51 protein-coding genes and 2 pseudogenes (2 of these 53 only partly in view) are annotated in these 57,671 nt (G+C 44.8%); 32 read left to right on the plus strand and 21 right to left on the minus strand.

Translation table 11 applies throughout. The annotated features are described in order from the left end of the window. The 3 genes from OCU60_RS08930 to OCU60_RS08940 all read left to right on the plus strand — a co-directional run. On the plus strand, positions 1 to 267 hold the end of the coding sequence (locus OCU60_RS08930; protein ID WP_074372544.1) for a DUF2799 domain-containing protein. It extends 354 nt beyond the left edge of the window; 267 of the gene's 621 nt are visible here — the last part of the coding sequence; the start codon falls outside the window, past its left edge; it ends in the stop codon at positions 265 to 267. Positions 268 to 517: 250 nt separating this feature from the next. Further along, positions 518 to 715, plus strand: a complete 198-nt coding sequence (locus OCU60_RS08935; protein ID WP_074372545.1) for a hypothetical protein — start codon at positions 518 to 520, stop codon at positions 713 to 715. A 375-nt stretch (positions 716 to 1,090) separates the two neighbouring features. Beyond that, complete coding sequence (locus OCU60_RS08940) at positions 1,091 to 1,975, plus strand: putative adhesin (protein ID WP_074372546.1); 885 nt, start codon at positions 1,091 to 1,093, stop codon at positions 1,973 to 1,975. 166 nt (positions 1,976 to 2,141) lie between these two features. On the opposite strand, the gene OCU60_RS08945 is transcribed toward OCU60_RS08940, so the two are convergent. After that, positions 2,142 to 2,300: a hypothetical protein gene (locus tag OCU60_RS08945; protein ID WP_159439453.1), complete on the minus strand. Its 159-nt coding sequence runs from the start codon at positions 2,298 to 2,300 to the stop codon at positions 2,142 to 2,144. Positions 2,301 to 2,702: 402 nt separating this feature from the next. Between OCU60_RS08945 and OCU60_RS08950 the strand changes: the two genes are divergently transcribed. From OCU60_RS08950 to OCU60_RS08970, 5 genes and pseudogenes are all read left to right on the plus strand, one after another. Beyond that, positions 2,703 to 2,900 carry a hypothetical protein gene (locus tag OCU60_RS08950; RefSeq protein ID WP_074372547.1) on the plus strand — a complete coding sequence of 66 codons (198 nt, stop codon included), beginning with the start codon at positions 2,703 to 2,705 and terminating at the stop codon, positions 2,898 to 2,900. Between the two features lie 145 nt (positions 2,901 to 3,045). Then, a pseudogene (locus tag OCU60_RS08955) lies at positions 3,046 to 3,821 on the plus strand (IS3 family transposase); the annotation flags it as partial. 44 nt (positions 3,822 to 3,865) lie between these two features. Then, positions 3,866 to 4,606: a DUF3944 domain-containing protein gene (locus tag OCU60_RS08960; RefSeq protein ID WP_074372549.1), complete on the plus strand. Its 741-nt coding sequence runs from the start codon at positions 3,866 to 3,868 to the stop codon at positions 4,604 to 4,606. Next, complete coding sequence (locus OCU60_RS08965; protein ID WP_074372550.1) at positions 4,606 to 5,493, plus strand: hypothetical protein; 888 nt, start codon at positions 4,606 to 4,608, stop codon at positions 5,491 to 5,493. The genes OCU60_RS08960 and OCU60_RS08965 overlap by 1 nt, the downstream gene beginning before the upstream one ends. Positions 5,494 to 5,714: 221 nt before the next feature. Then, positions 5,715 to 5,942, plus strand: a pseudogene (locus OCU60_RS08970) (carboxypeptidase M32); the annotation flags it as partial. Positions 5,943 to 6,139: 197 nt separating this feature from the next. Here OCU60_RS08970 and OCU60_RS08975 read toward each other — a convergent pair. Both OCU60_RS08975 and OCU60_RS08980 read right to left on the minus strand, forming a co-directional pair. Next, positions 6,140 to 7,069 carry a porin gene (locus tag OCU60_RS08975; protein WP_074372551.1) on the minus strand — a complete coding sequence of 310 codons (930 nt, stop codon included), beginning with the start codon at positions 7,067 to 7,069 and terminating at the stop codon, positions 6,140 to 6,142. Between the two features lie 227 nt (positions 7,070 to 7,296). Beyond that, the gene (locus OCU60_RS08980; protein WP_074372552.1) at positions 7,297 to 8,838 is read right to left on the minus strand and encodes a histidine phosphatase family protein; all 1,542 of its coding nucleotides are present in this window, start codon (positions 8,836 to 8,838) and stop codon (positions 7,297 to 7,299) included. 171 nt (positions 8,839 to 9,009) lie between these two features. Between OCU60_RS08980 and OCU60_RS08985 the strand changes: the two genes are divergently transcribed. From OCU60_RS08985 to arsC, 13 genes are all read left to right on the plus strand, one after another. Continuing rightward, positions 9,010 to 10,839 (plus strand): ABC transporter permease, encoded by a 1,830-nt coding sequence (locus OCU60_RS08985; protein WP_205410478.1) that lies wholly within the window; start codon positions 9,010 to 9,012, stop codon positions 10,837 to 10,839. Between the two features lies 1 nt (position 10,840). Further along, complete coding sequence (locus tag OCU60_RS08990) at positions 10,841 to 11,998, plus strand: ABC transporter ATP-binding protein (protein ID WP_074372554.1); 1,158 nt, start codon at positions 10,841 to 10,843, stop codon at positions 11,996 to 11,998. Positions 11,999 to 12,036: 38 nt separating this feature from the next. Beyond that, positions 12,037 to 13,146 carry an ABC transporter substrate-binding protein gene (locus tag OCU60_RS08995; RefSeq protein WP_205410479.1) on the plus strand — a complete coding sequence of 370 codons (1,110 nt, stop codon included), beginning with the start codon at positions 12,037 to 12,039 and terminating at the stop codon, positions 13,144 to 13,146. A 69-nt stretch (positions 13,147 to 13,215) separates the two neighbouring features. Then, a complete protein-coding gene (locus OCU60_RS09000; protein ID WP_205410480.1) occupies positions 13,216 to 14,049 on the plus strand; it encodes an inositol monophosphatase family protein in 834 nt (277 codons plus the stop codon). Beyond that, entirely contained in the window at positions 14,039 to 14,674 is a 636-nt protein-coding gene (locus tag OCU60_RS09005; RefSeq protein ID WP_074372556.1) for a dual specificity protein phosphatase family protein, read from the plus strand. The genes OCU60_RS09000 and OCU60_RS09005 overlap by 11 nt, the downstream gene beginning before the upstream one ends. Further along, positions 14,671 to 15,720: a LacI family DNA-binding transcriptional regulator gene (locus OCU60_RS09010; protein ID WP_074372557.1), complete on the plus strand. Its 1,050-nt coding sequence runs from the start codon at positions 14,671 to 14,673 to the stop codon at positions 15,718 to 15,720. The genes OCU60_RS09005 and OCU60_RS09010 overlap by 4 nt, the downstream gene beginning before the upstream one ends. 952 nt (positions 15,721 to 16,672) lie before the next feature. Continuing rightward, a complete protein-coding gene (locus tag OCU60_RS09015) occupies positions 16,673 to 17,146 on the plus strand; it encodes a sporulation protein (RefSeq protein ID WP_074372558.1) in 474 nt (157 codons plus the stop codon). A gap of 400 nt (positions 17,147 to 17,546) precedes the next feature. Then, a complete protein-coding gene (locus tag OCU60_RS09020; RefSeq protein ID WP_074372559.1) occupies positions 17,547 to 17,879 on the plus strand; it encodes a metalloregulator ArsR/SmtB family transcription factor in 333 nt (110 codons plus the stop codon). Between the two features lie 21 nt (positions 17,880 to 17,900). Next, a complete protein-coding gene (gene arsH / locus OCU60_RS09025) occupies positions 17,901 to 18,617 on the plus strand; it encodes an arsenical resistance protein ArsH (protein ID WP_074372560.1) in 717 nt (238 codons plus the stop codon). Between the two features lie 15 nt (positions 18,618 to 18,632). Next, a complete protein-coding gene (gene arsB, locus OCU60_RS09030) occupies positions 18,633 to 19,652 on the plus strand; it encodes an ACR3 family arsenite efflux transporter (RefSeq protein ID WP_074372561.1) in 1,020 nt (339 codons plus the stop codon). A gap of 2 nt (positions 19,653 to 19,654) precedes the next feature. Then, positions 19,655 to 20,647 carry a permease gene (locus OCU60_RS09035; protein ID WP_074372562.1) on the plus strand — a complete coding sequence of 331 codons (993 nt, stop codon included), beginning with the start codon at positions 19,655 to 19,657 and terminating at the stop codon, positions 20,645 to 20,647. An 8-nt stretch (positions 20,648 to 20,655) separates the two neighbouring features. Then, positions 20,656 to 20,892 carry a thioredoxin family protein gene (locus OCU60_RS09040; protein ID WP_072957720.1) on the plus strand — a complete coding sequence of 79 codons (237 nt, stop codon included), beginning with the start codon at positions 20,656 to 20,658 and terminating at the stop codon, positions 20,890 to 20,892. Positions 20,893 to 21,008: 116 nt separating this feature from the next. Then, positions 21,009 to 21,434, plus strand: a complete 426-nt coding sequence (gene arsC, locus OCU60_RS09045; protein WP_074372563.1) for an arsenate reductase (glutaredoxin) — start codon at positions 21,009 to 21,011, stop codon at positions 21,432 to 21,434. Positions 21,435 to 21,605: 171 nt separating this feature from the next. On the opposite strand, the gene galK is transcribed toward arsC, so the two are convergent. From galK to OCU60_RS09095, 10 genes are all read right to left on the minus strand, one after another. After that, a complete protein-coding gene (galK, locus tag OCU60_RS09050) occupies positions 21,606 to 22,769 on the minus strand; it encodes a galactokinase (RefSeq protein WP_074372564.1) in 1,164 nt (387 codons plus the stop codon). A gap of 109 nt (positions 22,770 to 22,878) precedes the next feature. Continuing rightward, positions 22,879 to 23,943, minus strand: a complete 1,065-nt coding sequence (locus tag OCU60_RS09055; protein WP_074372565.1) for a UDP-glucose--hexose-1-phosphate uridylyltransferase — start codon at positions 23,941 to 23,943, stop codon at positions 22,879 to 22,881. A 104-nt stretch (positions 23,944 to 24,047) separates the two neighbouring features. Beyond that, positions 24,048 to 25,067, minus strand: a complete 1,020-nt coding sequence (gene galE, locus OCU60_RS09060) for a UDP-glucose 4-epimerase GalE (protein WP_074372566.1) — start codon at positions 25,065 to 25,067, stop codon at positions 24,048 to 24,050. A gap of 43 nt (positions 25,068 to 25,110) precedes the next feature. Further along, positions 25,111 to 26,844: a methyl-accepting chemotaxis protein gene (locus OCU60_RS09065; protein ID WP_074372567.1), complete on the minus strand. Its 1,734-nt coding sequence runs from the start codon at positions 26,842 to 26,844 to the stop codon at positions 25,111 to 25,113. 141 nt (positions 26,845 to 26,985) lie between these two features. Further along, positions 26,986 to 28,245: a maltoporin gene (locus tag OCU60_RS09070; protein ID WP_074372568.1), complete on the minus strand. Its 1,260-nt coding sequence runs from the start codon at positions 28,243 to 28,245 to the stop codon at positions 26,986 to 26,988. Positions 28,246 to 28,392: 147 nt separating this feature from the next. Continuing rightward, complete coding sequence (locus tag OCU60_RS09075; protein ID WP_074372569.1) at positions 28,393 to 30,459, minus strand: beta-galactosidase; 2,067 nt, start codon at positions 30,457 to 30,459, stop codon at positions 28,393 to 28,395. After that, a complete protein-coding gene (locus OCU60_RS09080; RefSeq protein ID WP_074372570.1) occupies positions 30,459 to 31,691 on the minus strand; it encodes a glycoside hydrolase family 53 protein in 1,233 nt (410 codons plus the stop codon). Before OCU60_RS09080 ends, OCU60_RS09075 begins: the two co-directional genes overlap by 1 nt. 16 nt (positions 31,692 to 31,707) lie before the next feature. Further along, positions 31,708 to 32,571, minus strand: a complete 864-nt coding sequence (locus OCU60_RS09085; protein WP_074372571.1) for a sugar ABC transporter permease — start codon at positions 32,569 to 32,571, stop codon at positions 31,708 to 31,710. 4 nt (positions 32,572 to 32,575) lie between these two features. Beyond that, the gene (locus OCU60_RS09090) at positions 32,576 to 33,871 is read right to left on the minus strand and encodes a carbohydrate ABC transporter permease (protein ID WP_074372572.1); all 1,296 of its coding nucleotides are present in this window, start codon (positions 33,869 to 33,871) and stop codon (positions 32,576 to 32,578) included. A 228-nt stretch (positions 33,872 to 34,099) separates the two neighbouring features. Further along, positions 34,100 to 35,335, minus strand: coding sequence for an extracellular solute-binding protein (locus tag OCU60_RS09095; protein ID WP_074372573.1), 1,236 nt, complete (start codon positions 35,333 to 35,335; stop codon positions 34,100 to 34,102). Positions 35,336 to 35,551: 216 nt separating this feature from the next. Here OCU60_RS09095 and OCU60_RS09100 point away from each other — a divergent pair, with 216 nt between their 5' ends. The 3 genes from OCU60_RS09100 to OCU60_RS09110 all read left to right on the plus strand — a co-directional run bounded on the left by OCU60_RS09100 (position 35,552) and on the right by OCU60_RS09110 (position 39,128). Then, a complete protein-coding gene (locus OCU60_RS09100) occupies positions 35,552 to 36,655 on the plus strand; it encodes an ABC transporter ATP-binding protein (RefSeq protein WP_074372574.1) in 1,104 nt (367 codons plus the stop codon). A gap of 77 nt (positions 36,656 to 36,732) precedes the next feature. Then, a complete protein-coding gene (locus OCU60_RS09105; RefSeq protein ID WP_074372575.1) occupies positions 36,733 to 37,737 on the plus strand; it encodes a LacI family DNA-binding transcriptional regulator in 1,005 nt (334 codons plus the stop codon). Between the two features lie 392 nt (positions 37,738 to 38,129). Then, complete coding sequence (locus OCU60_RS09110) at positions 38,130 to 39,128, plus strand: glycoside hydrolase family 53 protein (protein WP_074372576.1); 999 nt, start codon at positions 38,130 to 38,132, stop codon at positions 39,126 to 39,128. Positions 39,129 to 39,180: 52 nt separating this feature from the next. On the opposite strand, the gene OCU60_RS09115 is transcribed toward OCU60_RS09110, so the two are convergent. Then, entirely contained in the window at positions 39,181 to 40,113 is a 933-nt protein-coding gene (locus OCU60_RS09115) for an FAD:protein FMN transferase (RefSeq protein ID WP_074372577.1), read from the minus strand. 47 nt (positions 40,114 to 40,160) lie between these two features. Then, positions 40,161 to 41,096 carry a LysR family transcriptional regulator gene (locus OCU60_RS09120; RefSeq protein WP_074372578.1) on the minus strand — a complete coding sequence of 312 codons (936 nt, stop codon included), beginning with the start codon at positions 41,094 to 41,096 and terminating at the stop codon, positions 40,161 to 40,163. A gap of 149 nt (positions 41,097 to 41,245) precedes the next feature. On the opposite strand from OCU60_RS09120, the gene OCU60_RS09125 reads away from it, so the two are divergent. From OCU60_RS09125 to OCU60_RS09135, 3 genes are all read left to right on the plus strand, one after another. Continuing rightward, entirely contained in the window at positions 41,246 to 41,854 is a 609-nt protein-coding gene (locus tag OCU60_RS09125; protein ID WP_074372579.1) for an NADPH-dependent FMN reductase, read from the plus strand. Positions 41,855 to 41,859: 5 nt separating this feature from the next. Next, positions 41,860 to 44,280, plus strand: a complete 2,421-nt coding sequence (locus OCU60_RS09130; RefSeq protein WP_074372580.1) for a flavocytochrome c — start codon at positions 41,860 to 41,862, stop codon at positions 44,278 to 44,280. A gap of 424 nt (positions 44,281 to 44,704) precedes the next feature. Next, positions 44,705 to 45,694: a carbohydrate porin gene (locus OCU60_RS09135; protein ID WP_074372581.1), complete on the plus strand. Its 990-nt coding sequence runs from the start codon at positions 44,705 to 44,707 to the stop codon at positions 45,692 to 45,694. A gap of 86 nt (positions 45,695 to 45,780) precedes the next feature. Here the strand turns inward: OCU60_RS09135 and hxpB are convergent, their stop codons facing one another. The 3 genes from hxpB to hrpA all read right to left on the minus strand — a co-directional run bounded on the left by hxpB (position 45,781) and on the right by hrpA (position 51,129). Continuing rightward, on the minus strand, positions 45,781 to 46,437 hold the full coding sequence (gene hxpB / locus OCU60_RS09140; RefSeq protein ID WP_074372582.1) for a hexitol phosphatase HxpB: 657 nt from the start codon (positions 46,435 to 46,437) through the stop codon (positions 45,781 to 45,783). An 89-nt stretch (positions 46,438 to 46,526) separates the two neighbouring features. After that, positions 46,527 to 47,009 carry an outer membrane beta-barrel protein gene (locus OCU60_RS09145; RefSeq protein ID WP_074372583.1) on the minus strand — a complete coding sequence of 161 codons (483 nt, stop codon included), beginning with the start codon at positions 47,007 to 47,009 and terminating at the stop codon, positions 46,527 to 46,529. Positions 47,010 to 47,208: 199 nt separating this feature from the next. After that, on the minus strand, positions 47,209 to 51,129 hold the full coding sequence (gene hrpA / locus OCU60_RS09150) for an ATP-dependent RNA helicase HrpA (RefSeq protein WP_074372679.1): 3,921 nt from the start codon (positions 51,127 to 51,129) through the stop codon (positions 47,209 to 47,211). 139 nt (positions 51,130 to 51,268) lie between these two features. Here hrpA and OCU60_RS09155 point away from each other — a divergent pair, with 139 nt between their 5' ends. Further along, positions 51,269 to 51,814: a VC1380 family protein gene (locus OCU60_RS09155; protein ID WP_074372584.1), complete on the plus strand. Its 546-nt coding sequence runs from the start codon at positions 51,269 to 51,271 to the stop codon at positions 51,812 to 51,814. A 26-nt stretch (positions 51,815 to 51,840) separates the two neighbouring features. On the opposite strand, the gene OCU60_RS09160 is transcribed toward OCU60_RS09155, so the two are convergent. After that, a complete protein-coding gene (locus OCU60_RS09160; RefSeq protein WP_074372585.1) occupies positions 51,841 to 52,902 on the minus strand; it encodes an NAD-dependent epimerase/dehydratase family protein in 1,062 nt (353 codons plus the stop codon). Between the two features lie 3 nt (positions 52,903 to 52,905). After that, positions 52,906 to 53,496, minus strand: coding sequence for a TetR/AcrR family transcriptional regulator (locus tag OCU60_RS09165; protein ID WP_074372586.1), 591 nt, complete (start codon positions 53,494 to 53,496; stop codon positions 52,906 to 52,908). A 404-nt stretch (positions 53,497 to 53,900) separates the two neighbouring features. Here OCU60_RS09165 and OCU60_RS09170 point away from each other — a divergent pair, with 404 nt between their 5' ends. Next, on the plus strand, positions 53,901 to 54,350 hold the full coding sequence (locus OCU60_RS09170) for a tellurite resistance TerB family protein (protein ID WP_074372587.1): 450 nt from the start codon (positions 53,901 to 53,903) through the stop codon (positions 54,348 to 54,350). A gap of 244 nt (positions 54,351 to 54,594) precedes the next feature. Further along, on the plus strand, positions 54,595 to 55,482 hold the full coding sequence (locus OCU60_RS09175; protein ID WP_074372588.1) for an EamA family transporter: 888 nt from the start codon (positions 54,595 to 54,597) through the stop codon (positions 55,480 to 55,482). Positions 55,483 to 55,608: 126 nt separating this feature from the next. Here OCU60_RS09175 and OCU60_RS09180 read toward each other — a convergent pair whose 3' ends face one another. Then, entirely contained in the window at positions 55,609 to 56,139 is a 531-nt protein-coding gene (locus OCU60_RS09180; protein WP_074372589.1) for a 3'-5' exonuclease, read from the minus strand. Between the two features lie 208 nt (positions 56,140 to 56,347). Here OCU60_RS09180 and OCU60_RS09185 point away from each other — a divergent pair, with 208 nt between their 5' ends. After that, complete coding sequence (locus OCU60_RS09185) at positions 56,348 to 56,968, plus strand: DUF2760 domain-containing protein (protein WP_074372590.1); 621 nt, start codon at positions 56,348 to 56,350, stop codon at positions 56,966 to 56,968. Further along, on the plus strand, positions 56,968 to 57,671 hold the 5' portion of the coding sequence (locus OCU60_RS09190) for an Hsp70 family protein (protein WP_074372591.1). It continues 1,156 nt past the right edge of the window; only the first 704 of its 1,860 coding nucleotides appear in the window; its start codon is at positions 56,968 to 56,970; its stop codon lies beyond the right edge, outside the window. The genes OCU60_RS09185 and OCU60_RS09190 overlap by 1 nt, the downstream gene beginning before the upstream one ends.

Here is a 57,671-nt window from a genome sequence, read left to right on the forward strand (position 1 = left end):
GTTTATTCAACATTAAGCGATTTACGCTATGAACAAAGTAGTAATGAGCGAGAGATAAAAGACCTGCGCTCGAAGATTACTGACAAAACCAATTTAATGCTATCGAATGAAACAACTATTGATAACCGTTACCGGTTAAATCAAGAAATCAGCCAGATGCAACAAGACTTGGGCGGATTAGAACAACGCAACAAACAACTGATTGCGGATATCGCCCGGACTCAAGCAAAGTTAAGCGCGCTTGAAAAACAGTCGGTTCATTTCTAAATCAATACTTCTCAATCAATCGGTGGCTGTAGTGATCTGACAGCCACTGTTACTTCAATGCTACCCTGTTAACCCACTCGCAAAACCTCATACTTTTTTCATACTTTTATTTTCCCCAAAACAGATAACCTACGCCCTGCACTGGCAGAATCCGGTGCCGGGCGTAGGAACCCGCAAATTTGTTCTTCAGGGATTATAGGTTGCTAACTTTACGTTGGTGAAACAACTTTCCACTCTTCAGGAGTCCACTATGTACGAAACCATCCCCTACGATCACCAATTTGCCCAAAAAGCCCGCGAATACCTGCGCCAGTTAGAAGAAATGTTTGAAGCCGAACAGCGGCACAACAGTCAAGAGCTACGCAATGTATTGCTGTATCTCAATAATCTGATTACCACCCATTACGTGCGCTACCATGAAGACGTTGATGGGGAGGATTTGGCGTAATTATTGATTGGTTAGATTTCGAGCCGTGATTGCGGCTCGTTTTATAAAATAGTTTTAGCAGCTCTAGCCTTGCCTTGTCATTTCAATAATCACAATTTTTTATGATTTAATTATTTTTCAACAAAATCAGAATGCACTAAAGTAATTACTTATCTTATATACACTTAACAATCGAACTCGCAGTTAAAACAAATAATATATAAAATATTTTTACAACTTTAAATTAAATGTAAAACCCAATTATATACCATCTTATTTTTTGATAGAAAATCCGAATATTTCATTAGTTTAACCAAGTCAAATACGAATCTTACCACTACTATAAATATATCAGTCATCACTCTTCAGAAAATACGATATTGATAGGGTCAAAGAATGAAAACAGCTTATTGTACAAATGAAACTTGTGATTTATTTAATAAACCACAAGATGTTGAAAAACCAGGAAAATGTAGTGAATGTGGAAAATCGCAATCATTAAAGCCTAAAGGACAAGCTGGAGTCTATAATACGCAAGAGGCTAAAGGTTCAACTTCAGCCAATTTTTCTACTGCTAGTGAATTTCAATTAGATAAAACGCCAAGTAATGTATTAAGAATCTATGTGGTTGGACATGGCACTTGGACATCAGGGGATGATAGCATTACAGTCCCTGATAATTATGAAGTTTATTTTCATGTTCCTGATAATCAGTTACATAGTGCTGCCGGTCAACGCCAATCGAATTTTAAACGTGGGAAAGATTCTGTTAATGCTGGTCTACTGACTAAAAATTATAGGCTATGGCCGTTATGGGGAAGTGAGGTACTAATTTTACCCGAGGAAGCATCGCGAAGACTCGACTTATCTACTCTTTCGCAAGATACTTATACAATAAATTCAAAATTCCATTTAGAAGCCGGAAAATCTTATGTGTTCTATCTCTCTGGGAATGCAACTTTTGATAACTCAAAGAACGAATTATTTCCACATACAGATGTGCTTTGTAATATGAAATCGGAAGAGCATAATAAACGTTTTTATACAATATCACTATTACAAATAAAAATGTTGATTCATTCTCTAATTAATCAGCGTCCAAAAAAAGTATCGCCAATGAGAAAACAATTTCCTGAAGATTTAAAAATAGAAATCATTTGGTGTGCATGCCGAGAGCATATATCTCAAGACAATGGTACCTTCATGAATAGCAAAAGAGATTTAGGTGCAAAAATAGAAAAAATAGAACTAGATAAAGGAACTGTACCAATATACATTTAAATAATAAGCAAACACTATATATTTCACGGTAATGTTCAAACTCAGTGTCATTTCCTTAAGCTGAATCGAAAAGGAAATGACACCGAATCTCTGATGATCAATGCGACATGGATATTCAGGCATTTGCCGAAACATACAGGCTATAACATCATGCCGCCAGAGGCTTCTATTCTCTACCTGGTGACCCAGCCAAACCTGTCGTTGAACATCGCTGGCCTAAGATCATTGCCTGAGCTTGTTCGCTATGACGAATCGCACCGTCTTTAAAGTCTGTCATGATCACGCCCGGAGCCAGTGTATTTCCCCCAATAGGGAAACGGGTCATAGAGAAAGCCCTGTTAACTCACTCGCAAAACCTCATACTTTTTTCATACTTTTGTTTCCCCCAAAACAGATAACCTACGCCCTGCACTGGCAGAATCCGGTGCCGGGCGTAGGAACCCGCTCACAAGACTCCAAGTATTATAGGTTGCTAACTTTTAGTTGGTTTTCTACTATATGCGGCCTCAGCACATCTGAATTATGGTGAGCTGGGCAAAGCAGCCTTAGCTGACCGCATTCCAGAGAGCGGTATTCCTACACCTTGTTCCAGTTCACCACCCGAGCGTAGGAACTCTTGTGAGGCGAATATGGTGCAAACCTACCTCATTTTGAAGTTTTTTCAGGTTTTTTTCTTTCTGATGATCTTTTCAATGGTACAGTTCTAACAGTTCACGGAATCTGGTCGATGAAAGTCTATGCTGATGAATTGATGTATAAGGGAGATATGGTAAGAGGAAACGAAGCAGCCAAAAAGACCGCAATGATCGCGCGTTTGAACCTGTTCAGTAACAACACTCAAGACGATTTCAAAAAGATTCCTGGCCCCCCATTGCTTACTGGCTTTCACATCCTGCAATTCAAACATACTTGTTCGGGTTGTTAGATAGAAAACTAATTTCTGACGGTTCCGTAAAGACAGGTAACAACGACAAGTTTCTTCGTAACCTATGGGAAGTTAACGCTTTTGAAATTGGATCAAATTCTAAATGGCGACTACACCCCAAAGGAGGAGAATACCGTAAGTGGTATGGGTGGAACGTCAGCCAAGTGCGCGTGCTCTTGCTAACGCAACGTTATTAAAACGAATGCGCGAGATCCATGATGATAGCGGTGGCATTATCGGCGCACCACGTATGCACGAAGATCTGCAAGCCGAAGGGTTGAAAGCGAGCTTAAATCGTGTAGCCAGGCTGATGTCAGCGAATGGACTTTATGGCTGGCCGCGTAAAAAAGGTCGAGGGGCAAAGCGACAGTCCGCACGTCCTGACGGTTTAAAGAATCATCTTGAGCGGGACTTTCATGCTTTGGAGCCGGAAACCAAATGGGTCACAGACATTACAGAAATTGGGACACTTGAAGGAAAACTTTATCTGTGCGTGGTGCTTGACCTATTTAGCAAGCTCATTGTTGGTTGGTCGATGCATCATCGACAAGACCGTCATATGGTGATTCGAGCCGTCGAAATGGCGGTTTGGCAGCGACAGGAAAGACATCATGTTATCTTACATTCAGATCGTGGTACACAATTTACCAGCGGAGACTATCAGCGCTTTCTCAAGCAAAAGAACCTAACCAGCAGCATGAGTGCTGTAGGCCATTGTGCAGATAACGCGGCTTGTGAAGGGTTCTTCGGTGTGATGAAACGGGAACGAATCAATTATCGACAATACCGGACAAGAAATGAAGCCAGAGCAGATATTTTTGATTATATCGAACGGTTCCATAATCCAAGAATGCGACGTAGACTGGCGAATCAAGACAGCAAGTTTACGTCTTTACTAAACCGTCCGTGAAAACGGGGTAGAACCCTATTGCTCGGCGCACAGGTTCAATTCATAAGAAGACAAAATGAGTAATTCATACAGAAAAGACAAAGACTTAGAGTTGTTACGATACGCTGACAACGACATGCTTGAGGTATTGGTGAAATACCTAACGACTGATAAAGATGGTAAAACTCGTTATACAGAGACTTTAACTGATGATAAGCAGTTCAAAGCAGCTAAAGGTGACTACCAGCAAGTATGGCAGCTTATTGCTGGTGAACTGCAACATTTCGGCGGCGATACACTCGTTAATCTATTTAGAAGAACTGGCGTTGAGTATAGAGAAATACTCATTGATGTTTGTAAAAAGCTCAGCATCAAAACCGATTACAAAGCTGAGATTGTCAAAATAGAACAAGCTCTGTTAGCAAAGCTATTTGCAGACTCTTGGGAAAAAATGTCGGAATCAGAAAGAGACGCTTTGCGAAAAGAACTTCAAATAGACGCATCGCTAACCAGTAGTGCAGCACTAACCGCAATAATTGCAGCTATCCGCATGGGTGGATTTATGTCTTATCAAGTTGCAATGATTGTAGCAAATGCTGTCGCTAAAGCCCTTCTTGGAAGAGGCTTATCTTTAGCAGCCAATGCTGGCTTAGCTCGTGCTATAGGCGTTTTTGCAGGCCCTATCGGTATAGCAATTACAGTGTTACTAACTGTACCAGCGATTAGTGGCCCTGCATTTAGAGTAACCCTACCTGCCGTCGTACAAATTGCTGCAATGCGCCAACAAATGCTGAATGAAGAGGAGACAATTTTCTAATGGAAACTGTTTTTACTTTTGACTGGGAAAATGTATACCCTGAAGTATTAGAAGGTATACAGAATGGTAAAATTACTATACGAGACGGGGTCGCATACTGGACGGAACTCGCGGATAAATCTGGGATAGCACAGCATATGCCTTTAAAGGGCGTTCCATTTGACCCAGAAAAGCTGAATGAAATTAGTAAATTAATTCAAGCGTCTCACGCCACTCAAATGGCTGCGATAAGTTTATCCACCACGATCATTGTCGGGGCTATCGTTGTCCAGACTATGTACTTAGTAAGAAAAATAGACAAACTCCAAGAGACAATGGATCTTATTTCTTCTGACATCAATGCACAAAACGTGATGTTTTATATGGAAAAATTATCCAAATACTTCGGTGCTATCGAATCTGCAAGAGTCCTCCTCCTAGATAAGTCTTTCGTTTCTGAAACCCAAGACATCGCGGCAAACCTCATATCTCAGCTTTCAATTGAGAGAAATGAGGTTCTATCGTTAATTGATAACCTTATTTCATTTGCAGACAAACTAACAGAGCGTCACCTTGGGCAAATGCTTGATTTTATTACGATGGTCCTTGATATCATGCCTAAAGCTATCTATTTAGAAAGCCAGCTCTGTGACCGTTACGGGAAATTCAAGCTGTCTGAGCACCTTATGCGTGAAAACACCAAACGCTACAACATCACTTTGCAACACTACAGAGACTGGTGTAATTCTAAAGCTAAAGCAACTATTCGTGGTGATTCAACACCAATAGCCCTAGCCTTTCATGAAAAGAAAGACGATTTAAAAGCGCTTTTCGACTCTAGCAATAACAAGGCTCTGCTTCAGCAACTTGTCAGCCCATCATTACAATTAGCCATTGAAGCGATTTGAGGTTTTAATGGCTTAGACCCAGTGTAACTAAGCTGGGTTACCGAGTTTCAACTTCATATCCGCTAAGCGATTTTTAATATAGAAAGTGGTACTGTCCATTTGCCACAAACTGATAACCTGACGCCTGCACTGGCAAAATTCGGTGCTGAATCCCCATCAGGTCAGCAAACATTGCGGGCACTCTGTTTGCAAAGGCACTCTGTTTAGGGGAAGTGGACAATACCCTCGGTGCAATGTATGCCGCTCAATTGATGGCAGCGATGAAGAAAAACGTAAATGTTGACGGAGCGATTCGAAGTGGCGATTTGACCCCGATATTCACTTGGCTATCTGACAATATTTGGCGTCAAGGGAGTTTGCTGACTACTGATGAACTGGTGAAACAAGCAACAGGGAAAGTACTCAATCCCGCTCATTTCAAACAACATCTCATAGACCGATATTTTTAAAAACTAGAATAGGTGTCCACTCGGACACCTATTCTAGAAATCATCAAGAATCGTGGTCATAATAAAGTGACTTGCACGGCAATCTGGATATCTAGATAAACCACTCACTTTATATTATGCAAGGTTATTACTTAATAAAGAATGTAAATTGATCTAATGAGTACAATTTATAGTACACAGTCATTTTATCTATATAGTCAAAACTTAATTTCGGCGCCAACAACGTAAGCGATTTGCGCATCTTCAGCATCGGTATTTGAAATTTCGGCGAATAGGTTTACGTCATCAAATTTTGAAAATTCATAGGTGATATTGGCATACCATTCATTCACCGATTCTTCAGATTCTGGTTTATTATTAACAAAACCAAGAGCAACTTTAGTCAAATCAGTAACACCAAATGTGGTAGCAAAATTATAAACTTTCATGGTGTCTTCAGATTCTGAATAATCGACAGCAAAGGTTGCAAAACCTGCATCATACAAGGCGCTGACACCGTAGGTGTTAAAGGTATCACCATCCACTTCAACTTCTCGGTTCTGATAAGAGGCAGCCAGTTCCAGTTGCTCTATTTCAACCGAAGCGAAGGCATCAAATGATTGCTCACCTTCATTGTCCTTATCTTTCGCCTGTAAATCTGTAGACAACATCAGCTTTATTTTATTCAGGTTGAAATTCAACAGAATCACATTGTCGCCATCGGTTTCGTCAAACGCGACATCATCTGAGTCCATTTCATAATCTTCCGCAATACCAAACTCATCTGAAGCATAGTCTTGTCTCCCGACCGACAGTGAGATATTACTGCTCTCGAAACCGATCAGCGCATCTTTTAGCGCTGCACTATTTTGGTTTTTATCACCATTGGCCGCATCATCAAAATCAAACCCTAGGACGCCCAATACGGTAAAGTCTTCTGCCACTTCATAAGCAACTTTATTTTCAAATTCCAAAGAGTCATAATTGACGTAAAGATGTTGATCTTTACCACTATCTTTCTGTAACTGAATTTGGATATCACCATTTAGTTCATAAATGAAACCATCTTTTTCGACTAAATTAGCAGCATTAACTGAAGTAGTCGCTGCTGCAAAAATAATAGCCACTGCTAGTACATTATTTTTCATTTTTATTTCCTTGATTTATTCTATTTGCCTTTTTCTAGGCAATAAAACACACACTGAAATCAGTGCATATTTTATTTTTAGTTAACATAAATTAGATAAAATTAATGAATGCGATTTATTTAATCACTCTATTTAAAAACAAACCTCATCCTCATTAAATTAATCAATATTAATTTAAATGAGTTGTTCGCTATAAAATAGAAATTAATTAAATTTGAATAATATAATTACTCGTTAACACTTAGTTCCTTGCTGTAGCAGCGTTTAAGTTCATTCAAACTGTAAAAATATTGAGTCCCGGAGAACACTTTGCAACTATCTTTAAAGCCGACTTCTTTTTCGTTATAAAGCATTTTAACTAAAGTCTCCCCACCGTTAACATTCTTATACACATCCCATTGAATATTCGCAGAATATGGCGTTACCCAGCCACCACGCCACTCGTTATTTTCCTGAGAATACAGAATAGAAGGATCGGCGGATTGAGTGCTGCCTTCAACATGTAATAGTGCTGCGAGAGGCATCATTTGTTCTGCATGAGCAAAGCGAACTTTCGCCACGTGCTGAGTAGATTGGCTATTATTTGCTACTGCATCCATTTCACTAAACATATCTTTCAACAGTGGCTTAGCAATATTGTACGTTACACCATCGCTATCAGAGAAACTCGGACCTTTTTCATAAAAGTCTTCTGCATCAGACTGATATGAGAACCATGCGGACTCTTCAGGAGTTATAAATTGTTTTAAGTTCCACTCGCCCCCCTGAGCCTGTGCTTCACGTAACATACCCGGACCGATAATAAACATGTTGTATAGTTTTGATGCAGCATCTACCTCATTTTGCACATACTTCCAGTCATCTTCGGTTTCATCAGGTTTTCTGGTATTCGTTTTAAAGCAATTTTCTGCTGCAATATCACAGTTTTTGTCGTCTGAAACGTCATTTTCCAGAAAGTCTACAAACTCTTTAGTGTAGATACGTTCCAACATTTGACGCGCCAGCAATTTCGTTTTTGGCAGTTCAGAAATTTCATCAAATGCAGCTTCTAGTTTATCCGAATCTTTAAAATTCTTATAAGCCTTATAGTTAGCGGTATATTGTTGATATTCAACACTCTTAGCTGGATTTGTTTTATGGAAATAAAGCTCATATTTGTTTACAAGCTTATTATCAATTTTGTTTGGCTGAGTCTGCGTTTGGTAACATCGAGTAGCATCATTACTCACATAAGCTACATCATTCGCCAACGACTGCATAAAGTAATACGCAGTCTGATTCGCACGCTCTTCACCAGAAGTTTGCACTTGAATACAGACAGGGTTACTCGCATCATTGGTCATGATTGAACTTAAACGCTCGGCCATACGTGAAGCAATCCCTTCCGGTTCTTCTTCACCGACTCGGGTTAATAGACCATAGCCAAGCTTTTCGTTTGCCCCAGTGACTTTATCTGTAACCGGACCAAGCTTTTCACCTCGCTCCGTTAACTGACCACGTTTCTTAGCCAAATCCCACACCTGCTTGGTGAGCACATCATATTTCGGACTTGAAAGTGCGCGGGCACCATGCCGCTCGACTAGTTGAGTATAAACAACTCTATAGCCCAATGGCGCAGCCTCATAACTACTTAAATCTTGCTGTGGTGAATAAGTTGCCTTGCTGCTGTACTGGTATCCATCCGTTCCATTTTCAGAATGTTCACTGCTGCTACAACCACTGAGTAGAGCCACAGTAATCGCTGACGCAATAAGAGTATAACGAGTCATTAATCTTCCTTAAGTTGTTGTATTTGGATACTAAGACACACTGAACATTAAAGTTGCTTTATGACAATTTCATTGCATACCATCGTTTTTGCAACTATGTGCAAAATATTCATATTTCTGTCATCTGACTTTTCTAAAGTATTTCTCATAGACACACGGGAGGAGAGTGTTGTGTTAGAAGTACCAAGCTATTCTATGCCGATGCAAACAAGTGCACTACAGAAAATAAAACATCGCTTTGCAGTCGCAAGACAAGAACCAGCGAATGTATTAGCCATACTGCTATTAATGTTTTTTGCTTATTTGATTGTCGCCCCTGTTTTATCCATTGCAACCGACGCCTTTACTGTTCATCCCGGTGACGAAATGCGTACTCACGAAAATCAGGGTGATTTAACCAACTATTACCTTGTCAGAGTGATCACATCGCGAATGTCACAACTGCTATTGTGGCAACCGCTACAACATACCCTAAGCATTGCGACACTAACCGTTCTTTTTGCATTACTACTGGGGGTGACTCTGGCCTGGCTGGTAAACCGTACAGATATGTTCGGACGCAAATGGTTTACAACGGCATTAGTTGTACCATTTATGCTGCCTTCATGGACGTTCGCTTTGGCATGGACAACCATTTTCAAAAATCGCACAGTGGGCGGGCAACCAGGATGGCTGGAAGCTATGGGGATCACAACACCAGACTGGGTCGCTTATGGCTTTTTCCCCATGGTCGTGATCTTAGTCATCCACTATGTTCCGCTCGTTATTCTTATTGTCGGTAACGCATTGCGCCGCTTCGATTCTCAGTTAGAAGATTGTGCCCGAATTCTTGGTGCAGACCGCAGAACCATTTCACTAAAAATTATTCTACCTTTGGTTCGACCTGCTCTGCTTTCTGCTGCACTGCTGATTTTCGCAGATTGTATTGGTGAATTTGCGATTCCGTATATCTTAGGATTACCAGTCAATTTTAATACTTTATCCACCGGCCTTTATCGAGCACTGGACTCACGTCAAAACGGTGTCGCTGCTGTTGTTGCGCTGGTCATTATGCTTATCGGTATCATCACTTTGATGATTGATATCCGCATGATGAAAGAAGCACGTCGCTTTGTCACCGTGGGCGGTAAAGGACAAATGGAACGCACGAATCAACTTAGAGCCATGCGACTACCGGCAACAGGTCTGGCTGCAGCATTTGTCATGATTGGCGTCGCTATACCACTTTTGACCTTATTTCTTTCCACTATCATGATCTTACCGGGTCGCTTTAATCCGGAGAACTTTACCTTTGATTACTGGATTGGTGAGAATCTGGATACTTTGGCGATGCACAGCGGAATTCTGCTCACACAAGAATTCTGGGATGCGGCATGGAACACCATCATGATCGTTGGAAGCGCTTCTGTCATCTCAGGCGTACTCGGTCTTCTGGTCGGCTATTCGGTTCTACGTTGCACTATTCCATGGGTCGGCCAATCCCTCAAGCAAGTAACGTTTATGCCTTATCTAGTTCCGGGAATTGCTTTTGCCGCTGCGTTTCTATCTCTCTTTGCCGTTTCGCGCGGCCCCATCCCTGCACTCTATGGACTACCGGTACTGCTGATTATTGCTCTAATTGCGGAACAAATGCCGTTTGCCAGTCGCTCCGGTATTGCAGCGATGTCTCAGTTAGGAAAAGAGCCGGAAGAAGCCGCGCGTATTGCAGGCGCCAATTGGTTTACCCGCTTAACCCGCATCATCGTACCGATTCAGGCAGCCCCGTTAGCCACTGGGATTTTGTTGCCTTTTATTTCCGGTATCAAAGGTGTGAGCCTGTTTATCATTCTTGCTATTCCAGCTACGGATGTTTTAACCACTTATTCGTTACGTCTGATTGACTACAACTACGACCAAGCCGCCAATGCAGTAGTGCTGATGATCGCTCTTGTTGCCTGGGGAGGCACTGTATTGATTCAACGAATTTCAGGCACTGGCCTCGCACAAGGATTAGAGAGTTAACATGCCAACCATTACTTTATCTCAACTACAAAAAACCTATTCCGGATCGGAAAGTGCCGCCGTAAAAGGGCTGGATTTAACCGTCAAAGATGGTGAGTTCATGTGTCTGTTAGGCCCGTCCGGATGTGGAAAAACAACCATACTTCGCATGATAGCGGGTATTGAACACACCACGGGTGGTGCCATTGCTATTGACGAGCAAATTATGGATTCCATTGAACAGGGCTGTTTTGTTCCTCCGGAAAAACGCGGTATCGGCCTAGTATTCCAAAGTTACGCACTCTGGCCACATATGACAGTAGAAGAAAATGTCGAATTCGGCCTGAAACTGAAAAAGATGCCAAAGCAAGAACGTACGGAGCGTTGTCTGGATGTAATGGAAAAACTGCGTATTGCGAATTACGCCAAACGTTACCCTTCACAACTTTCCGGAGGGCAACAACAACGCGTGGCTTTAGCTCGTATGCTGGCCGTCAACCCTGGCGTACTTTTACTGGATGAACCGTTATCGAACCTCGATGCGGCATTACGTCTAGAAATGCGTGCTGAGCTACGGCGTATACATCAGACATTTGGCACAACCATCGTGTTTGTCAGTCATGATCAATGGGAAGCAATGACTTTGGCAACGACCATTGCCGTCATGAGTAATGGCGAACTACAACAAGTTGGTACTCCCGACGAGATTTACGCCACGCCCACCAACCGATTTGTGGCCGAATTTATTGGTACGCCCAAGCTCAATATGATCGACTTTAGCACCACCAACCAAAACACAGAAGTGACTGTTGAGCATAGTAAAATACGATGTCAAATATCACAACGATATGCAGACATCTTCCAGATTGAACACTGCGGTATTCGCCCGGAAGCCATCGTTCTGCACCAAAGCAAAACAGCTAACACGACAGAAATGATCATTGAATCCATTATGCCTACCGGAGGCAGTTGGGTAATCGAACTGATTCAAGGTGAAGATCGCTTGTTTCACTCAACACAATTACGACCAGAATATCAGGCTGGCGATACCGTTTTCTGCGAGCTGCCAGATGAAGCTTTGCATTTTTTTGCACCCAACGGTGAAAGGCTCAAACTTTCGCCACGAACCATTGAACCTATGTGGCCAAACGCAACAAACGTTTGTGCTCATTTAGCTTAACTTAAACCCGATGACTGTGCCCCTCAAGGAAATGGACCATGAAAATGAAACATAACGTGCTTGCTCTATCGATTGCTACTGCTGGCCTATCATTCGCAGCAAACGCAAATGAATCGTTTGATTTAAAGGCAATGATTGCTGCAGCCAAACAAGAAGAGGCAATTACCGTTTACGCCCCGACCGGAAAAATCGTTCAACAAGCGAAAGATTTTTCCGAGAAATACGGCGTAAAAGCCGTCGGTATCAAAGCGAAAGCACCACATATTATTGAAATCATAAGCCGAGAATCACAAGCAAATAATGTAAAAGCAGATGTGGCATTAATTGAAGATGCGCCAGCAACTCAAGTACAGCTCTTGGATAAAGGCTATGTGACGAGTTGGGTTCCGGATGATATGAAGCAGGATATCCCCAAAGACTATCAAAACCCGCTCACTGTAGTACTGGCTCCGAATGTATGGTCATACAACACCGCTCAGTACGATAGCTGCCCTATTACCAACATCTGGCAACTTACGGAACCCAAATGGCGTCATAAAATCGCGATGCAAGATCCACTGATCAAACCTTTGTATTCCGATACCTTTAACCAATTGGCGACCAACTATGATGCACAAATGGCAAAAGCGTATCAGGATCTTTATGGTGAACCTTTAAACACTGACGAAGGCTCAGCCACGGCCGAATTTGTTAAGCGCCTTGCTCAAAACGGCCCATTGTTAACCAAATCAGACGGTGACGCTGCACAGGCTATTGGTGCTCCTGACGTTAAAGATAGCTTTGTTGGCTTAATCAGTACCGCTAAATTCCGTGAAAACAAAAACGGTATGAAATTAGGTATTTGTCACGATATGAAGCCATTCATCGGCGCACTATATCCAGCACCAGGTGTCATTACCACGAAAACGAATAGCCCAAATGCCTCAAAGCTTTTCATTCATTACCTGATGACGGCGGAAGGCATCAAGCTACAAGGTGTTGACGGCAAAATGTCATCTAACCAGAAAGTATCGTTACCCGCAGAAGAGGCTTCCGGCATTCAGCAATACCGGAACCAGTTGATGATGTACAAAACTGCCACTGCAAATTCAGACTGGCAAAAACGTCAGGACTGGATGGATCTTTGGAGCCTGAATTACCAACGCTAATCTACATACTGAATCTGATATAACCCGCTGCGTAGACAACCTCTGCGCAGCCCAACAGGACAAGCTTCTTTGAACGAACTAGAACTCCAAACCAGAGAAACCACTCTCAAAGAGATATTACAGCAAGCCGGTTCGCTCGCTTTACACCATTTCAATTCTCGTCACCCGGGTGAATACACCCTGAAAGGCGCTCAGGATTTCCTCACTGAATCCGATACTATCGTTGAACAATATATTCGGCAGGAACTGCAAGCGGCTTTTCCGGACGATGGCATATTAGGTGAAGAAACCGGAGGTGATACCAAGAACTCACAGCTATGGGTTATCGATCCTATTGACGGCACAGCCAATTTTGCCCGTGGTATCGCACACTTTTGTGTAGTGATTGCCTTTGTTAAAGATGGCATCACTTTATTAGGCGGCATTTATAATCCAGTAACAGATGAGCTGTATTTTGCACGTAAAGGTGCTTACGCCAGTAAAAACAACATTCCTCTGCATATAGCAAAAACTCCGGATTTACAATCAGCGTCATTTGAACTTGGTTGGTCAAATCGTGTACCTCAACAACATTATGTCAACGCCTATTCATCACTGCTTTCATTAGGCGCTAACATTCGGCGTGGCGCTTCTGGCGCACTGGCATTAGCATGGGTTGCTGAAGGGCGCACCGATGGGTATGCAGAACTGCATATGAACGCATGGGACTGCCTTGCAGGATTATTACTCGTAGAAGAAGCCGGTGGGAGTATTGGCCGATTCCCGGAAAGTCACGCAGACATCACGTGCGGAGGCTCAGTGTTAGCAGCGGCCCCTCAGGTTGCGCAAGCACTTTCTCAGGCAACTCAAATTGAAATCAAACCATCTGCTATGAATTCAACAGGCATTGATTATGACAACTAATGTTCCTCATTACCCTCGCCCTCCTATCAGTTTAATTGAAAGTAATATTCCTAACTGGAATATCGATATCTATATTGGTGGTTCGACAGGCGCAGCGGATGCTCAACTACTGCGTGAACATAATATCACGACGGTTCTTAACTGTGCTGTTAATCTCGATATCGACTTAGTGCAACAACTGGATGCACAACATGAACAGCCGTTATGCAATTTTGGAGCGGGCCCCATTCGTTACTACAAAATTGGTTTGATCGATGGCGATGGTAACCCTGAATCAATGATTCTTGCTGGCTATCACTTAATGCGCTCAAGTTTAAGCCAGCAAATACCAGAGAAGCCATCATACAAAGTCCGTGAAAAAGGCAACATTCTTGTTCACTGCCGCGGCGGAAGAAGCCGTTCAGTGACCATAGTGGCAATTTTTCTACATTTAGAATGGCCGGAAAAGTTTCCTACGTTAGACTCAGCTATCGCTCATATTCGGGATAAACGCCAGTTGCACCCGGATGAATGGTTCGAGACACCCAAACCTATGTTGATCGAACTTGCGCACCGAGCAGTTATGATGGAGACTTCATTGCGACAAGCTGGTTTTGGTAAAGAGACATTGAATCAGGATCTATGAGTATATTAAAACAAAAAGGAGCTGCCAGTGCAGCAGAAGTGGCACGTTTAGCAGGCGTGTCACGTTCAGCGGTTTCACGCACTTTCACGCCTGGGGCAAGCGTCTCTAAAGACACTCGCCAGCGTGTTCTGGAAGCAGCCAAAGCTTTAAATTATCACGTAAACCATCTTGCCCGAGGCCTTTCGAATGAACGAAGCCGGCCTGTTTGCCTGCTTGGAGCAAATCTGAATGCGCCCTATCAGGCACGTTTGCTGGATACCTTAACCCAAAGATTGCAGCAAGCCGGGCGTGCTGTCATGGTGATTAATACATCCGGCCTTGAAGCCGACGCCGATGCTGCACTTCGTCAAACCCTCAACTATCGGGCTTCAGCAACTATAGTGTTATCAGGTACGCCACAAGCTTCGTTAGTCGAAACGTGCGTCAACAGTGGCCAACACGTCATTCTGGTCAACCGTGCCGGACAATTCGAAGGTGCAGACCATATATCGTTAGATTATTCCAGTTCCATGTTCGACGCCTTGTACATGCTGAAACAAGCGGGTTGTCGGCGCCTTGCCGTCGTTTCATCAACGATTCAGTCACCTAGCCTGTTAGGAAGAGAAAATATTTTCTTAGAAGCAGCTCAGGAAGCAAAGATAAAATGTCATGTGTACCACTGTGGCTCCACGAGTTATCAAACCGGTGTTGACACAGCAAGGCAGATTCTCGTCTCCCGAAATAGACCCGATGGCGTATTCTGTGTCACCGACTTAATTGCATGTGGTTTTATGGACGCAGCCCGACAAGAATTTAATCTCAATATTCCCGATGATATTTGTGTGATTGGCTTTGACAACATCGAGCAGGCTGGTTGGTTAAGTTACCAGCTCACGACATTTGGCCAGCCTTTGGAAGATATGACCAATGCCATTATTGAACGGTTAGAAAACACTGACGCGAGTAAACAAAGTGGAGAAGCTTTGCTGTTTCAAGCACCGTTAATATGGCGTCAGACTGTACGTTCACAGAACAATCTCAATAAATCGCCGGTTGAAGGTGAATAACCTTCAATCAATGCGGTTCTGATGGATAGTTAAGGTCCGACAGAATCGCTTGGTGATCATGGCTAGTGACTCAGTGGTCGAGAAACAGACCACGCCCCCTATCAGACTACGCGTGATATTATGTTGAAAGACAACACCATTACTTCAAAATACGCCAAAAAATACGATAGAAGACGTAAAAATCATCTCGATAGACAATCGGATGACGTTTAATATTTACCCCCCATTATGGGCGCTACCATCAAGAACTTGATGGAGAGGATTAGTTATTGATTGGATTTCGAGCCGCAATTGCGGCTCGTTTTATAAAACAGACATTGATAAATGTTGGTTTTAAATTGTTAAAACATCCAAATAAAATTCTTTAAATTGTAAAATATTCAGATTTAAATATATCAAAATTGTTAGCAATTTATTATTTACCCAGTACGTATATATTTCTGAATATAACCAGTTTATCGTCCTATTCGAATTATCAATAGACTTGATAATATATCTATAAAAAATTTATAGTTTCGACCAATATTTATACAATAAAAACACCAATCACTGTAGGTGATATGTTGAATGACAAAGTTTGACTGCTCTTCGAGGCTCAAATATGACCAATAGTCCGGCCAATTTTAGCCAAATCAGCGCCACACCATTTAGACCTGGTTGTTTTATAACCATCAGATAAATCAGCATTTTTGTGAATACAAATGCACTATTGATAAAAAAATTATTGTAGAATATAAATATCGCGCATCGTTATAGACTCATCCCTTCCCTATTTCACAGCGTTTTTTGACGAAACTCATCCGCTGAAGGGACGATACGCGGTGCTCTTTTTTTATATGGAAATAATAAGATTCGTAAGAACACAGCGTTATGCATTCAACAAGGCAACGTCAACATTTCAGAATCTATTTATAGATAAAATATCAAACCATAGCTAAGTTAAGGAAGAAAAATGGGGTTTTTCGATAAAGTAAAATCAATTAAGAATTTTATTACCGGTGGTGCTGCGAAAGTTTATTTAGACTCATCAGAAATCGTATTTGGTGAGCAGTTTGAATTGCGAATTAGAGTTCAGGTTGATGATGCTGATTTAAAAATCGATCGCGTTTATGTCGAAATTGAAGGTATAGAAGAGATAGAAGTACCGGATGTCGATGTCATTTATGAGGAAGATGGCGAAGAAGAACGGCGCATAGAAATCGTACGCGCGGAGTCCACCACAACAGAATTGGAAATCACCGTTGATGACGGGCAAGTTTTAAATGCCAATGAAAAATATGAATGGACCGTCAATGTAGAGCTGCCAAGTGACGCGCTTCCACCATATCGTGGCGCATATTGTCAGCATTCCTATCAGGCGCGGGCATCGCTGGATTGTTTTGGCAACGATCCGGATTCTGGTTGGATAGAACTTGATATTAACTAAAACGCACAATAAACCCACTCAGCAGGATGCAATTTTGCATCCTGCTCGCGGTAATATCCAATGTTTGAGTTGAATGTATGGGTGAATTGTTAGCACTATCATGTGACTGATTTATCGCTCATTTTTGTTCACGGTCGTACGAACCTGTTCCCCTCCCTCCCCAAAAAATCTCATCCTTTTTTCATACTTTCCATTTACCACAAACTGATAACCTGACGCCTGCACTGGCAAAATTCGGTGCTGAATCCCCATCAGGGCAGCAAACATTGCGGGTACTCTGTTTACAAAAGCACTCTGTTTACAAAAGCACTCTGTTTGCAAAGATATGTAGCTGACAAAGTTGACATATGGAAATTTACATATATTATATTTCATATATGTGTTTTAAGAGATGTGAAGTATGACACCATTACAACTGTTCAAATGCTTGTCTGATGACACCAGACTAAAGTCGGTCCTGATTATTCATCAACTCGAAGAAGCTTGTGTGTGTGATCTCATGGCAGCACTTGAGCTTGATCAACCGAAAGTTTCACGCCATTTAGCCGAGCTACGTAAATGTAATATTTTGCGAGATGAGCGCCGTGGCAAATGGGTGTATTACCAACTCCATGAACAGCTTCCTGACTGGGCTAACAAGGTGATCAGTCAAACGGCTGAAAGCAATCACAGCTATTTTGCTGAAGCTTTGTCAAAACTGAAAGCAGCCAAACAGCAAACGTCTTGCTGTTAATCGAAGGAGAATGCAGTAGCCATGAGTCAAGACATTACACTACCGAATATTGATATGTTGCGGTTTGATATGCCAACATTGGATAAGTGCCAGAGCACACCGGCTGACCATGCGCCGCGCATCCTTTTGCTTTACGGTTCTTTACGGCAACGCTCATTCAGCCGCTTAGTGATTGAAGAGTGCGCTCGCCTCCTCACGCGAATGGGCGCAGAAGTGAAAATCTTTGATCCCGAAGGTCTGCCACAGACGGATACTGAAGATGAAAATCACCCCAAGGTGCAAGAACTCAGAGAGTTCATGATGTGGTCAGAAGGTCAGGTGTGGTGTTCGCCAGAACGTCACGGCTCGATGAGCAGCATATTCAAAAGCCAGATTGACTGGGTGCCTCTGAGCATCGGTGCCGTGCGGCCGACGCAGGGTAAAACGTTAGCGGTGATGCAGGTATGTGGTGGCTCACAGTCATTCAACGTGGTGAATCAATTACGCATTCTTGGTCGCTGGATGCGCATGGTCACGATTCCAAACCAATCCAGTGTGGCAAAAGCCTTCCTTGAGTTTGATGAAAACGACAGGATGAAGCCTTCCTCCTACTACAATCGTATTGTTGATGTGATGGAAGAACTCATGAAGTTCACGTTATTGCTCCGGAGTAATAACGACTATTTCGTAGACCGCTATTCGGAACGTGTTGAGTCGGCTGAGCAGTTAAGCCAGCGCGTCAACCAGCGTTCTATTTAAGTTAAGGGGAAAAAGATGGGCTTATTTGAACGCTATTTATCAGTATGGGTGGGGATTGCCATTGTGATTGGCATTATCCTTGGTAGTGTTGTCCCAGATGCTTTCGCTGCCATCGCCAGTCTTGAATATGCGCACGTGAATCTGGTGATTGCCGTACTCATCTGGCTGATGATCTATCCAATGATGGTGCAGATTGACTTTTCCTCGTTGAAAGACGTGGGTAAAAAACCCAAAGGTCTCGCCCTCACACTCGTGATTAACTGGTTAATCAAGCCGTTTACCATGGCTTTCCTTGGCTGGTTATTCTTCAAAGGGCTGTTTGCTGACTGGGTTGATCCACAAACGGCAACCGAATATATCGCAGGGATGATATTACTCGGTGTTGCGCCCTGTACCGCAATGGTGTTTGTCTGGAGTCAACTGACCAAAGGCGATGCGAACTACACGCTGGTGCAGGTTTCCATCAACGACATCGTCATGATATTTGCTTTCGCACCGATTGCAGGAATGCTATTAGGTGTTACTGATATTACCGTGCCGTGGGATACATTATTTTTGTCGGTCATCTTGTATGTGCTGATTCCCCTGATTGCAGGGGCAATGACACGGCAAAAGCTGGATAAGGCGGATGACCATTCACGATTGAATCAGTTTTTAGCGACGATGAAACCTTGGTCAGTGATCGGTTTACTGGCAACCGTCGTTTTACTGTTTGGTTTTCAATCTGAAACGATACTGGCAAAACCGCAGGCAATCGTGCTGATTGCCATTCCTCTGCTTATCCAGACTTACGGAATTTTTGCGATTGCTTACTTTATGGCAAAGCAGATGAAGTTACCCCATAACGTTGCAGCACCTGCCTGTATGATTGGCACCTCTAACTTCTTTGAACTGGCGGTTGCCGTAGCAATTTCGTTGTTTGGTCTGCATTCAGGCGCCGCACTTGCCACTGTAGTTGGGGTGTTGGTGGAAGTGCCCGTCATGCTGTCACTGGTATGGTTTGTGAACCGCACCCGTCATTGGTTCGGTGCGTAAACATGTTTGAAGTGTTCACCCAATTCGCCGACTGGCTGACTAATTCAGTGTTTTCACTGTCACCTGAGTCTAAATTGGGTGACGCTGTACATTTTTTTATCGAAGATGTCAGTAAAATCTATGTTCTATTGGTTGTGATGATTTATGTCATCGCCTTACTGCGAGCATCTCTCAATGTTGAGCGTGTCAGAGATTATCTTGCAGGCAAGCACAAAGGTGTAGGATACGTCTTAGGGGCTGCTTTCGGCGCGATTACACCCTTTTGTTCCTGTTCTAGTATTCCCGTCTTTTTGGGCTTTACGTCAGCAGGGATTCCCGTTGGTATCACAATGGCCTTTCTGCTCACTTCGCCACTCATCAATGAAGTTGCAGTTTTACTACTGATGAGTCTGCTGGGATGGAAGTTCACATTGGCATACGTTGCAATCGGGATGCTTGTCGGCATTTTGGGGGGCGTATTTCTGGATTTCATCAAGGCCGAACGATGGCTACAAGATTTTGCAGCAAAGGCCCTGAAAAATGCGCACAACTGCACCGCAACTACAACATCGGCAACACCACAAAAAATGACGTTTTCAGCAAGACATCAGTTTGCCAAAGATGAGGCCGTCGAGATTTTTGGCCGGGTGTGGAAATGGGTGATTATTGGTGTCGGTTTGGGGGCCGCCTTACACGGTTTCGTCCCTGACGGCTGGATAGCACAACACCTCGGTGACGGCCAATGGTGGTCAGTCCCTGCGGCTGTACTCCTTGGCATTCCACTCTATTCTAATGCCACCGGCGTTATTCCGGTGATGGAGAGTTTAGTCGTCAATGGACTACCTATCGGAACCACATTGGCATTTTGCATGAGTACCGTTGCGGCCAGTTTCCCTGAATTTATTTTATTGAAACAAGTGATGCAATGGCGATTATTGGTCACCGTCTTTTTGATGTTACTAGTGTCCTTTACTTTGGTCGGATGGCTATTTAACGCCTTATCCATTTATATATGAGGTGAACGATGAAAAATATTAAAGTACTTGGCAGTGGCTGTGCAAAATGCACAAAAACAGCAGAACAGATTGAGAAAATTGCGGCTGAACTCGATGTAGAAGCCAATGTGACAAAAGAAACCGACCCACAGACGATAATGCAGTACGGTGTCATGAGCACGCCAGCCGTTGTCATTGATGAACAGCTTGTTCATTCGGGTTCGATCCCTCAACCAGCCCAGATAAAAACGTGGCTGAATAGTTAAGCAACTTAAATTTGAAGTCCTGGCTCATGTGAATATTGCATTTCGATCGGCACTGTCGTGATTGTCGAGACGCTTTTGTGATGCTGGATATTCAATGAGAAGAATAAGGTAAAGTTATGATTGTTATACATCACAACCCTGAATGTGGTACATCGAGAAATGTTTTGCAGATCATTCAAGATGCGGGATATGCCCCGGTCATCGTGGAATATTTACAAGATGGCTGGACGCGAAATCAGCTCATGGGGCTTTTTGCAGCGGCGAACATCACGCCTCGTGAAGCGCTGAGAACAACAAAATCTCCTGCCAAAGAACTGGGATTACTCGATGAGAATGTCGCCGATGAAACCCTCATCACTGCCATGCTTGAACATCCGGTGTTAGTCAATCGGCCCATCGTCTGCTCCCCTAAGGGAGTCAAATTATGTCGACCAAGTGAAGCGGTGCTGGATTTACTCGACAAGTGGCCGGCTGGTCCATATTTCAAGGAAGATGGGGAGCAAATTTTGGACGCACAGGGGCGTTTATCGGAGCGTAAATAAAATCAATAAACAATGGGGATGCGACTTCGTCACAACGGCTTGGTATTTATACTATCAGGCACGATACCGTCAGTATCCTTTGTGAATCATATTCATACCGCTATGTCGAGCCAGCGTTTTCACGCTGGCTTGCTATTCAGTGTTTTTCAAGACAGTCGTCACGCCCCAATTTCACCAACCACTTTCAACAAGACCGGCGCCCTCTTCTGCTTTACAAACGTAAATGGATTCTTTGAGACCGGTTGCTTGTTCATATTTCGCTTCAACAGCCACTTTGACGGTATCAACCAAGGTCGATGGGAGCAGCGCAACGACGCAGCCGCCAAAGCCGCCACCGGTCATTCGCACCCCGCCTTGTTCGCCAATCACCGCTTTGACGATTTCAACTAAGGTATCGATTTCTTTCACGGTGATCTCGAAATCATCACGCATCGACGCATGTGACTCCGCCATTAATTGCCCCATACGGTGCATATCATGGGCGCGCAGTGCTTGGGCAGCTTCAAGCGTCCGCTCATTTTCAGTGATGACGTGACGGGCACGCTTAGCGACGACTTCATCAAGTTCTGCGCGTCTTTGATACAATTGCTCAATAGTCACATCACGCAGAGCTTTGACCCCAAAAAGACGCGCTGCGGTTTCACATTGCTGACGACGCGTGTTGTATTCACTGTCTACCAAACCGCGTTTTTTATTGGAGTTAATGATGAGTACGGCCATATCTTCTGGCATCGATACGGCTTCGGTTGCCAGACTCCGGCAATCCAATAGCATGGCGTGGTTTTCACGACCTTGCGCAGAAATCATTTGATCCATGATGCCGCAGTTGCAACCGACAAACTCGTTCTCCGCTTGCTGACCATTTAATGCGATTTCAGCCTGACTGATGTCAAGATCGAAAAGCGCTTTAAACGTCTGTCCGATGACCACTTCAAGCGCCGCTGACGAACTTAATCCCGCCCCTTGAGGAACATTGCCGCTGACAGCAATATCAACACCACAAAACTGATAACCGCGAGCCAGCAAGCACTTGATAACGCCGCGAATATAGTTCGCCCACATTTGATCTGGCTGAAATGTGATCGCCTGAGTGAGGTCGAATTCATCGATGGCATTGTCATAATCAACCGATACAACCCGCACCAGATTGTCATTGCGTTTTGCGGCGGCGACCACAGTTTGATAGTTAATCGCACATGGCAAGACAAAACCATCATTGTAGTCAGTGTGTTCACCAATCAAGTTCACCCGACCGGGGGCTTGAATCATATGGCTTGGTGCATAGCCCAACACTTGTTCAAAGTGTTTTTTCACATCTTGGATACAATCAGACATAGGGACGCTCTCTTAAACATAAAAATTGGAATGGGATAGCACGCTGAACCTGACTTTTATCTGTTCAGCCGCACTATCCCGTGATTCGTCATCAGCCGTATTCGCGGGCTTATTGCGCTTTGTAGTGCACATCGCTCAGGTCACGCAGACGCTGCGCCGCTTGTTCGGCGGTGAGATCGCGTTGTGCCTCAGCCAACATTTCATAACCCACCATGAATTTACGCACCGACGCACTGCGGAGTAGTGGCGGGTAAAACACCGCGTGTAATTGCCAGTGTTCAATGTTTTCCCCTTCCGCATCCGCTTCGGTAAAGAACGGCGCATAGTGCCACCCCATGCTGTAGGGAAAAGCACATTGGAATAGGTTGTCGTAACGGCTGGTCAGCTTTTTGATCGCGACGGCGAGATCGTCACGTTGCGCATCACTCAATTCATTCATGCGGCGGATATGGGTTTTCGGCAGCAGCATGGTTTCAAATGGCCACTCAGCCCAATAAGGCACCAGCGCGAGCCAGTGTTCAGTTTCAACGACAGTGCGCGAGCCGTCTTTTCGTTCAGCTTGAACATAATCCACCAACAAGTTGCTGCCATGCGTTTGGTAATACGCTCTCTGGTGATAATCTTTGCGCGCGATTTCGTTCGGTAAGAAGCTATTCGCCCAAATTTGGCCATGCGGATGCGGTTGAGAGCAGCCCATGCTTTCGCCCTTATTCTCAAACGCCTGAACCCAAATGTAGTCTTTGCCGAGCGCTTCGATTTGCTCGTTCCACGTATCAATCACACTGCGGATGCTGTCCACGGGAAGCTCTGGCAAGGTTTTGCTGTGATCAGGAGAAAAACAGATCACGCGGCTCAAACCCCGAACGCCTTGAGTTTTGAACAGTGGACTGTCTGACTCTGGCGCATCGGGTGAATCCACCATCAGTGCGGCAAAATCATTGTTGAACACATATGTGCCTTGATAATCCGGGTTCACATCGCCAGAAATACGCGCGTTTGTCGGGCACAGGAAACACATCTCATCATAGCTGGGTAATTGATCCATTGCAGGTTGCTCATCGGCACCACTCCAAGGCCGTTTTGCGCGATGAGGTGACACTAAAACCCATTGACCCGTCAGTGGGTTGTAACGGCGGTGTGGGTGATCCACAGGATTAAATTCAACGTTCGACATCTTATTCTCAACTCTTCATATTTTTCTTTTCGCTGCATCCCCATAAAATTGCGGGATGCAGCCAGACCACATAGAAAGCACAGGTCACAACACTGCAACTTTATTCATGCTGGGGAATAACCTTGTGGGTTCTTAGATTGCCAATGCCAAGTATCGGCCGTCATCTCTGCCACGCTGCGGGTTGCTTGCCAACCCAGTTCACGTTCTGCTTTTGCTGTACTTGCCCAACATTCAGCAATATCCCCCGGACGACGGGGACACAACTCATAACGCACCGGCTGACCGCACGCCGCACTAAAGGCTTCCACCATGTCAAGCACGCTCGATCCTTTACCTGTGCCGAGGTTATAAATGTGTAATCCTGACTGTTCACCAACTGTTTTGAGCGCGGCGATATGGCCTTCGGCTAAATCCATGACGTGAATGTAGTCGCGCACGCCCGTGCCGTCGGGTGTCGGATAATCGTGACCGAATACCGACAGATACTCTCGACGCCCTATCGCGACTTGAGCAATAAATGGCATCAAGTTATTGGGGATGCCTTGTGGATCTTCGCCCATCGTGCCAGAGGGGTGCGCACCGACCGGATTAAAGTAACGGAGCAACGTAATACTCCAGTCCCCTTCGGCAAAAAATAAGTCACTCAATCCCTGTTCCACCATGTATTTACTGCGCCCGTAAGGATTAGTGGTTGCACCGGTCGGTGATGCTTCGGTAATCGGCACCGTGTCAGGATCGCCGTATACAGTGGCAGAAGAACTAAAGACCAGACTTTTTACACCGGCTTTACGCATACACCGCGCCAGTACGAATGAGCCGTTGACGTTGTTGTCATAATATTCCAACGGTTTTGCAACGGACTCGCCCACCGCCTTGAGACCGGCAAAGTGAATGACCGCTTGAATATTGTGGTTTGCAAATACTGAATCCAAGAAGACTTCATCCCGGACGTCGCCTTGATAAAACAAAGGTTGTTGGCCCGTGAGTGCTTCAATTCTGCTTAATACTTCTACTTTGGCGTTAGACAAATTATCGATAATGATTGGCTCGATACCCGATTCAATGAGCCGGACACACGTGTGACTACCGATATATCCCATTCCGCCTGTCACCAGAACTTTCATTGTTGATTCTCCTTTCCTCATTTCGGATGATTCCGTTGGGTCGTTACACTTTGAAAATTGCGACGTCTTTCGTTAATGCAGAGGAAACCCGGCTAATATCACCATGCACACTCGCGATAGCATTGGCACTCCGCGTGATTTCATCGCTCAACGCGTTGGACAGTTCAATCTCTGCGTTCAGTTTCTGCATCATCGCGCACTGGGTATCTGACGCCTGAGAAATACCTGAGTTAATGGTATTGATCTCACCGACGGCCTGCTCAGCCAGTTGAATTTGTTCAATCACGGCTAAGGTGCTGTTGCGGCTTAACTCGCTACTTTTGAGAACCTGAGACATTTGTCCGACAATTTGATCCGATGAATTGGAAAACTGCATCAGAAACTGATCAATTTCGATGGTGCTGCTTCGTGTTTTCGAGGCGAGTGCCCGTACTTCTTCAGCAACCACCGCAAACCCCTTGCCTGATTCACCGGCGCGCGCCGCCTCAATCGATGCATTTAACGCTAACAAATCCGTTTGATCGGCAATTTTCTGAATGGAACTCAAAATGTGACTGATCCCCTGCGAGACCGTTTCCATCACACCGATTGATGATGAGATTTGCGTGGTATTCTCGCCTAAAGTGATCACCGTGTTTTCAGCAATCATACCTTTTTCGACCGCTTCACCGACCTGATGACTGACTTGCCCGGCTAACTGCATTGCCTGATGTGTTTGTTGTTGGATGTCCAGTGATGACTGTTGAATATCATTGATAGCATCCGACAAACTGTCACTTTGCTGGTTATAACTGGCGACCGTCGAAACATTGCGCCCAATTTGCACATCAAGCGCTTCTCTGGCTTCATTCAACGCTTGGTTCGAGCCAGAGATGTTTTTAAATAAAGCCTGTAAATTGTCGATAAAGCCATTGACTGACTGAGAGATATCACCGATTTCATCTTGGCGATTCAGATTAATTCTTTGGGTTAAGTCAGCATCACGACCCGATAGACTTTCCATGAGCTGCTTTAATTTTGATAACGGATTGAGTTGGGTATTCAGGATCATTAAACTCATCACCAGCATAATCAATGCACAAAGTGCCATATACTTGGTAATATCCTGATTGATTTTATCGATGATTGTATTGATATAGCCATAATCAATATATGAACGTAAATACCAGTTTGAACCGGCAACCGTGATCGTATCCGTTTGCTTTAACGTTAAATTGGATTTACTGGTTGAATAAATAACATTATCCTGCTCATCCAGTAATTCAAAATAAACGCCCGGCACACTGTACCGTTCAATTAACTCACCAATTAAGCCCAAATTGATAGTAAAGAAGTCCACAACCCCATTTTTCTTTTTTGAAATCATGATCTTTGCCTGACCATTTTTTGCAAAAATTTGCGTGATTTTAATTCCGTCAGGGTGGTCATGAGCTAAGTTGATATAATATTGGGATTGCGCTTTATCTAAGCTGCCTGTATCGCTTAACGCCGTTTTGTTAATCAACTTGACAACTTGTTCATAACCGAGCTTTTGCTTGGTATCGCGAATACCAATGATGCCAAAATCAAGGCTCTCTATCACCGATATATCGCGTTCAATCGACTTGCTGATTTCACTACTGATTAAATTTACATTACTCGCCATACGACTGTCGTAAGTTTTATTAATATAATCACCAATCACATATTTAACGCTAAAATACGCACTCATAATGGTGATAATTAATGACATCCCAAACAAGGTAATAATCTTATTTTTTAACGACAGCGGTTTCATATATCGGTCCAGATAAAAAGGCTCTTGAACTTTGTGCGGCTAAATATCACTCACCTCAAGAGCAAATGGCAGAGGCTCCCAAGATAGGCCAGCATACTTACCGCTGGCCTCGCGATAGGATTAATTCACAATGTTAATCAATTACCACCAAGCTTCGACTTGCACACCGTAGTTGAACGTGTTGTTACGCTTGTTGTTGTCAAAAGATTTTCCTTCATCATCTTTCAAATAAGTCACGAAGAAGCGAATTTCGGGACGAGCGAAGAAAGATTCACCGGCAGAGATGGCATGGGCAAGCGTGAATTTTGTACCGCTAAACTTCTCTTCAGAACCTGAGTCCTTCGTTTTATCTTGGTCAAAGTAACCGACTTCTAACATGGTTTTGTTGTATGGCGACCAGATATAGGTCGGACGCGCGACAAATGAGAACAATGTTTCCTTATCGAGCCCGTCACCATGATCTTTCACGTTACCGTAAGTAAGGACATGATCGATCACGACATTCTTGCTTAAGTTCACATCACCGGTACTGATGAAACGAAAGCCTTTTGCATGACTCACATCACCACTCCAGATGTCATACCATCCACCGCCTTGCGAGATAGCATTTTGTGCCAGCCCTTTGTCCATGTATTGCAAGACAAACTTGTTATAACCCAATGAAAAGTTCTGACTCAGTTCAGCGGTTAACATCAAACCGTTGTCGAAATTTTCCGTCAACTCTTTTTGTTTATCGGTTGGATTCACAATCGCATAGTCAACACCGAACTCAGTCCACGAACCTTCCCATGGGCTAAATCCTGCGTAGCGTAAATCTAAGTAATAGGTATTCAGATCACCGTGACTGGTTTTCTTACCACCATTCCATGTGGCCAACTCATTATCGGCGCGGATGACTGCGGCTGACACCGCACCGGTATCTAGCTTCATATTTTCAATACCGGCACCATAACCGGAAACATTCCAGTATTTAGTATCAATAATGTGGATATCATGACGCTGATAAAAACGTTTCCCCGCCCAGATAACAGCATCAGGTAACGCCGGAATATAGCCCTTTGCCTGAATATTTAACTGTTTAATGCCAAAATTGGCACTGTCATCTTTGCTGTTTTCAGATTCAAGGTTTCCGTCTGACGACATTTCAATCATACTTTGAAAATACATTGACCGGCCGTCTTCATTGAATAACTCTTGCCCTAAACCAATTTCAGAATAGGTATCAAATTCATTCCCCAAGCGGCCTAATTTCGTTTTGTTAAACTCATCGCCACCTTTCGTCCCCCCCCCATCAGAATTCGCACCGATACCAGCCCGGACATAACCACTAAAATCGACTGCGAAAGCTTGAGTGGCAGATAAAGCGCTTAAAATAGCGACTGTCAATATTGCTTTTTTCATCTTAATTTCCTTTTGTTTTATTTTTGAGTTATTGGATGGGTAAATATTGCCATGCCATTAATTCAGGCAATACTTACCCGTGAGATGAATATCATCTCATTTTTAAATAGGGTGATTGATATCCGCCTAACTTATTAGGCGGAATCGTTATTTATTATTTTTGATAACGATGACTTGATAAGGTTGAATCATTATATTCTCCTGAACTGCATCACCTGTATTGACATTAATCCATTGCCCGTGTGGAATATTCACAGTTTGCTGTTCATCCATAAAGTTCATCATAAATAAATAGCGCGACTGTTCATCTTCACGCGTTGTCACTGACACACCGTAAGGAATATTGTCAATGGGCTTGCGAATCCCATGTAAATGCGTAAGTGCGGTATAGAATAACTGGTTGAATTCTGTTCCAGTGCGGGCGGCAATATAATAAGCGCAACCTTTACCGACTTGATTTTTCGTGATGGCCGGGCAACCCTCAAATAGATCCTCGCGGTAATAAGCCAGTGCTTCTGCCGTCTCTAAATGAATATGTTCCATTAAGTGCTTGGCCTGAAATTCACCGCTAAAACCAAGACCGGAATGCACTTCCATGGCAAATGCAACGCGCTCATGGTCATAGAGTGAATCAATCTCTTCAGCCCAAATGCCGAATGTGCGCCGCAGTGAACTCCCTTCTCCGCCGGGGAAGCCACCCAAAAAGCACAGATCATTGTGATCAACAATGCCACTCCAATACGTTGCGACTAATATGCCGCCCTGCTCAACAAACGCTGCCAGACGTTCAGCAACACCCGGTTTGATGAGGTACAGCATCGGTGCAACAATGACTTTGTAAGGCGTAAAGTCACAGAGCTGTTCAATGATGTCGCAACTGATTCCTTGCTGCCAAAAACCCCGGTAATGATCACACACGGTTTGTTCATAGTTCAGCCCTTCATTGCGAGGGCCTGAAGCATCATCCATTGCCCAACGGTTTTCCCAATCAAAAACAATCGCAACTTCCGCCTGCGTGCCGGTTCCCGCGACAGCATTGATCTGTTGCAGATACTCACCGACAGCGGTCACTTCCCGGCCGGTACGCGTATTAGCATGCCCCACATGATCAATCACGGCTCCATGAAACTTCTCAACAGAACCACGGCTTTTTCGCCACTGAAAATACTGAACAGAATCAGAACCATGCGCCACAGCTTGTAATGAAGACAGTAAATGAACACCGTCTTTTTTGAGTTTCGTAATCGGCTGCCAGTTAGTTTGACTTGGGGTTGATTCCATCAGTAAAAACGGCTGGTTTTTCAGGGTACGCATCAAATCATGGTACATCCCGATATAGCAAGCGAGTGCAACCTCATCGCGGTCACGGTGCCATAGCGGATAACTGTCCCAAGAAACGACATCAATTGACTTCGCCAGCGCCCAATAGTTGTAATCGTAAAAATACTCCATAAAGTTTGCCGTGGTCGGTAGATCCGGATTGATCGACTTCAGCGGTGCAATTTCATGCTCGCAGAAGTTGGCGACCCGGTCCGTACAGAACCGTTTCCAATCCAGTTTCAGTGCGTGCACGGAGTTCTCTCCAATCGGAGATGGTGACTCAATTTGTTCCCAACTGGTATACGTATGGCTCCAGAAAGCACTCCACCACAGCTGATTCAGATTGTGGAGCGAGCCGTACTTGTTTTGCAGCCACCCCCGAAACTCAGCCTGGCAGTAATGACAGTGACAATCGCCACCATATTCATTGGAGACGTGCCAGCCGATCACCGCAGGATGGTGGCTGTAACGTTCTGCCAATTGCGTATTGATGATTGCCACTTTCTCGCGATAGTTTGGCGAGCTGTAACAATGGTTATGTCGTTCGCCATGCAACTGTTTCACCCGTGCACTGTTGACCCGAAGCACGTCAGGGTATCGCGCCGACAACCAAGCAGGACGAGCGCCACTTGGTGTTGCCAGAAACACAGAAATGCCATTGTCTGCCAAGGTATCAAGGACGTTATCCAGCCATTCAAACTGAAACGCCCCTTCAACCGGTTCAAGCGCGGACCAACTAAATATACCGACCGACATCACGTTACATTGTGTCTGCTTCATCAGTTCAATGTCTTTGGCTAAAATATCCGGCCTGTCTAGCCACTGCTCAGGGTTGTAATCAGCCCCATGGAGCAAACCTTTTATCTTGGGAATAATATGTTTTTTATAATTCATTATTGACCTTTAAATACTTTCAATGACGGTAAAGCATTACCTTCAAAATCAAACAGCGCTTGGTTTTCCCATGAGTTCCCCATGTCCCCTTTGTTGCCACTATATTTCATGCCGGCTTTCGTGGACCAAGTTGCACCATCAATCGGTAACCATGCCGGCTCCCAGTAATAGAGACCCAAACCTTGTCCATCAGGCAGTTCATTCAACAGCGTCATGATGTCAGCCAAGTATTGTGCCTGACCCTTGATTGAGACGCTGTACCCTTCAATCGGGCCTGATCCGGCGTAGCTGTTACTGAGTGAGTCCCCATTTTCAGCGGTAAAAGGAAAAGCCGTTTCCACCAATACGATCGGCTTGTGATAGCGACGGATCACATCATTCATATTGGCTTTGACTTTATCGATGGGTCCATGCCACCACGGGTAGTAAGACATACCAATCACATCAAAATCGACGCTGCGTTTGGTGATTTCATCAAACCACCAGTGGAACAGGCCGTTGTCCCCCGCTTCCGCGAGATGCAACATGATTTTGATGTCTTTACCACTGTCGTTATCATGCACGGCTTGAATGCCGGATTTCAAAAGACGTGACAGGCGGTCGAACTCTTTGCCATCTTGCCCCCAACTCTTGCCGTCAGGCCATAGCATCCCGCTATTTAACTCGTTACCGACCTGAACCATGTCTGGCACAACACCTTTGGCGTGGAGTGCTTTCATCACATATGCGGTGTAGTCGTAGACTTTCTCAGTCAGATGCTCAAATGTCAGTTGCTGCCACGCTTTGGGTTTTTGTTGCTGCTTCGGATCCGCCCAGAAATCGCTGTAATGAATATCAAGCAGGAATGACATGCCGTTTTCCTGTGCGCGTTGACCAAGCTCGATGGCTCGTTCTAACGTATTATTCCCGCCACCGAACACTTCACCACTGGCAGACATCGGGTCAACCCATAAACGTGCGCGGATCGAATTCACCCCATTTTCTTTTAATATGTTGACCAGATCTTCCTGATGACCATTTTGGTAATATTTCCCGCCTAACTTTTCTATTTCAGGCAACATAGAAATATCCATACCCCGGATAAAATCAGCGCTCAGGTGTGGCGCAGTGATCACCACATCCCCTGAGTCGGCATTCATATCAGCACGATGATTAGCCGATGAATTCGCGGATTGACAGCCAGCCAGAGCCACTGCCGCACTAATGAGTGCAACCTTTAATTTTCTATTCATATCTTTCTCTCTCGTATTAGCCTTTCGTACTACCTGCTGTTAAGCCAGATACAAAGTATTTTTGTAGTGATAGATAGAGCAGCGCGACAGGGATTGAAATCAGGACGGCACCTGCGGCATATGTGGTATAACTTGCGCCCATTTTTTCCACGACCAAATTATATAAACCGATCGGCAAGGTATAATTTTCCGGTGTTCTTAAAATCGTGGTTGCGAGAATAAAGTCGCCTAATGGCCCCGTGAAAGAGAATAATGCGACCACCGCAATAATCGGTTTGGAAATAGGTAATATAATTTCCAGAAAAATACGAATATGACTGGCACCATCCATTTTGGCCGATTCATCCAGATCCTTTGGTATAGCGTCTAAGTACCCTTTCATTAAATATGTATTCATCGGGATCATCCCGCCGACATAAACCAGCACTAATGCAAGATGGCTATTAATCAAACCCAACATCTGTGCCAGAACAAATATCGCAATCAAGGCCGAGAATTGAGGGATCATCTGCAACAGAAGAAACAACATCAGACCATTTTTTCTGCCCTTAAAGCGAAATCGTGAGAAAGCATAGGATGTACAGGACACACAGATCAGCGTGAGAACCATGGTCAAAAAGCTGATTTTCAAACTATTCCAAAACCAAGTCAGATAGGCGACTTTGTCATTGGCAAACAGCGTGGCATAGTGGCTCAGCGTTGGGTTATCCGGAAAAATGGATTCTCCCATGATGCTGTTGCCCGGATAGAATGACGCGCCAACCGTCCACACTAATGGGTAAATAATGATCACCGATACCAACAGGATCAGGCCGTAGCTCAAAGTCAGTCGAATGCGATTACTACGTTTAATACTCATATTATTGCGTTTAATACTCATATTGTTATCTCGCCTCTTCTTTGAATGACTTGGTCATCCGGAATTGCCACAGCGCAATACCGACTACGAAAATTGACAGTAGCAAGGTAATTGCAGATGCCACCCCGTATTGCGATGAAGACATCGTCAATTTATAAATCCATGACACTAAGATATCGGTGCCGCCCGCATTACTCCCAATAACCGCAGGACCACCATTGTTAAACAGATAAATAATATTGAAGTTATTGAAGTTAAACGTGTATTGCGTGATCAGAATCGGTGCAATGGAATACAGTACCAGCGGTAATGTGATAGTTCTTAACTGTTGAAATTTACTCGCACCGTCCATCGTGGCCGCTTCATACAGATCACCGGGGATCGCCTGTAACACCCCGGTTGTCATGGCAAAGACAAACGGGAAACCGAGCCAGGTCTGAATCATGATCAGCGCAATTTTGGTCCAGAATGGGTCGGTCAGCCAAGCTCTCGGTTCAATACCGAAGAAGTCGAGAATCACATTGTTGATCACGCCAAAGCTGTCGTTAAACATCCCGGTAAAAATAAGAATGGTCACAAAGCCCGGTACCGCCCAAGGCAGAATAAAGATAGTCCGGATCAATGGCTTAAATTTAAGGTCTTTCTGATTCACCAGAATCGCCAACAGAACCCCGACGGTACATTGCAGCGTTGATGCAACTAGCGTCCAGACGACCGTCCACTGCAAGACATCAATAAAAGTATTGCGCCATAAATTAATATGGAAAATGTTGAAGAAGTTCTTTAACCCAATCCAGTCAACCAGTTTCGCAGGTGGTGAGTTGTACAGGTTGTAGTTGGTAAAACCAATGGCAAAACCGAAGATAATCGGAAACACAACCACAAAGACTAAGAGGATAAAACCGGGGCTGATCATCAGATAAGGAAAACCGGCATTGATGATATTGCGGTACTGAACGCGCAATGAGTTCAGCGGGCGGCCTTGATCAAACAACTGGCCGTTTTTATAGGCATCATTGATACTCAGGACATACACGACTAAACCAAATACCACCACAAGCGCAGCGATAATCCCATGTGCGAGCAGGAAAACTGAGTTGTCTTCAGGGAGGTTTTCACCCAGTGTGACCAGCCCCCACATACCGTGGGAAATAAAGTCACGCGTGACGGCATAAAAACTCGTGAGCAAGATGAAAAACATCATGCCTTTGACAAACTGGCGGTTATAGAACTGGCCAAAACCGGGGATTAACGCAAGTATGGAGGCCGTCAATCGGTGGGATCGATATAGTCCCGAGTCATGCTTAAAATGTTCACTCATGTCAGGTATCACTTACAAACTCCATTTCAGAAAACATCTGAGGAAAACTTCTGGCGTCTGTCAGCCCAAGCCAAAACGGGTACATAGGGCTAACAACTGCTTTCGCCAGAACGATATTTACCAGATCAATATTCACTAGAAAAATATTCACCAGACAAACACTTTCTAGAGCAATATTTACTAGAACAATATTTACTAGAACATATTGATTAGAGAAATATGTTTAAATTATTGACCCATCATTGCGTGGTTCGCTTCAATTTGCATTTGGATGCTTTCTACCGCAGAGTCGAGTGCACTTTTCGGATCTTGTTTATTGGTCGCAATCAACTGCAAGGCGCTGTTGGCTGGTCCCCAGACTTCATTCATTTCTGGAATGGAAGGCATTGAAGTCGCGTGGATGGACTGAATCGCGACCGCACTTGCACCCGGGTCATTTTTGATGACTGGATCGTTCACCAATTTTTTCACGGCCGGAACCTCACCGGTCAGCTCAAAGCGGTGCTTGGCATTCTCATAATTATTGATGAACGTAATAAATGCTTGCGCGAGTGGTTTGTTTTTCGAGAAGGTGGAAATGCTGTAACTCTTCACCCCCATAAATGATCCCATTGGCTGACCAGATGGCAATTTCGGAAGTGGTGCGACACCGTAGTTGATGCCCGCTTCTTTATACGGCTGGAGCGACCAAGGGCCCGTTTCAACAATCGCGGCTTTGCCCGAAGTGAATAATGAATCAATAGCATTCAGTCCGTTATTGCCAATAATGCCCGTCGGAAAGACTTTCGACTGGTAGAACTTCTGAATGAATTTTGCGCCTTCTATCGCCCCGGGAGTGTTCAGTAATATTTTATCGGGGTCGTAAGAACCGTCGGCTTTTTTACCGAAAATATCGCCCCCCATCCCGTTTAAAATGCCATAGGTGTAATAAAGCTCATCCCATTTAGCTAACAAACCGTATTTATTTTCCTTGCGAAACGTCTTCGACAGCTCAAATATCTCGTCCATCGTATCCGGGAGCTTCGCAATAAGGTCTTTGTTGTACACCATAAATAATGTTTCAACCGACTTTGGCAAGCCGTAGAGCACACCATTATATGTCAATGCATCAATCGAAGATTGCGTAAAGGTATCGGTAACCGCTTTATCGACCTGAACCGGAGCAAGCAGCCCCTGAATAACGGCCCCGCCAATCTGATCATGGGGAATCAAAACAACGTCAGGACCGGTACCCGCCGGGCCGTCCATACGCAGAGATTCAACCTGACCACCGTATGGCATTTCAAGCACTTTCACGTTCACATCGTGTTGTTTCTCAAATGCTGCAACTGCTTCTTCATTACCAAAAGACTTTTGAATGTCTTCCCAGACTAATAAGGATTGCTGCGCCAACACCATTGGCGAACAGAATAGAGCCGTCACTGCGAGAGCAGATATTTTTTTACTAAATTTATTATTATTCATAAAATTTCACGCCTTCGTTTTTGGTAAAAAATAAAATTTATGGTGCAAATATGCTCTTTTGTGTTATTTTTTCCATAGATGCAATTCATTGACGTGATATAAATCACCATAACTGACAGCTATTGTGATAAAACAAGCAATTAAAAATAAAATTTACTAAATAAAAGACGAATTAGATCACACACTTTATTCATTATCATTTATGAGGAACTGAAAATGTCTTCGATTCAATTATCCAATGTCGTAAAACGTTTTGACGATACCCAAACCATTCACAACGTAAACTTGTCGATAGAAGAAGGTGAATTTGTGGTATTTGTCGGTCCATCTGGTTGCGGGAAATCGACGCTGTTGCGGATGATCGCCGGTCTGGAAGATATCAGTGATGGCGCTATCTCTATTTCAGGAAATATTGTGAACGACACGCCCCCGTCAGAGCGAGGCGTCGCCATGGTATTTCAATCTTATGCGCTCTACCCGCATATGACTGTTGCAGAAAATATGGGGTACTCGTTAAAGGTGAACAAAGTGCCAAAAGAAGAGCGTGAGAAAAAAGTGCAACTGGTCGGTAAAGCACTCCAGTTGGAACATCTGCTTGATCGTAAACCGGCCCAACTGTCAGGCGGGCAGCGCCAGCGCGTTGCCATCGGCCGGGCAATTGTCAGAGATCCCAAAGTCTTTTTATTTGATGAGCCGCTCTCAAACCTTGATGCTGAATTACGTGTAGACATGCGCCTGCACATTGCAAAATTACACCAAGAACTGAAGTCAACCATGGTCTACGTCACGCACGATCAAGTCGAAGCCATGACACTAGCAGATAAAATCGTGGTACTGCGTGATGGAAAAGTTGAGCAAGTAGGGTCACCGATGGCGCTGTACCATCACCCAGTAAACCGATTTGTTGCCGGATTTATCGGCTCGCCTAAAATGAATTTTCTGCCTTGTACTGTTGAAGGCTGGGATGAAACCAGCTTAACGGTGACGCTGGATGTCGGTCGTTCAATCACCTTACCGATCAAAACCGCGCAAATTGAAATCGGCAAAACACTCACATTAGGGATTCGGCCTGAACACCTCACAACAAGTTCGGATATGATCACGCTCGCATTCCAGTGTGAAGTAGTTGAGAGACTGGGAGGCATGACGTACATCTTTGGCCAATGTGGCGGTGTGGATGACTTTAAGTACCTCCATCATGGGGATACAGAGGTACAGCCGGGTGAGTCAATTTCGTTATTTACATCACCTTCCCATTTACACATTTTTGAACCTGATGGAAGCGTCATAAAATTTGATTCTGTACAATCAATGCATTAACGCTCTGGCACCAAAGTGCATTTTAAATGCGCTTTGGCATGTAGGACCGTCCGATAAAAATAATATAGGGTAATCTTTTGGCTACACTTAAAGACATTGCACAAAGAGCTAACATTTCTACTTCTACGATTTCGCGCTTTCTGAACGAAGACCCGACTTTATCCGTCAGTGAAGATAAAAAGCGGGCGATTTTGGAAGCCGTCGAGTCACTGGGTTATCAATCCCCCAAACGGAGTAAAAAACAGTTTATTCATCATGAAGCCCCCAAAACAAATGAGCCGGTTGGCGCACATGTGGTGATGTTGAACTTTTTAACCCCCACACAAGAAATTGACGACCCGTATTTCACTTCGATTCGTGCTGGTATTCAAAATCGCTGCTTAGAAAAAGGCATTGATTTAAGAACACTCCATTTAGATCAAGTCGATACTAATCTCAAACTTATAGAAAACTCCCCTGCCCTGATCGCGGTCGGACATTTCGCCGACCATGTTGTCGATACATTATATAAAGCGAACCGCAATATTATTTTTGTTGATTCGAATCCCTTGGGCAGCAAAACAGATGCCGTTCTAATTGACCGGTTCGCCTTATCCGAAGAAGTGATGCAGAATATATTAAAAAACCGCTGCAAACGTCCTGCTTTTATCGGCAATAATGAAGAACGCTTGCATGTTTTTCGGAAAGTGACCAAAGAAAACGGCTTGTATCACGAGACGTTATGTAAAGTCAGTAAAGAATATTGCATCGAATCCGGATATCAAGCGATGAAAGAAATGTTACGCCTCGATGAACTGCCTGATGTGGTTTACGCTGCGACAGATATGGTTGCTGTCGGTGTTTATCGCGCCATTTATGAGTGTGGGCTAACCATTCCGGGAGACATACAAGTCATCGGAACCAATGATATCTCGTCAGCCCGGCACATGAGTCCAAGCCTGACAACAATGAGACTATTTCCGTTTGAAATGGGAGAAATAGCAATCGATATGTTTATTGAGAAAATGGCTGGCAGGCCGTATAAAAAAACGGTTTTATTTGGTCATGAATTTATATGGCGGGACAGTTTTAAAATGGCATAACTTTGCTGCACTTTTTATTCAAAAGGATTGGTTATTCAAAAGGATTGATTATTCAAAAGGATTGGTTATTCAAAAGGGCTTATTATTCAATAATAATTGGTTATTCGAATGAGTCTGTTATTCAAGGCCGTCATATTGTGCAAAATACGTCATATTGTGCAAAAAATGTCATGACAAACGAGTAGACTTAATTATTTTTCACAAAGACCATCTTCACAATTATCTAAGTAAATTTACTTAGATAATTCCCCCATCATCACAACCACACAAAATAATCAATTCAAATCCCCACAACACTTTGATTAATCACATCAATATTAAAATCCATTGCTATTCTATTCCTGACGTCATTCAAGTGACGATAACGTGAATCGATAATAAACGGTGGAACAATGAACAATACCCTAAAAACACTAGCAATCTGCAGCTCATTAGTGACATCAGGCTATTCTCACGCGTTGATTAAAGGCGCGGATATTAGTTGGATAACTCAGATGGAAGACAGTGGCTACGAGTTCTACAACGATTGGGGCTATCGACAAGATGTCCTGTCAATCTTACGAGACCATGGCATGAACGCCGTGCGTTTACGTGTGTGGGTCAACCCGCGTGATGGTTATTACAATTCACTTGAAGATGTGATCGTCAAAGCAAAATGGGCCAAAGCCGCCAATATGGATGTGATGATCGATTTCCACTATAGCGATACGTGGGCAGATCCAGGCAATCAGTGGAAACCTGCGGCATGGGCGCAACTCAGCTTTGACGATTTAATGGCACGCGTCTGGTCTTACACTCGTGACTCACTCACGACCTTAAAAGCTGCGGGGATTACCCCAAAATGGATTCAGGTCGGTAATGAAACCAATAACGGCATGCTGTGGAATGATGGTATGGCTTCAAGCCACATGCGTAACTATGCATGGTTATTTAATAGCGGACGCAACGCCGCTAAAGAAGTCTTCCCCAATGCCAAAGTCATTGTCCATTTAGCCAATTGCCATGACAGCGCCAATTTCCGCTGGATACTGGATGGATTACAGGCCAATAGTGCCTGGTGGGATGTGATAGGAGCCTCTTCTTATCCCAAGAATGCGACCGGCCTGTCTTGGCAAGAAGCAAACAAGCGATGCCTGAATAATCTCAATGATCTGGTCAATCGCTATGGGACTGAAGTGATGATTACCGAAATCGGTGTCCCCTGGGATGACCCTGAATCTAAACGTATCGTTGCAGATATGATCCAAAAAGTACGTCATGTCAATCAGGGCAAAGGGATCGGAATTTTCTATTGGGAGCCACAGGCATATAACTGGCAAGGCTATACCCTAGGCGCATGGAATCCAAATACCCGCCGCCCGACAGAGGCGCTGGATGCTTTCCTTGAATAATGCATAACGGAGATTCCCGGCCCCTCGATCATCAGAGGGGCATCATGACGGCCTAAGCCATCGTTATCCGATTCCTGAGATTGGCCGTCACGGCAAACTGCCCGTCAACCGTAATCACGATGGCTTCCATACCATCAATTTGATTCACCGTCTCTATAATACTTTGCGGGGCTAATCCAAACAGCTTGGTGGTGTAAATGTCACAATTTAATGATTGATCGGCAATAATGCTTAACGAGGCCACATTGTTATCGACAGGATAACCGCTGTGACTATCAAAAATGTGGTGGTACTGATTGCCATTGTGTTTAAAGGTTCTTTCATAAATGCCAGAGGTGACTACCGACTGATTTCTTATCTTTACCTTGGCAACACAATGGCCTCTCGGTTGAAAGGGATTTTGGATCCCGACATCCCAGTCAAGATTATTTTTCGGTGACTCTCCGTAAACCAGCAGATTACCACCAATATCAATCATGGCTGATACCGGCTGTTTTTCTTTGAAAAAATTCATAATCTTGTCGCTGAAATAGCCTTTCGCAATCGCCCCTAAGTCGATTTCAATCCCCTCTTGGGCAAAGAATACCGAACAACGCGCATCGTCCAGAATGATATTGGTCGGGTCTAAACAGCCCAAGACGTTGTTGATTTCTTGTTGGTCAGGGACTCTCGCTTCTTTAAAACCGACCCGCCAAAGTTTAATCAATGGACCAATAGCAATGTTCAAAAAGCTATTGGGGTCAAGGCTATGTGCCCTGCCGATCTTGATGAGTTCATACAAGTCTCGATCAACGACGACCGGCTCTTTCACCGCTGTCGTTTTCAATGCATATAGTTGCGATTCCTTGTTGTTGGCACTAAAAACCTGCTCATAATGTCTTAATAGCGCACACGCTTCTGCTATCCATTTCTCGGCCTGTTCCCCCTTAAAATAAAGGCGGATTTTCGTCCCCATCAGATCTATCAATTGATTGGCGTCAGTCATGAGTTATCCTCCTCCGCATTCGGTTTCATTTAATCCGTCCGTTTCTTTTAATCCATGCGTGGCTGTATATCTTTATTGTGCAGAAATGAATCCAGCAAACCTTGATCTAACGCGGATAGCTCTCTGTCGCAATGATGGGCGATAAAGTAATCCAGATTTAATTGGTCCATAGGCAGTTCATAAACATTGTACTTTGAAGGACTGGGCGCAATTGCCAGACTTTCAGGAACAAAAGTAACCCCGAGATCTGCCATCGCAAGGTGTTTCACAGTGGTGATTTCACGGCTTTCCATAATGATGTCGGGCTTCACTTTATAAATACTTAATAAATAGTCTATTTGCGCTCTGATAGCAGACCCTCTGGAAGTTAATACCAGCTTCTGTCGCAATAAGTCTTCTATGGCAATACTGCCAGGTACAATCGTGCCGATATCCGCTTGATAAAGCTCACAAGACTGAGGAATAATCGCAAAATAGCCATGTTTTCCCCATGTCACAGCAAGTAAATTCGGGGCAATATTGTTTGAGTTCTGCCCGATAAAAAAGTCCACCTCTCCCTTTAATAGCCGTTTTTCATTGTTTTCCGGTATATCTTCCACCAACTCGACTTGGCTATTGGGGTATCGCGATAAAAATTTTGGCAAAAACAATGGCATGAGGTAGCTGCCAATACTGCCTAAGATGCCGATTTTAATCGTCGTCTTATTCACGTCATTTAAGGCTGTGATCTGCCTGCGCATATTGGCGTAAACTGTTTCGAGAGCGCTCAGGTAATCGTAATAAATTTTGCCTTGTTCGGTTAAACGGTAAGGCAGTTCACTGCGGTTGATGATCTGACAGTTCAGCTCATTTTCAATCCGTTTGATGACCTGTGTTAAATACGGTTGGGAAATGTAGAGGGAATCAGCAGCCTTACTGTAATTGCTAAACCGCAACAAAGCATCAATATGATGTAAGGTGTTTTGGTTGTGGTACTTCGACATCTCTGGCTCCCTGCCTGTGATTCACTTTTCCATAATAACAAATTACTTATTAATAGTTAATATATTGCTATTAGATAGCCGTTTAAGACTGTGTTACAACAGTAACCAGAATCTAATTATGGTTATTGTAAATATAGGAAACTTCTCATATGAACTATTTAGCAATTGTTGGCACCAATTCTCATGTGTCAACAAACCGTATGCTGCTGCAATTTATGAAAGAGCACTTCAAAGAAGACGCGCAACTTGAGCTCTATGAAGTCAGAGACTTGCCAGCTTTTTACGAAGTGAAAGACGATCAAGTCCCTGAGGCAGTTGCAGCACTATCCGCTAAAATCCTTCAGGCTGATGGGGTCATCATTGCTACGCCTGAATACGACCACGCGATCCCTGCGGTACTGAAAAGCGCATTAGAATGGATCAGTTATACCAGTCAGGCGCTGACCGACAAGCCTGTGCTGATTGTGGGTGCATCCCATGGTTCACTAGGATCTTCACGTGCTCAAGCCCATCTTCGCCAGATCCTTGACTCACCAGAATTAGCCGCACGCCTTATGCCAAGCAGCGAATTCCTGTTAGGAAAATCGCAAGCGGCCTTTAATGCTGGCGGCACTTTAATCGATGAAGATAAGCGAGCTGAGCTTGATGAGATTTTTAGAGAATTTATGCTGTTTACCCAACTCATAACAAAACTCTTATCAGAAAAAGTCACCATCAAAAAAGACAAAAAATACGTTTGGCAAACTCAAGAGGCATAAGAGAAATGAAATTTACAGCAATCGTCGGAACCACTTCTCCAAAGTCCCACAACCGGACACTGCTTCAGTTCATGCAAGCGCATTTTAAGGACAAAGCAGATATCGAGCTGTTGGAAATCAACGACGTTCCTATGTTTAATCAGGACAACCCGTCCAACAATCCACAACTGCTAGAGATCAATGAGAAAATTATCGCGAGTGACGGCGTTATTATTGCAACTCCCGAGTACAATCACTCGATTCCGTCTAGCCTGAAAAGTGTACTTGAATGGTTAAGCTACGAGCTTCATCCGCTTGATGGCAAGCCCGTCATGATCATCGGTGCATCTATTGATTCTCAAGGGTCTTCACGTGCTCAGTTGCACCTGCGTCAAATACTGGATGCGCCTGGGGTCAATGCGAACGTGATGCCTGGATACGAATTCCTACTGGGCAATGCCCACACAGCTTTTGATGAAAATGGTCAGTTGAACAGTGATGGCACAATCGACTTTTTAGACATTTGTTTCTTACGATTCATGCGTTTTGCCAAGATTTCAAATCAATTGAATGAAGAAGAGGCATTCTCATTCACGCCGGGCACTTATGACGTTCACGCGCTGGGTCACGGGGGCGCGCTCCCCATGAAAGTGGCGTTCAGCGAGAATAAAATTGAAAGTATTGAAATTGACACCGGTAATGAGACCGAAGGTCTGGCAGATGTGGTATTCGTGCGTATCCCAGACAAAATCATCGAAGGTCAAACGTTGAATGTAGATGCTCTGTCTGGTGCTTCTGAAACCAGTCATGCGGTTCTTGATGGTGTAGCGAAAGCAGTGAAACTGGCAGGAGTTAACCCTGACATCTTAAGACGTCGTCCGAAACCAGCCAGTAGCTTAAACAAGGGTGACGAAGAATACACCTGTGATGTGGTCGTTATTGGTGGTGGCGGCGCAGGTCTAAGTGCTGCGGCAACCGTTTTACAACAAGGGAAACGTGCCATTGTACTGGAAAAATACCCAGCCGTAGGGGGAAATACGATCCGTACCGGAGGTCCAATTAACGCGGCAGATCCTGAATGGCAGCGTACTTTTGAAGAAAACCCGGGTGAAAGACACACCATTGAATCGCTTCTAAACACCGATGAAAGTGATATTCACGAAGAATATCTGGATGACTTCCGCGCTTTAAAGCAAGAATTTGCGGTTTACCAAGAACAATTTGGCCAAGCGAAAGGCTACTTGTTTGATTCACCGCTGCTCCACAGAATGCAGACTTATTTCGGTGGTAAACGGACTGACCTTCAGGGCAACAATATCTATGGCCAGTATGATCTGGTTAAAATCTTAACCGATCGCGCTTTAGAGAGTGTTCAATGGCTTGAAGATATCGGTGTGGTGTATGACAAAGATATCGTCTTTGCCCCGGTTGGTGCGCTATGGCGCCGTGGCCATAAGCCAGTGAAAAAATACGGAACGGCCTTCATTCTTGCGTTAAGCAAATATATAGAAGACATGTCAGGAACCATTATTACCGATAGCCCGGCGAAAGAATTCATCATCGAAGATGGTGAAATTAAAGGAGTCATCGCAACGGGTGTCAACGGGCAGAAGATCACGGTTCGGGCGAAAGCGGTTGTTCTGGCGACTGGCGGATTTGGTGCCAATACCAAGATGCTCAAACAGTACAACACATACTGGAGCCACATTGCTGACGATATCAAAACAACCAACTCCTACGCAATGACCGGTGACGGCATCCTGCTTGGTCAATCCGTGGGGGCTGGGTTAACGGGGATGGGCTTTACTCAGATGATGCCTGTCGCAGACCCGAACACCGGCGAGCTGTTCAGCGGCCTGCAAGTTCCACCAGAGAACTTCGTCATTGTCAACAAACAAGGGAAACGTTTTATCAATGAATTCGCAGGACGTGATGTATTGACCAAAGCGGCATTGGCTGAGGGAGGACTGTTCTATCTGATTGCGGATGATGAAATCAAGAAGACGGCAGCCAATACCAGTCAGGAGAAAATTGACCGTCAAGTTGAAGCGGGTACCCTGTTTAGAGCCGATACACTTGAAGATTTAGCCATCAAAGTGGGTATGGATCCGGCCGTGCTGGTGGATACCGTAAACAAGTACAACAGCTATGTTGAAGCTGAACACGATCCTGAATTCCATAAAGATACGTTTAGCTTGAAAGTGGAAAAAGCGCCTTTCTATGCAACGCCACGACAACCAGCAGTGCACCATACCATGGGCGGCCTGAAGATTGATACGGCAACACATGTTCTTGATGAAACCAACCAGCCGATCAAGAATCTCTATGCGGTTGGAGAAGTCGCAGGTGGTATCCACGCGGGTAACCGTCTTGGTGGTAACGCCCTGGCTGATATCTTTACGTTTGGTCGCATTGCAGGACAAACCGCAATTGCAGAAATGAACTAAACACACTCATTTGAGTCACAGAGGGCAAGCAACACTTGCCCTCTTATAAGTCCAAAAAAGACAACGTTCCCAAAAGTGTGATCACGATAAAACAAGCCAATACACTCAATTTCATAGCTAAAAAGCCAATAAATCATCAATAACCCTCAAGCAAAACCGATCAACTGTATAGATAATTCCCACCAATTACTAATCATAAAATCAATAGTATGAAGAAAATCAAATTTACCACGCCAAAAATAGGGAACGATCCCAAAAAGTGATCAAACCGAAAGTTTCATTCAAATAGCAAATGTAATCTCTAAATTCATCACCAAGATGAAATCAATGAAATTCAATCAACGATTGGATCCCCAGAAAATAAGAATGGTGGATGAAACCACTCATGGGGCTCAAGCATAAGTAACTTTTACGGAGTATAACGATGAAAACAAGTGGTATTTTGAAATTATCAGCTGTCGCCCTACTGACTTCTGCTGCACTCAATGTTCATGCGGGAACCAGCGTGACCAATGAAATGGGAACATTCGCGATTCATGGTGATGTGGAGTTTAATAATGACTACCGTAACCAAGAAACGGCCGGTCCCGACACCACGACTTATGATCAAAATGGCCGTCTTTTGATTGGTGTTGCCGGTTCTCGGGATGTGGGGAGTAATGGCTATATCAATGCAAATGCTGAAACATTGCTGCATCTCGATGGTGACATCACTGCCGATGATGCGTGGATTGCAATCGGTGAAAAAGCGGACTGGGAAATTAAAATGGGACGCTTTGAAGCATATGACCTCTTCCCTGCAGGTCAGGATACAATTGTCAATTACGCCCAAGACGTTTATATGACCAAGTATGCCCGTGGACGTAGTGACAATGGTCAGATCAATTTGTCCAAAACGACTGAACGCGTCTATTTCGAGCTCAGCACCAACTTTATGGCCAACGATGACGATAATATCAACGCAAGAAATAATGCGGTGTTTCTTCGTCCGGTCGTCGCCGCCACGCTGACTGACTCATTGAAATTAGCCGTCGGCGCAGAAATTAACGCAACTGCTGATGAAGAAGATGCGGCTAATGATTTTTCCGGTTATGGTGCAACGCTGAACTATACCATGGGTGACCTCAATATGAATGTGAGTTATGCCGCCCGTGACTTTGATGATACCACCAACCAAGAAGATACTACCTACGGTGTCAACGCGCAGTACCAAAACTTCTTTATTGCCTATGTCTATGCCGAAACAGATACAGGCACAACAGCGAAAAGCACCACCGTCTATTCCTCGTATAAATTCGCCAACATTATGGATGTAGAAGACTTGGCGCTGTACGCCGGTGGCTATTACTCCGACGTAAAAGATTCTGACAATACCGACAGCGGTCTACGTCTGCGGGTTAAATATCTGTTCTAAATTCCAACCACACTGCCTGTCAGCCCTATATCTGTTGTAACCGATACGGTTTAGATACGGGGCTGACTCTTTATCGTCTCGGCTGATTAGTTATTGACATGAATTAGCGAGACGATCGCTTCCAGTGACGTCAAGTATTGATCGGCCAGCGCAAACCGAGGATCCTGCTGGTGCGCGTTCACAACAAATGTCGTCATTGATGCGGCTTTGGCTGCAATCATGCCGGTGACACTATCTTCAATCACAAGACATTGATCGGGCGAAACATCGAGTTTTTGCGCAGCACTTAAATAAACGGCAGGATGCGGCTTACCGTAATCTTCATCTTCGGCACTACAAATTTGGCTAAAGTACGTTTCTATCTCAAGACGCTGAAGCACGGCTTGAATAATTTCCGGCCCGGATGAGGTCGCTAAACCAATGCGATAGCCCGCCTGTTTCAGCGCATTCAACAGTTGATGAACACCCGGCAGTGCATGACCATGCGCCCTCACCTGAACAATCAGTTTTTCTAGGATTTGCTGCGCCAGAATCACCGGATCAATCTGAAGCTGACAACGTTGACACCAAGTCGAAGCAATCGCGTCTAACCGTTTTCCCATGGTGTACTGAATACATGCTTCAACCGTGATTTCAGCACCATAAGTAGCCAGCGTTTCAATCTGTGCCTGCCGCCAGAACGGTTCTGAATCAATTAATACGCCATCCATATCAAAAATAACTGCTTTATATGGCAATGCCATCTGCTGTCTCTCCTCTGTTTACCGGGATTTGAAATGTAAAAAGCCAGCAAAATGCTGGCTTAAATTGATTGTTCGACGATGGGGAAAACTTAAAGAAAATGGAATGTAGCATTCAGATTGAAAGTTTTCATGTCATTGTCACCCATGACATAGGTTTGGTAGCTGGCACCGACAGAAATCGGCCCCATCATGAAGTATTCCACACCGACACCGTACATCAGGTCAACACCATCATCCACTTTGGCACCATTCACCTTTTCATCCCAGGCATGCAGGCCACCTTTGGCATAGACATGGAGCGGGCCAAAATCGATGCTTGGCTTAATCGCAAAATAACCAGTCGTCGCTTCTGTTTTATTGGTTGGCGAGACATCAATCTCTTCAAACTTTGTAAAACCGGCTTCTAAACCAATCAATGGCAGAATACCTGTGCCGACATGAATATTGTAGGCTGTACCATGTTCACCTTTAAAGTCAGATTGTCCAACGGAAGCGCCGCCATAAATCCATGAATCTGCAAAGGCAGATGTTGATGCACCCAAAAGTGCCAATCCAATTAATGTTTTTTTCATGATGAACCTTCTCTACTTTTTCATCGGTGATCATACGATTGGTGATCGTACTACTGGTGTTCATACTGTTGTTGTTTATAGCTGTTGATGTTCATAACTGCTGGTGTTCATACACAAGCGGCATAAAATTGCCTGCGCTCGCCAAAAAACTAACAGAGTTCTCTGTAATCATCTGTTTCATGCAAAAATTGAACCAAAATTAACATTCGCTGATGGCATTCTTGATCCGCTTATCCGAAACGGGATAAGGCGTGCCAAGTTGTTGGGCAAAAAAGCTCACCCTTAACTCTTCAATCATCCAGCGGATCGCTTTAACATTTTCGGGAATCGAAGCACCTTGCGGAATTTTGTTCAATAATTCCCGATAATCTTGCGTCACCGCTTCTATTTTCAGCATATGGAGTCGATCTTTGTTGGGATCGATGGGTAATTTTTCTAATCGACGCTCGATAGCCTTCATATACCTTAGGATATCCGGGAGCTTTTTCCAACCGCATTCCGTGGCAAAGCCTTTGAAGATCAGGCTTTCAATTTGCGCTTTGATATCAGAAAGTGCAAATGCCATCGTAAAATCGACTTTCCCTTTCAGTTTTTTGTTGATTTGATACGCAGTCGTCAAAATTTCTTCAACTTGTTTTGCAATATCAACGACCGTATCGCCCAATTCACCGCGAACGTACTCTTTCAACGCTTCAAACGCCTCGGCCTGCCAGACTAATCCGCCTTGCCCATCGATAAGCTTGTCGATCCCACAGGCAATGCAGTCATCAATCAGATCCAACACTTTGCCGTATGGATTGAAATAGAGTCCGAGTTTCGATTTGTTCGGTAAGTTAGCGTGCAAATATTTCACCGGAGACGGCACATTGAGCAAAATTAATCGCCGCTCTCCTGCTCGCATGGCGCGTTGTTGCTCTTGCTCGGTCTCAAATAACTGAATGGCAACACTGTCTTTTTCGTCAACCAGAGCCGGATAGGCTCTGACATCGAAGCCACCTTTTTTCTGCTGATAGACCAGAGGAAGCTCACCGAAACTCCAGGTATGCAGACCTTTCTGTTCGATATCATCATCGGCAACCTGAGACAGGGTCTCCTTGACTTTGTCTTTCAGGCTCTCTTTTAACGTGAATAAGTCTTTATTTTCCCGTAGCTTTCTATGACGATGATCGACGGCTCTGAATGTGATTCGCAGGTGCTCCGGGAGCTGATCGACTTGCCAGTCTTCCCGCAGAATGGTCACCCCGGTCATTCGTTTCAGCTCTTTTTCCAGTGCATCCAATAATGGCAGTTCCATCGGCGTCGTCCGGGCCAAAAAGGCATCTGCGTAGTTCGGCGCCGGCACAAAATTCTTGCGCAATGTTTTCGGCAACGATTTGATCAAATTGACCACGAGTTCATGGCGCAGCCCGGGGATCTGCCAGTCAAACCCCATCGGTTCAATTTGGTTCAATACGGCCAACGGGATATGAACCGTGACACCGTCACTATCATCACCAGGTTCAAATTGATAGCTAAGCTTCAGCTTGATGCCATTCTGATGCCAGAAATTCGGATAATCGAGTTCGGTCACATGGCTGGCATCACCTTTGAACAACATCTCTTTTTCAAAATGGAGATATTCCGGATTCTCCCGGCTGGTCTTTTTCCACCATGTATCAAAGTGACGGCCAGAGACAACTTCCGTACCGACGCGCTGATCATAAAATTGAAACAAGGACTCATCATCAATCAGAATGTCCCGGCGTCTCGATTTATGTTCCAGCTCTTCCACTTCTTGTAACAGCTTGCGGTTTTGTTTGAAGAAAGCGTGTTTAGTCTCCCACTCACCTTCTACCAGCGCACTCCGAATGAAGATTTCCCGGCTCAAGACTGCATCAATCGGGCCGTAGTTCACCAGACGTTTGGCAACAATCGGTACACCAAACAAGGTCACTTTCTCATCAGCCATCACCGCTGCGCGCTTTTTCGACCAATGCGGCTCACTATAGCTCCGTTTGATCAAGTGTTGTGCCAGCGGCTCAATCCACTCCGGTTGAATCTTCGCCACCACTCTGGCCCAAAGTTTCGAGGTTTCCACCAGCTCAGCCGACATCACCCATTTCGGTTGCTTCTTAAACAGGCCGGAAGCCGGGAAAATATGAAAACGAGCGTTTCTCGCCCCGTGGTACTCTTTCTCTTCCTGATCTTTGATCCCGATATGAGACAGTAAACCAACCAGAATCGAGGTGTGAACTCCCTGATAACTGCCGGGTTCCTCATTCAGTTTCAGCCCCAAGTCATGCATACTTTGATGCAATTGAAAATAGACATCCTGCCATTCGCGAATGCGCAGATAATTCAGATAATCGCTTTTACACTGACGTCTGAACTGATTACTACTCAGAGCCTTTTGTTGTTGTTTGATATAATCCCATAGATGAACAAAGGTCAGAAAATCAGAGTCTTCATGGTAAAAACGACGGTGTTTTTCATCGGCTGACTGCTGTTTCTCCGAAGGACGCTCTCGGGGATCCTGAATCGACAAAGCCGCCGAGATAATCATCACTTCTTTCAGACATCCCCATTTCGGCGCTTCAAGCACCATACGGGCGAGCCGCGGATCAATAGGAAGACGCGACAACTTTTGTCCAATCTCGGTCAACTGTTTTTTGCGTTCCTGAGTTTGCGTCTGAATCGCGCCTAACTCTTCAAGCAGCCGAACCCCATCTTGAATATTTCGCTTATCCGGGGCTTCCACAAAGGGGAATGCCTCAATGTCACCGAGCCCCAAGGCGGTCATCTGCAAAATGACCGATGCCAGATTGGTTCTGAGAATTTCGGGATCGGTAAACTCCGGACGAGATTGAAAATCATCTTCAGAATAAAGCCGGATACAAATCCCGGCTTCAACCCGGCCACAACGCCCTTTACGCTGATTGGCGCTGGCCTGAGAAACGGGCTCAATCGGTAGACGTTGGACTTTAGTGCGGTAACTATAACGACTGATGCGGGCGGTCCCCGGATCAATCACGTATTTAATCCCCGGCACCGTCAGCGATGTTTCAGCAACGTTGGTCGCCAAAACAATTCTCCGCCCGCTGTGGGATTGAAAAATCCGATTCTGCTCACCCGCAGAGAGACGCGCATACAAAGGCACAATTTCAGTATGTTTGAGGTTGCGCTTGCTCAAGGCATCGGCGGTATCCCTGATCTCACGTTCCCCGTTCATAAAGATCAGGATATCACCCGGCCCTTCATCACTCAGCTCATCAACAGCTTCAAAAATACCGTCGAGCTGATCACGCTCACTCTCATCTTCACCGGCTAAGGGACGATAACGGGTATCAACCGGATACGTTCTGCCGGATACTTCAATGATCGGGGCGCTGTCAAAGTGCTGGGAGAAACGTTCAGGATCGATCGTCGCCGACGTGATAATCACTTTCAGATCAGGACGCTTCGGCAACAACTGTTTTAAATAGCCGAGAATGAAATCAATATTCAGACTCCGCTCATGGGCTTCATCGATAATGATCGTATCGTACTGATTGAGAAATCGATCATGCTGAATTTCAGCCAGCAGTATCCCGTCCGTCATCAATTTAATCTGAGTCTGATCGGATATCTGATCATTAAAACGCACTTTATAACCGACGAAATCGCCGAGTGAAGTTTTGGTTTCTTCAGCAATCCGGGCCGCGACAGAGCGTGCGGCTAATCGACGCGGTTGTGTATGACCAATCACCCCATATGTGCCACGCCCCAATTCAGCACAGATCTTCGGCAACTGTGTGGTTTTCCCTGAGCCGGTTTCACCCGCCACAATCACGACCTGATGCTTTTCAATTGCTTGGGCAATATCATCTCGTTTCTGACTCACAGGCAAAATCTCCGGGTACTCTAATACCGCAGAGGTTTGCTGTCTGAGCTCGGCTGCCATCATCGATTTGGCAATGTCCTGAGCGATTTCATCAAAAACGGCCTGTTTGGCGTTGGGGTTGTTAATTTTACTGGCCCCCTGAATCCGTTTACTCAGGCGGAACCGATCTTTGAGCATACATTGTTTCAATGCATGACGCAGAGTTCCCAGAGTATTGGCCTGTGCCTGAGGGGGTTGGGTATGTGGCTGTGACGACGTCAAAGCGAATCCTATTGTATACTTGATTAAAACTGGCCGGATTGTATCACTGTCAGGCCATGACACCAAAAACTCCTTGGTTTTCATCATCAGGCTGACAAGACAGTTCTCACTCCAATCTGGTGCAGGTGCGACGTTTTTGATGTATATTTCGTTTGATGTCAGACATGCAGGTGAGACCCGAGATAACGTGAAAGCTTCTGAATTGATTCATATACTGAATGCCCTGCCCAATGATCCGGAAATCGTGACCGGAGAAACGTGGCTTCCGGAACGTTTGCTGCACGCCAAATGTCTTGATGATTTGTTGTTTTGTCAGTTTGATAATGCGCCGGAAGAAAATGAGGGGGACGAAGAAGGCCGAGGATTCGTCGATCATGAACTGTCGCTGATGAAAAGTCATATCATGCAGATTTTTACGGAAAAAGCACCTTTGGAACATAAGCGGGATGCGATTCTGGCTTTGATTCTTTATGCGCATGAACACTCGTCATCGGATGTGGTCGAAATGCTTGAACAGATCAGCCTGCAAGAAAATAGTTTGCAGGAAAGCAGTTTGCAGGAAAACCATTTTCATGAAAGCAATGTTCATGAAAACAATGTCCATGAAAACAATGTTCATGAAAACAATGTCCAGGAAAATAATATTCAAGCAAACCATCTTCAAGCAAACGATCAAGAAACTTAATTCCGTCACGTCAGCGAAGTGCGTTGTCAGCGCTCCAATTTTCCTGTCTCAATTAACTGCGCAAAGAAATCATTCATCGTCACCGACAATGGCCGATATTTCAGCCCCAGTTCCCCAATACTTTTGGTATTGTTGCCTTTCCAGGCGTAGCCGACATTTTGCGCAATACTTTTCCGAGTCATCGCAGGGTTGAGCAGCGGCCCAAACAACCAGACCAGCCATTTCGGCAATACGCGTTTAGGTAGCGGATAGTGCTTGCCGTATTTGGGCAACAGCTGACGCGTCATTTCAAGTAATGTGGTGTTACAACCAGAGATGATATATCGACCTCGGGCATGAGCAGTATAAGCGGCTGATAAATGGGCTTCAGCAACATCCCGAACATCAACAACTCCGACCCCCCAGTCCGGCACACCGGCTTTCATGGAACCATCCCCCATCTGACGAATAATATGAAAACTTTCAGAGGTTATATCAGAGGTGACAGCCGGCCCCATCACCAGAGAAGGATTAATGACAACCAATGCCCATTGTTGCTGAGCCTCCGCGATACGCCATGCTTCTTTTTCAGCTTCGGTTTTAGAATATGAATATGGATTATGCTCCAAAGAGCTGGAATGATTCCAGATTTCTTCAGTCACCATACCATGTTCTAAGTTTAACAAATCAGCATTATCGCCATAGATGGCGGCACAACTGCTGGTCAGCACAACACGCTGTACTGACGGCGTTAAAGTTGCCTGACTCAGTACATTGCGCGTGCCTTGCACGGCTGGCGCAATCAGTTCACTTTGCGGATCGCTGACCAGAAGCCGAAACGGAGACGCGGTGTGAAAGACGACTCGACAACCTTGCATCGCTTCAGCATATGACCCGTCATCGAGTAAATTGGCCTGAAAATAGCGAAGCGTTCCCGGTGCCGTGCGCGCGATTTGGTTGAGAGCGTTGAGTTTGTCCTGCTCCCTCAAATCACGAACTGTCGCGTGTACTGTTACACCGGATTCAAGTAAGCGTTTTATCAGCCACCCAGCCACATATCCTGTCGCGCCAGTGACAAGTACCGGCCATTTACGGTCAATGCGATACATAATTCAATCGAACCCATCTAAACAGGATGTAGACATTGCAATGCCACGCCAAAATACACGAAACGCCTCCCGAAATATTTCTTCTCTCTCATGCCGGGAATATTGTTTCCGGTTCGTATATGCCACCAGCGCATGAAGGTAACTTTGCACATTGATACAGATCAGTTCGGGAGAAGTCGGATGGAGTATGCCGATCTGCTGAGCATCTTTGAGTTTGTCGTACATCGGCACCCATAACTCTTCTGCATACTGGTGTGCAGTTTCACCCAATAACTGCGAGGCATTCAGGACATTCATTGTCCGGTATTCGGTCAAATGATCATAAGACCAGTGCGCAAAAGCAATCCATTGGGTAAAACAGACATCGAAGACCGAAGCAGAGAAATCAACATAACTCAAAATGACATCAGCCATGTTTCGCTTGACAAAGATATAGACCTCATCGATCAACATTTGCTTGGTCTCAAAATGATTAAACAGCGTGCCATTGGAAACACCGGCCTCTTTCGCAATCGCCGCCGTCGAGACTCCACCGCCATCCTGAGCGAATAAACGAATCGCGGCTTCAATGATCTGACGTTTCTTGGTATTCATCAAAAACAAAACTTTTAGAGTGACTAGTCACTCTAAAATAATGCAGAAGTACCAATGGCGTCAATCATTATTTAATTGAGAATCATTTGCACCTTGCAAGTCACTGCTTACCTTTCAAACCGCACTTTACTTCTCAAACCACATTTGTAGCAAAACTCATACGGTGGCGCTGAAAATGAACCGGATCGCACTTTGGCGGTCAAAATGTCATTGGCAGTCAAAATATCAAAAGAGCATCAATGGGGTTTGCAAGATGGTTTCATTGACCCAGAAGATGACATTGCATAGTCTTTGCCAAATGCAGTTGGGTATAAAATAATCAATATCGACCGGATCACGTTTATTTTCTGCTGATCCTATGATATTTCTTACGGCTGATAATCAAGCGCTTCTGTGAGGAAAATATGTTTAATACCATTACATCGCTTTTTAAAGAACTACTTGAAGGTCAAGATCTCGGTCATCATGAAGACAGTCCGCAACTGGCAATCGCTTGCCTGCTGACTGAGGTGTCCGGGGCTGACCACGACATATCCGGACCAGAAAAAGATGCGCAAACTCAGCTTCTCATCAAACTGTGTCAACTGACTCACCCCGAAGCTGACAACCTATTAAAACAGGCTGCACAACAAGTTAAAGATTCCGTTTCGCTCTATGATTTTACATCCCAACTGCGAGCGTTATCTCAAGAAAGACGTTTTGAACTGATCCGTGCTATGTGGGAAGTCGCCAATGCCGATGATTACATCGACCCATTTGAAGATGCGGTGATTCGTAAGACCGCAGAGCTTTTATATGTTGATCACCGTGAATTTATCCGAGCAAAATTAACCGTGACTGAGCATAAGTCTTAACGGGCAATCGTTCTTCACGGAATTAGCTGCGATTTTTCGTCACGATCAACGTAACTCACGAACATCCATCCATTTTATGATAAAAGTCGAACATCCCTGTTCGACCTCTTCTGTTTAGTCTCTACACACCCGCCATCCTGATTGCTCCTATGATGAGGATTGTTTTTACAAAAGTATCAACTGAGGCTATGCTGCTTTTGCTTTTTCTTTTTCTTTCTATTTTTCTAATAAAGGATTCCTAAAGATGTGGATTCTTGTGACACTCTTTGCCGCAACCTGCCAATCGCTCCGAACTGCTTATCAAAAAACATTGTCTCAAGAGCAAGGCTTTTTACACGCAACCATGGCACGCTCGTTGTACGGCTTACCCATTGTGAGTGTTTATTTATTGATCTGCTGGCATTTCGTCGGGCAAGTCACCTTACCGTCCGTCGGGCTATTTTTGGGATATGCGTCCGTTTGTGCCATTGCGCAAGTCCTCGCCACCTACCTGATGCTACGCGTTTTTCAGTCCGGCAGTTTTGCGTTAGGGACACTTCTGGCAAAAACAGAAGCGGTACTTGCCGCCCTGATTGGTATTCCGCTGTTACACAACTCGCTGAATCTGATTGCATGGAGCGGTATAGCACTGGGCGTCATGGGGACGTTAGTCATGAGTGTCCGACTGAGTAATTTACGGCATATACATAAAGATATGTCACTACTGGCCGGGCTGGGCAGTGGATTCTGTTTTGCGATCACATCAGTGACAGCGTCACTTGCCAGTCATTCACTGCAAGGCTCGATTATTACCAGCGCGGGTGTCACCATCTGGTACGTCCTTGCGCTGCAATCGGTACTCTTATGTGGTCTGCAAATCTATCGCAGCCGTGATTACTTAACACCGGTGAAACAGTCTTTTTTGCTCAGTAGCAAAGTGGGCATTCTCAGTTCAATGGGATCGATCGGTTGGTTCACCGGATTTGCCCTGATTAATCCGGCACTGGTCAAAACGCTGGGGCAAATCGAGATTCTCGGCACACTATACTTTTCCAAGCGTCGCTTCCATGAACGGATGGCCTTACAGCAATGGCTCGGTGGCAGCATGATTATCGGTAGTGTCATATTGGTCGCGATTGCAACGCTCCTATAAAAAATTGCAACGCTCCTATAAGACGAAAGCAACTAACACGAAAGCAACGCGATAAAACGATCACGCGATAAAAAAAGCAATGCGGTGAGCCGGTACATTGCTTCCTCGCACCACAAATGACTCGCGTTATAACATGGTCAACGCCAGTTTCGCGAGATTATAGGCGTCAACATAGCCGGAATGCTGACGCCCTTCCCACGGAATCCCTGCCGACTCTTGAGCCGTCCGGTGTCCGATGCGATTTTCTTTCATTCGGTGTTGAATCCGGTACAAGGTTGCCAGATTAATAAACTCATGAATTGGTGAGTCGATGCCTTTCTGCTCGCACTCTTGTTGCAAAATCAGATCATCCCGGCCCCAAGCCATATACACTTTCTTGGTTGAACCAAAGTTTTTGATCATCGACTGAATCACCTGCGCCAGCGGTCGCCCCTGTTTTTCCAATTTACGCGGCGTAATTCCGGTCAATTCAGCGCAGAATAAAGACACCTCATCCTGTTCCGGCAGAACATAATACTGGGCTCTTTTGACGATTTTACCTTCATCCAGTGCAATTTCAGCTAAACCGATTTCAATAATTTCTCCGGTTGTGCCGACACCGTTTTCATTCCAACAACACATTTCCAGATCGAAGCAGACTACCCGATTGCAGTTCATAACCTATATACCCAGTATTTCGCTCAAACCCGTGATCATAATGAAATAATCGCAAAAAGCGAACCACGGATACTACACCCCGAACAGGATGCACAAATAATCAGCGAACAAGCGCCTGATAACGGCAAATCCAGAGAGTTCATTCATGGATTGATGGCCTTTTGTGTTAAGATTTGCGCCACTATTTTAATGTAGCAGAGAATTACATATGACCTTCGATCTAAACACAATACCGACGAGTTTCGACATGCTTCATGCCATTCTGGCCCTGTGTGCCATCGTTTTATTCATTTTAGTCATTAGCCGCCGGGCAAAAGTTGTCGAAAAAATTGTGGAAACACCCGTCGAAACCGTCGTTGAAAAACCGGTTGAAAAGATTGTCGAAGTAGAAAAAGTCGTTGAAGTTGAAAAAGTCGTGGAGAAAGTCGTTGAATCCAAGCTGGCAACAACATCAACGGACTCTGCCTTACAAATACTTGCTCTGTTCCAGAAAGAAGCCAGATTGGTCGATTTTCTCAATGAAGATATCATCCACTATTCCGATGAAGAAGTGGGTGCCGCAGCACGCGTGATCCACAGCGGTGGTAAGAAAGTGCTCGATGACTATCTCAGTCTGCAACCGGTTCGTGACGAAGCAGAAGAAAGCAACATTACGATTGAAGCGGATTTCAACCCACAAGCCATTCGTCTGACGGGACATGTCACCGGTCATGCACCTTATCAGGGCCTGTTGGTGCACAAAGGCTGGCAAGTCACCGCAATCCATCTTCCTCAAATCGCACCAGACTATGATGCATCAATTATTGCGCCAGCAGAGGTGGAACTGTAATGGAACAACATGCGCGTTACTGTGTCGGGATCGATCTCGGAACCACTCATAGTGTGCTGTCTTATGTGGATATGCATGCTGAACCCCCGCAGGTCACGGTATTATCTATTCCACAAATGACCGCACCGGGGACGGTTGAATCATTACCTCAGTTAGGCTCATTTATCTATCAACCCCATGAACATGAAATGTCACCCAGTGCACGGATTCTCCCTTGGAGTGATGAGCCGCAAGCATTGGTCGGGGCAATCGCCCGTCAGTTAGGCAGCAAAACCCCGATTCGCCTCATCGCCAGTGCCAAATCCTGGCTGTGTCATGGTGGCGTTAACCGTCGTGATGCGTTCTTGCCGGCCGGTAGTCCGGATGATGTCAGTAAGCTGTCGCCACTACAGGCCACCGAACTGTATCTCGAACACTTACAAAACGCCTGGAACCATCAGTTTCCCCAGTATCCTTTGGCTGAACAGGATGTCACCATCACGATTCCGGCCTCGTTTGACCCGGCAGCACGCGACTTCACCGCTGAAGCCGCCAAAAATATCGGCCTCAACCGCCGGACACTGCTGGAAGAGCCTCAAGCAGCACTCTATAGCTGGATTGATGCGAATGGCGAGTCATGGCGTGACCGTGTCAATGTCGGTGATGTGGTCCTGGTCGTCGATATCGGCGGCGGAACAACCGATTTATCGCTTGTTGAAGTCAA

The organism is Vibrio spartinae (assembly GCF_024347135.1).
Lineage (GTDB): Bacteria > Pseudomonadota > Gammaproteobacteria > Enterobacterales > Vibrionaceae > Vibrio > Vibrio spartinae.

Excerpts from the sequence above, each read along its gene's own strand:
- OCU60_RS08940 (WP_074372546.1), top strand. The coding sequence starts at position 1,091 with ATGAAAACAGCTTATTGTACAAATGAAACTTGTGATTTATTTAATAAA.
- OCU60_RS09120 (WP_074372578.1), bottom strand. The coding sequence starts at position 41,096 with ATGTCGAAGTACCACAACCAAAACACCTTACATCATATTGATGCTTTG.
- OCU60_RS08995 (WP_205410479.1), top strand. The coding sequence starts at position 12,037 with ATGAAAATGAAACATAACGTGCTTGCTCTATCGATTGCTACTGCTGGC.
- arsB (WP_074372561.1), top strand. The coding sequence starts at position 18,633 with ATGGGCTTATTTGAACGCTATTTATCAGTATGGGTGGGGATTGCCATT.
- OCU60_RS09130 (WP_074372580.1), top strand. The coding sequence starts at position 41,860 with ATGAAATTTACAGCAATCGTCGGAACCACTTCTCCAAAGTCCCACAAC.
- hxpB (WP_074372582.1), bottom strand. The coding sequence starts at position 46,437 with ATGGCATTGCCATATAAAGCAGTTATTTTTGATATGGATGGCGTATTA.
- OCU60_RS08975 (WP_074372551.1), bottom strand. The coding sequence starts at position 7,069 with ATGAAAAATAATGTACTAGCAGTGGCTATTATTTTTGCAGCAGCGACT.
- OCU60_RS09145 (WP_074372583.1), bottom strand. The coding sequence starts at position 47,009 with ATGAAAAAAACATTAATTGGATTGGCACTTTTGGGTGCATCAACATCT.
- OCU60_RS09155 (WP_074372584.1), top strand. The coding sequence starts at position 51,269 with ATGTATATTTCGTTTGATGTCAGACATGCAGGTGAGACCCGAGATAAC.
- OCU60_RS08935 (WP_074372545.1), top strand. The coding sequence starts at position 518 with ATGTACGAAACCATCCCCTACGATCACCAATTTGCCCAAAAAGCCCGC.
- OCU60_RS09015 (WP_074372558.1), top strand. The coding sequence starts at position 16,673 with ATGGGGTTTTTCGATAAAGTAAAATCAATTAAGAATTTTATTACCGGT.
- OCU60_RS08980 (WP_074372552.1), bottom strand. The coding sequence starts at position 8,838 with ATGACTCGTTATACTCTTATTGCGTCAGCGATTACTGTGGCTCTACTC.
- OCU60_RS09035 (WP_074372562.1), top strand. The coding sequence starts at position 19,655 with ATGTTTGAAGTGTTCACCCAATTCGCCGACTGGCTGACTAATTCAGTG.
- OCU60_RS09055 (WP_074372565.1), bottom strand. The coding sequence starts at position 23,943 with ATGTCGAACGTTGAATTTAATCCTGTGGATCACCCACACCGCCGTTAC.
- OCU60_RS09085 (WP_074372571.1), bottom strand. The coding sequence starts at position 32,571 with ATGAGTATTAAACGCAATAATATGAGTATTAAACGTAGTAATCGCATT.
- OCU60_RS09125 (WP_074372579.1), top strand. The coding sequence starts at position 41,246 with ATGAACTATTTAGCAATTGTTGGCACCAATTCTCATGTGTCAACAAAC.
- OCU60_RS09040 (WP_072957720.1), top strand. The coding sequence starts at position 20,656 with ATGAAAAATATTAAAGTACTTGGCAGTGGCTGTGCAAAATGCACAAAA.
- OCU60_RS09170 (WP_074372587.1), top strand. The coding sequence starts at position 53,901 with ATGTTTAATACCATTACATCGCTTTTTAAAGAACTACTTGAAGGTCAA.
- OCU60_RS09005 (WP_074372556.1), top strand. The coding sequence starts at position 14,039 with ATGACAACTAATGTTCCTCATTACCCTCGCCCTCCTATCAGTTTAATT.
- OCU60_RS09090 (WP_074372572.1), bottom strand. The coding sequence starts at position 33,871 with ATGAGTGAACATTTTAAGCATGACTCGGGACTATATCGATCCCACCGA.
- OCU60_RS09095 (WP_074372573.1), bottom strand. The coding sequence starts at position 35,335 with ATGAATAATAATAAATTTAGTAAAAAAATATCTGCTCTCGCAGTGACG.
- OCU60_RS09160 (WP_074372585.1), bottom strand. The coding sequence starts at position 52,902 with ATGTATCGCATTGACCGTAAATGGCCGGTACTTGTCACTGGCGCGACA.
- OCU60_RS08960 (WP_074372549.1), top strand. The coding sequence starts at position 3,866 with ATGAGTAATTCATACAGAAAAGACAAAGACTTAGAGTTGTTACGATAC.
- OCU60_RS09110 (WP_074372576.1), top strand. The coding sequence starts at position 38,130 with ATGAACAATACCCTAAAAACACTAGCAATCTGCAGCTCATTAGTGACA.
- OCU60_RS09070 (WP_074372568.1), bottom strand. The coding sequence starts at position 28,245 with ATGAAAAAAGCAATATTGACAGTCGCTATTTTAAGCGCTTTATCTGCC.
- OCU60_RS09080 (WP_074372570.1), bottom strand. The coding sequence starts at position 31,691 with ATGAATAGAAAATTAAAGGTTGCACTCATTAGTGCGGCAGTGGCTCTG.
- OCU60_RS08950 (WP_074372547.1), top strand. The coding sequence starts at position 2,703 with ATGAAAGTCTATGCTGATGAATTGATGTATAAGGGAGATATGGTAAGA.
- OCU60_RS08965 (WP_074372550.1), top strand. The coding sequence starts at position 4,606 with ATGGAAACTGTTTTTACTTTTGACTGGGAAAATGTATACCCTGAAGTA.
- OCU60_RS09100 (WP_074372574.1), top strand. The coding sequence starts at position 35,552 with ATGTCTTCGATTCAATTATCCAATGTCGTAAAACGTTTTGACGATACC.
- OCU60_RS09075 (WP_074372569.1), bottom strand. The coding sequence starts at position 30,459 with ATGAATTATAAAAAACATATTATTCCCAAGATAAAAGGTTTGCTCCAT.
- OCU60_RS08990 (WP_074372554.1), top strand. The coding sequence starts at position 10,841 with ATGCCAACCATTACTTTATCTCAACTACAAAAAACCTATTCCGGATCG.
- OCU60_RS09180 (WP_074372589.1), bottom strand. The coding sequence starts at position 56,139 with ATGAACTGCAATCGGGTAGTCTGCTTCGATCTGGAAATGTGTTGTTGG.
- OCU60_RS09065 (WP_074372567.1), bottom strand. The coding sequence starts at position 26,844 with ATGAAACCGCTGTCGTTAAAAAATAAGATTATTACCTTGTTTGGGATG.
- OCU60_RS09175 (WP_074372588.1), top strand. The coding sequence starts at position 54,595 with ATGTGGATTCTTGTGACACTCTTTGCCGCAACCTGCCAATCGCTCCGA.
- arsH (WP_074372560.1), top strand. The coding sequence starts at position 17,901 with ATGAGTCAAGACATTACACTACCGAATATTGATATGTTGCGGTTTGAT.
- galK (WP_074372564.1), bottom strand. The coding sequence starts at position 22,769 with ATGTCTGATTGTATCCAAGATGTGAAAAAACACTTTGAACAAGTGTTG.
- galE (WP_074372566.1), bottom strand. The coding sequence starts at position 25,067 with ATGAAAGTTCTGGTGACAGGCGGAATGGGATATATCGGTAGTCACACG.
- arsC (WP_074372563.1), top strand. The coding sequence starts at position 21,009 with ATGATTGTTATACATCACAACCCTGAATGTGGTACATCGAGAAATGTT.
- OCU60_RS09010 (WP_074372557.1), top strand. The coding sequence starts at position 14,671 with ATGAGTATATTAAAACAAAAAGGAGCTGCCAGTGCAGCAGAAGTGGCA.
- OCU60_RS09115 (WP_074372577.1), bottom strand. The coding sequence starts at position 40,113 with ATGACTGACGCCAATCAATTGATAGATCTGATGGGGACGAAAATCCGC.
- OCU60_RS09165 (WP_074372586.1), bottom strand. The coding sequence starts at position 53,496 with ATGAATACCAAGAAACGTCAGATCATTGAAGCCGCGATTCGTTTATTC.
- OCU60_RS08945 (WP_159439453.1), bottom strand. The coding sequence starts at position 2,300 with ATGACCCGTTTCCCTATTGGGGGAAATACACTGGCTCCGGGCGTGATC.
- OCU60_RS09020 (WP_074372559.1), top strand. The coding sequence starts at position 17,547 with ATGACACCATTACAACTGTTCAAATGCTTGTCTGATGACACCAGACTA.
- OCU60_RS09185 (WP_074372590.1), top strand. The coding sequence starts at position 56,348 with ATGACCTTCGATCTAAACACAATACCGACGAGTTTCGACATGCTTCAT.
- OCU60_RS09135 (WP_074372581.1), top strand. The coding sequence starts at position 44,705 with ATGAAAACAAGTGGTATTTTGAAATTATCAGCTGTCGCCCTACTGACT.